Source organism: Epilithonimonas sp., assembly GCF_032054305.1.
Lineage (GTDB): Bacteria > Bacteroidota > Bacteroidia > Flavobacteriales > Weeksellaceae > Epilithonimonas.
Window position 1 is genome coordinate 452,962 of the sequence record NZ_DAMBSX010000001.1, and the last position, 57,671, is coordinate 510,632.

The window sequence follows — 57,671 nt, forward strand, 5'->3', positions numbered from 1 at the left end:
CCCACTACCACCATTGCTATTATAAGTAACATTGAAACCCCATACTGCATACAATGTGGTGCTACTTGTAAATGGATACTGATCTTGATTATCATAAGCCACGGTTCCAGCTGTAGCATTCGCAACAGAACTTGCCCATCCCCCAAAAGCATATCCGGTTTTAGCAAAAGCATTGTTTGTAAGATTAGTAGCCGAGCTTGCCGACTGAGAACTCATTGTTCCACTTGTACTCCCATTACCATTGAATGTAACAGTATAGCTTGCCATCTCATATGTTATCACAATCTGCGTGAAATAAGTTGCACTTCCAGGAACTTTTATCGCAAAAAAAGTGTAGCTGGTATTTGCCGCTGGTGTAATAGTAGAAGTTGCTGTAGAAATAGAAAGCGTTCCTATACTAGTTCCGCCTACCGCATAATCTGCAGTTGTATTATTTACCAATCTTACAGCTCCTCCATATACGGTTGCAGCCCTGTTGGTACCACTTTGGGTCACTTCTATTTTAGTGATCTTTCCAGGAAAGGCAGTAGTATTATAGATAACACCATTAGAAGCCTGGCATTGAAAAGCAGTAGGAGTACCCGAATTTCCTGTAATAGCTTTCCCCCCAAAACCGACAGACGATTGTGTCCAAGTTCTCTCCGCCCCACTACCGTAATTAGTAGAACCAAGTGCTGCGCCTGCAGCATTAGCCGCGGAGGCTGTTAGAGTTATGGATTGTGCATTTGCCCAAACAGCAAATAAAACCAGAAAAACTTTAAGTGACCTTATAAGAAAAGGTAATCTCTGAGAGAATAAATTTGTTTTCATTACATTTTGTTTTCATAAGCAAGCAAATATAAAATTATAAGGAAAATAAAATCATAAGTCACAAAAAGTTAATATAAATGTAAAAAATGACTAGAAAATGTTTTTTCTCCCTAAAGAGAATACCAATTAATCCATATTCAAGAAAATAGTTTTTCCAAAATTTCACAAACACTTAACCTTGAGTTTAAGAATAAATGATTAATCATTGACCGCAAACAAACTTACTTTCACACAAAAACAAGATGAAGCACAAAGTCATTATATAATTTAAAAATTTTCGAATAACCAATGGAATTATGAATCTATAAACCTCACTTGATCACCATCATCTGGCTATGAAGATTCTCAATATGCAGGATTTTCGCGAACGGACTTTTAACCGTTCTGAGTGCTTCTTTACCATTGATATAACTATACCTTGAAGCGATATTGTACATGTTGGAAACCAGGATCAGCCAACACTCCTTAGCCTTACTATTATAGAGAGGATATTTGGAATTCTTCTTTTCGATGACTTCCAGAATCTTGTCAGAATGAAGCTCATCAAACAAAGACAGATTATATTCTAAAAACAAAAGAACGCCTTTATGATGAGGCGTTCTTCTTATGGATCTGACAAACTTAGTTCTCTTATTATTGGTAATTGCTGACGAGATCTCTTTGATCAATTGCTCAGGCTGTTGGTAAAAATCGTCCTGGAAGTAATCGATATTGAGATGATAGATACCGTAGAGACTTTTATACTCGGACAACAGATTTTCCACCGTACGAAAGATATGATTTATATAACTCTCCTTTTTCTTCAACTCAAAATGGTTGATGATCTCCGAAACCTCCACCCCGATCTGCTTTCCTTTATAATTGATGATAAAATCAGGGCTCTCTCCAGTCAGGTTTTCAATTTCCATTTCCGGAAAATGACTGAATAAGGTATTCAGCAAAAGCAATTCGGTTTTTTTCTGATATTCTTCGCGCTCATGCAGATTGGCCTTGCCAATGGAATCATACCATTTGACAAGATCATCCGTCTTCATATTTTTAGAAGCCACGCAGATCTCCAGATTTTTATTAAGGTCCTCGCAAAAGATCATAACATTCCCTTTTAGAAATTAAACCTGTTCTAAGTTAGTAAATAATTGATTACAAAATATTTATATTAATTAAAATTAACAATAAAGAGATAATACATAAAGTAAAAAGACACAAATTAAATTTTCAGAATAAAGCAATAAAGCACAAAGAACCTCTTTAATGTTATAATTTTATGACTTTACAACACTTAGACCACCGCAAAAAAACTAATTCTTATATTTGCAACCTTATAGACAAGACCTTAAAATATATAAAAGAACTATGGATTTCAAAAATTTTAAGATGCCTTACAGCATCAATCCAAACTACTCCAAAAGAACAGCATATTTCTCCATGGAATTCGCCATAGACCAAGCACTCAAGATCTACAGCGGTGGACTTGGCTTTCTGGCAGGATCGCACATGAGAAGCGCCTATAATTTAAAACAAGATTTTGTAGGAATCGGAATCCTATGGAAATATGGCTACTATGATCAAAGCAGAAATGCCGACCAAACCCTGAACCCGATCTGGACAAAAAAGATGTACAGTTTCCTGGAAGATACTGGCATCAAATTTCAAATCGAGATCCATAACGCTCCGGTTTGGGTAAAAGTTTGGTATCTGAATCCTGAAACATTCAAAACTTGTCCAATGTTTTTCCTAAGTACAGACGTGCCGGAAAACGACCATCTTTCAAAGACAATATCTCACAGATTATATGACGCAAATGAATCAACAAAGTTGGCACAATACATCCTTTTAGGGAAAGGCGGCGCAAAATTGTTGGATGAGATGAATTTCGAAAGGGACATTTATCATTTGAATGAGGCACACGGACTACCCGCCGCATTTTACCTTTTGAGAAAATATGGCGGAGACCTTTCTAAAGTGAAAGAAAAACTAGTTTTCACAACGCATACGCCAGAAGAAGCAGGAAATGAGAAACACAATATCCACCTTTGCCACGATATGTCATATTTCTGCGGATTAACAATCGATGAGGTTAAAAATATAGAAGGTGTAAATGATGACCGTTTCAATCACTCGCTTTGCGCTTTGAGAATGTCAAGAATTTCCAATGGCGTTTCTCAACTTCACGGTGTTGTTTCCAGAGAAATGTGGAGCAAATATCCGGGAATCTGTGAAATCAAATCTATTACAAACGCCCAGGAATTCAAATACTGGGCTGATAAACCTTTATACGATTCCAAAGATGAAAGCGACAATGCACTTTTCGATTACAGAAAAAAACATCTTAAGAAAAGAACATTCAAGATCGTTGCGGATCAGACAGGAAAGATCTTCGACCCTAATGTATTGACGATTGTCTGGGCAAGACGTTTCGCCGGTTATAAAAGGGCGGACCTTCTTTTAGCAGACAAAGAGCGTTTTAGAAAGATGCTGGAGAACAGCAAATATCCGGTACAGATCATCTGGGCAGGTAAACCTTATCCGATGGATTATGGCGCAATTTCCACATTCAACAATCTGGTTGAGGAAAGCAAGAATCATAAAAATATGGCCGTTCTTACAGGTTACGAATTATCATTGAGCAAATCTCTGAAACAAGGCTCTGACATCTGGCTGAACAATCCAAGAGTTCCAAGAGAAGCATCTGGAACAAGTGGAATGACGGCCTCTATGAACGGTTCTGTAAATCTTTCCACAGATGACGGCTGGATTCCTGAGTTTGCAAAAAATGGAGAAAACTCCTTTGTAGTTCCACAGGCAGATTACAACCATTGGCCACAAGTAGAGCAAGACCAATTTGACCTTAATAATCTATACGATGTTTTGGAAAACCAGATCATCCCAACCTACTACGAAAATCCAAACCAATGGAGAAAGATCGTACAGACAGCAATGGATGATGTTAAATTCCAGTTCGGAAGTGATAGAATGGCGGATGAATATTACAAGCTGTTGTATTAATTATCTTTTTATTCCTAATACAATTCAAACCCCTGATTTCAAAGAAATCAGGAGTTTTTGTTGACATATTTCGAAATTCAACAATTATAATATGGATTATGAGCCTTAATGAAATTTGAGTTGATAAAACACTTGAGTCACTTTAGAATCATAATACTCACCACTAAGCTCACTTGAGTTGAAAATCAGGACTTTCAAAAAAAACTTAATTGTTCTTATATGGCTTTTATGGTTATCATTTCAAAACTTAAGTGTTTATTTTAATGAAATTGCGCTGTTTCTGTAGAATCTCTCATTGCTACCGTCGCAGATTTACCATTGGTAACCACATTCTGGATTTCATCAAAATAACCTGTTCCAACAAAACTCTGATGTTTCACAGCACGGAAACCCTTGGACTGAAGCGCAAATTCCCTCTCCTGCAATTCGGAATAACCTGCCATTCCTCTTTCTTTGTAAGCATAAGCCAACTCAAACATTGCAGTATTCAAAGCATGGAAACCTGCCAAAGTAATGAACTGGAATTTATATCCCATTTTCGCCAGTTCTTCACGGAAGTTTTCCATTTCTTCAACGGTTAATTTTGCGGCCCAATTAAAAGAAGGCGAGCAATTATACGCCAGCATTTTGTTTGGAAATTTAGCGTGAATTCCTTCCGCAAATCGTCTTGCATATTCCAGATCCGGATTAGAAGTTTCCATCCAGATCAGATCAGCGTAAGGCGCATAAGACAGACCTCTGTCAATACCTTGTTCTACTCCATTATTTACCACATAAAAACCTTCTGAAGTTCTTTCTCCCGTCACAAATTTTTTATCTCTGTCATCGATATCAGAAGTCAGTAAATCTGCCGCATCCGCATCAGTTCTCGCAACAATCACAGACGGAACACCGCAAACATCCGCCGCTAATCTAGCAGCAATCAGTTTATTGATCGCCTCCTGAGTCGGAACCAAAACCTTTCCACCTAGATGTCCGCATTTTTTAGCAGAAGACAATTGGTCTTCGAAATGAACACCTGCCGCACCAGCTTCAATCATTTGTTTCATTAATTCAAATGCATTCAGATTTCCTCCAAATCCAGCTTCTGCATCGGCAACAATTGGAACAAGATATTCTTTTTCTCCACCTCCGTTCACCGATTGTATTTGGTCTGCTCTCAGCAATGCGTTATTAATTTTCTTAACCACAGACGGAACTGAATTCGCGGGATAAAGAGATTGGTCCGGATACATTTCGCCAGAAAGATTCGCATCTGCAGCCACTTGCCAACCTGATAGATAAATAGCTTCCAGTCCTGCATCCACTTCCTGCACAGCCTGATTTCCAGTCAGTGCTCCAAGTCCGGCAACCCAGTCTTGGTTATTGAGTTTATCCCAAAGTTTTTGAGACATCTCGTTCGCAATCGTGTAATCCAGTTTGTAAGAACCTCTCAGTTTCAGCACATCTTCTGCTGTGTAAGGTCTTGCAACGCCAATCCATCGAGGATTCGTCAGCCAGTCTTTTTCCAAGGCCTGGATTTGTTCTTGTTTTGTTTTCATAATATTTGGTGATTTGGTGTGATTTTATTTTTAGATTTTAGATATAAGATTCCAGACTCAAGATTTCATTATTAAACCTTCAGTCTTTAATCTTTGTTCTTTATTCTTGTTTCTTTAAATAAATGGATATGCTTTCAAAGTGAGGAATTCCTCGAACTTGTCGCAGAATATCAACTCATTGAAGAGTTCTTTTGCAAGATTGAATTTACCTTTAGCAAATCGTTCTTCTCCCACATATTTTTTGATCCTGGAAAGCTCTTCTTTTTCCCATTGGAGAACCAATTCTCTTGTTAAAGTTCTTTCATCATCCAGAACAACTCCGTGTTGAAGCCATTGCCAAACCTGAGTTCTGGAAATCTCAGCAGTTGCCGCATCTTCCATCAGATCGTAAAGTGCAGCTGCTCCAACACCCATTAACCAAGATTCAATGTAGAGGATTCCGACGTTGATGTTTTTTCTAACACCATTTTCTGTGATTGTTCCGGCAGGAACTTCCAGCAATTCGGATTCTTTTATTTTGTGGTCAAACTTTTTATCGATCTGGTTTTTCTCCGGCATATATTGGTCAAAGATTTCCTTTGCTACCGAAACCAAAGCTGGATGTGCCACCCAAGTTCCATCGTGACCATTTCGAACCTCCCTTTCCTTATCATTTCTAACTTTTTCGAAAGCCAATTCATTCGCTTCATCATCATTTTTCACCGGAATTTGCGCCGCCATCCCACCCATTGCGTGGACATTTCTTTTGTGGCAAACCTCAATCACCCTTTTGGAATAAGCACTCATAAAAGGTGAAGTCATCGTCACTTGGTCTCTGTCCGGAACTAAAAACTGAGCTTGATTTCTGAATTTTTTGATATAAGAAAATATATAGTCCCAACGCCCACAGTTGAGTCCTGAACTGTGATTTTTCAGTTCAAAAAGGATCTCGTCCAATTGGAAGGAAGCCGTAATGGTTTCAATCAAAACAGTCGCTTTGATTGTTCCTTGAGGAATTTCAAGATAATTCTGCGCAAATATGAAAACATCATTCCACCAACGCGCTTCGTTGTAATGTTCCAATTTCGGAAGGTAGAAATATGGTGCAGTTCCTTTTTCAACCAAAGATTTAGCATTTCTGAAAAAGTAAATTCCAAAATCCACCAAAGAACCCGATGTGTTTTTGCCCTCTATTTCAATATTTTTTTCTGATAAATGCAAACCTCTCGGACGAACGATCAATGTTGCAATCTCATCATTCAGTTTGTAAGATTTGCCTTGTTCATTGGTAAAATCAATGTTTCTATTGATAGCATCCGTTAGATTGACCTGCCCTTGGATGCAATTTTCCCAAGTCGGAGAATTGCTGTCTTCAAAATCCGCCATAAAAGTATTAGCGCCAGAATTGAGCGCATTAACAATCATTTTTCTATCAACCGGGCCTGTGATTTCCACTCTCCTATCCAACAAATCTTTCGGCGTTTCTGCGCAGGTCCATTCTCCATTTCGGATATGAATTGTTTCTGAAGGAAAAGATGGCAATTCACCCGAATCAAATCTCAATTGTGTCTTTTTTCTTTCTTCTAATAATTCAATTCTCGTATGATTGAAATTCCTGTGAAGTTTGATTAAAAATTCGATTAATTCATCGGTAAAAACCTCTTGAAACTTAGCATTTGGGGAAATCGTTAGTTGGCTCATCGTTTCCATAATAAAATATTTTGTGATTTGGTTTGACAAATATATAAAAAAGATTTTCACAATTAGCGAACGTTCGCTAAATTTTTATAAAAATTATTATGCGGATAATCGCTTTAATATTTATCTTTGATTCTATGATTGCAGAGAGCGACTATATACGCGTGGTTTTTGGACTAAAACTGAAACAACAGAGACAGAAAAAAAACTGGTCTCTGCAAGACCTTGCAACCAAAACCGGACTTTCCAAATCCTATCTCAACGAAATAGAAAATGGAAAAAAGTATCCAAAACACGACAAAATCATACAGTTATCAGAAGCTTTGAATTGCACTTTTGATGATTTGGTTTCGACCAAACTGGATAAAAGCCTGACACCAATCAATGATGTTTTGCAATCGGATTTTTTTAAGGAAATCCCGTTGGATTTGTTTGGAATCAACAAGAACAACCTCATCAGCATCATTAGCGATGCTCCGAAAAAAGTAACCGCTTTCATCAATGCATTAATTGAAATTTCTCAGAATTACAACCTTGGAAAAGAGCGATTTTATTTTGCAGTGATGCGTTCTTTTCAGGAATTGTATGATAATTATTTTCCGGAAGTTGAGGAAAAAGCGATTCAGTTTGCGAATGAAAATCAACTGGAACTCAATAAAAATATCAAGACCGAAATCCTTGAAAACTTATTGAAAGAAAAATTCGGTTATAATATTCAGTCAAAGGATTTTTCGGGAGATTATGCTTTGAACAAACTTCGTTCATTATATATTCCGGAAAAGAAATTATTGCTTTTGAATGAACGATTGGATTGTAATCAAAAAACCTTTATTCTGGCCAAAGAAATCGGTTTCAATGTTTTGAAACTGAATCCCAGGCCAAATACTTATTCCTGGCTGGATTTCGGAAGCTTTGAGGAAATTCTTAATAATTTTTACGCTTCCTATTTTGCAGGTTGTTTCTTGATCTCGAAAAAAGAACTGATTGAAAAAACCTCGGACTTTTTCGACCAAAAACAATGGGATTCTCAGAATTTTAAAGCATTGATCAATCATTTCACAGATTCGCCGGAAACATTTTATTATCGATTAACGAATGTTTTGACGTCTGAATTTGGAATCAGGGATTTGTTTTACTTGTGTTTTGTTAAAAAAGACGATTCGGATAAAATTCAAATCTTGAAAGAATTGCATCTCAATCATCAGCAAGCACCACATTCCAACGCAACCAACGAACATTACTGCAGACGATGGATTGCTGTGAAAAACCTGCATCATCTTAAGGAAAATGAAACTTTGACCGATGCTCAAATCTCGCATTACAAAGACCAAGGCGTGAGTTATCTCGTGATTTCCACTTCACAGAAAAATCCTTTTTCTGATGGAAGCAACAGAAGCTATTGCTTGGGAATTTTACTCAATAATCAAACGATTAAAAAACTGAATTTTGCCAAATCTTCCGCATTAAAAACGATTGAAGTCGGTGTGACCTGTGAAAGCTGTAGCATTCAGAATTGTGAAGTGAGACAAGCGCCACCGACAAGATTGGAAAAAGAGCAATTTAATCTAGATATGAAAAAATCGATTGAGAAAATCAGAAAATCATTAATTTAGGACAATGATTTTCGACTTTCTTTTCCCGAATCGTTGTCTGGATTGCAATCAGCTGATTGATAAAAGAGATGTCGTTTGCGAATTGTGTCTGGATAAGGTTAATTTCTCCAATCATCAGTTCTTTGAGAATAATTCCTTGACAGAAAAAGCATCATTATTGATTCCTGTTGAAAATGCTTTCTCCTTATTATATTATGAAAAAGAAAGTCTTGCACAGAGAATTGTTCATCAATTAAAATACAATCACAGAGAAAAAATCGGAAAAATCTTAGCCAATTGGATAACCGAACGAATCGATTTTAATAATGAAAAACCGGATTTGCTGGTTACAGTTCCGCTTCATTATAAAAAATTAAAACAACGCGGTTATAATCAACTTCATCTTTTTGGAAATGAATTATCAAAACATTACAATATCCCTGTTAATCACATTTTGCTGAAAAGAATCAAACATTCCAGAGCTCAAGCCAAAAAAAATCAAAGTGAAAGACTAAAAACAAAAAATGCTTACCAACTGACAGAAAATATCAATGATAAGCATATTCTTTTGATTGATGACGTTTACACTACCGGAAATACAATGTCAAATATCGCTTGGGAAATCCTCAATAATTCCAAGAATGTAAAAATCAGTATTCTTGTGATGGCGATGGACGTGTAACAATGAATGATAAATGATGGATGATGGATAATCAATTATCGACTATCATTTATATTTCCATATCTATCTTTGGAGTTTTTCTCCGTAAGATAAATCACCTGCATCTCCCAAACCTGGCGTGATATAACCTTTTGAAGTTAAGTTTTCGTCCAAAGCACCAATCCATATTTTTGCATCAGGATAAGCATTCTGAATCGTTTCAACACCTTGCCTGCTTGCAATTGCGGCAACGATGTGAATAGAAGTCGGTTTTCCGTTGGTCAACAAATCTTTGATAGCTTCAATCAGAGATGCACCGGTTGCCAACATCGGGTCAGCAACAATCAATGGACGACCGTCTAATTTCGGGCAAGTCAAATAGTCTTGTTTGATAGAGAAATAATCGTTCGCATCGTGCTTTCTGTAAGCTGCTACAAAACCACAATCTGCTTTGTCAAAGTAATTCAAAATTCCTTGAAACAATGGAACTCCAGCTCTCAAAATAGTTGTGATAACCGGTTGCATTTCGATTTCTTTAACAGTTATTTTATCAAGAGGTGTGGTAATCTCAATCTCTTTTTGGTCGAGCGTTTTACTGATCTCGAAAGCGGCAATTTCTCCGACTCTTTCCATATTTCTGCGGAATTTCATTCGGTCTTGCTGAACTTCTACATTTCGAAGGTCATTGATCCAGGAATTGACAAGCGAGAAGTTTTCTGAAAGTATAGTTAACATAGTTTGTTGTGATGATTACTAGATTCTAAATTTAATTATAAAATCATTAAATTATTATAAAAAACCCTTTCAGAGTTTAAAACTCCGAAAGGGTTGAACGTTTATTTTTGTCTAAAGTAAATTTCAATCGGAACACCTGTAAAGCCAAAGTGTTTTCTCAATTGATTTTCCGTGAAACGCTTGTAAGGCTCTTTCACATATTGTGGAAGGTTGCAGAAAAATACAAATTGTGGTGACGGCGTTGGCAACTGCACACAATATTTGATTTTCACGTATTTTCCTTTTATCGCTGGTGGCGGCAATGCTTCGAAAACAGGAAGCATCACTTCATTCAGTTTAGAAGTTTTGATTTTTTTAGATCTTGCTTCATAAACTTCCATTGCCATTTCTACGGCTTTCAGGATTCTTTGTTTTGTCAAAGCAGAAACGAAAAGAATTGGAATATCTGTAAACTGACCGATTTTATGTTTAATAGCCGCTTCGAAATCTCTCATCGTATTGGTTTCCTTTTCTACAAGGTCCCATTTGTTCACCACAATCACAATTCCTTTTCTGTTTTTCTGAGCCAATCCGAAGATATTCATATCCTGAGATTCCCAACCTAAAGTGGCATCAACCATCAGTATCACAACATCAGAATACTCAATAGAACGGATAGAACGCATCACGGAATAGAATTCCAGATCCTCGTTAACCTTAGATTTTCTTCTCATTCCAGCCGTATCTACCAGCACAAACTCGTGTCCGAATTTGTTGTATAAAGTCTGAATACTATCTCTCGTGGTTCCGGCGATGTCTGTTACGATATTCCTTTCAACATCGAGCAAAGCATTCGTCATTGTAGATTTCCCTACGTTTGGACGACCAGCGATTGTGATTTTTGGCAAACCTTCGAAAGGGTCTTTGTAATCTGTTGTTGGGAAATCGTTCACGACATCATCCAACAATTCTCCAGTTCCGGAACCTGTTGCAGAGGATAAAGTATAATATTTTTCAACGCCCAATTGGTAGAACTCAGTTGCAGGCAATTCCTCTTTGGAAGAATCCACTTTATTTACAACCAGATACAAAGGTTTGTTGGCTTTTCTTAATAATTCATAGATTTCTTGGTCAGTGTCCGTAAGGCCTTCTTCTACATTTACCATAAAGATGATAGAAGTAGCTTCATCCACAGCCAACTGAACTTGTTTACGGATTTCCATCTCGAAGACATCTTCCGTTCCAACATCATAACCGCCTGTATCGATCACTGTGAAATCGACACCGTTCCAGTCAGATTTTCCGTAATGACGATCACGTGTAACACCAGCAGTAGAATCAACAATAGCTTCTCTCCTTTCTAATAATCGGTTAAATAATGTGGATTTTCCTACGTTGGGACGCCCAACAATTGCGACAATATTTGACATAAATTTGTTTCTTGGTCTCAGCTCAAGTTTAGATTAATGAGCGTAAGACTTGATTAAGAATGGGTTACTTCGACTTTCGAAGCCCAAAATTTTTGCAAATGTACGGATTTTGGATGAGAGTTAAAAGGTCAAGTTTTTTAGACATTGACAATAAATAATTGGAAAGCTTTTTGCAATTATCAATTTAAAATCAAACTATGAAAAAAGTATTAATTGTTCTTTTGATGGCTTTTATTATCATTCAATTTTTCCCAATTGATAAAACAAATCCTACTACTAATCAAGGAATGGATTTTCTGAAAATTAAAAATACACCTGAGCCGATTGCAAAAATCATCAGAAATTCTTGTTACGATTGCCATTCCAACGAAACCAAGTATCCAGCTTATAGTTACATTCAGCCAGCGGGTTGGTTATTGAAAAATCATATTGATGAAGGTAGGAAGGAACTAAATTTTTCTACATTTGCAATATACGAACCGAAACGACAAGTGCACAAACTGGATGAAGCCGCAGAATATGTGGAGCAGAAAAAAATGCCTTTGGAAAGTTATACATTGGGACATTCTGACGCCAAATTATCCGATGAACAAAGAAAACAATTGATCAATTATTTCAGAATGGTTCAGAAACAAATCCAGGAAACGAATAGATTATGACGACAGAAATCTCAGTTAGTTTGAAAGATAAATTCATTGTTTTTTATGATGGCGAATGTGGATTTTGCAATCATTGGGTACAGTGGATTTTGGAACGAGACAAAAATGATAAATTTCTGTTTTCATCTCTTCAGTCAGAATTTGGACAAAAATTTTTAACTGAAAGAAATCTTCCGAATCAAATTTTTGACACGCTTTACCTTTGGAAACCCGAGAGTTTTTATTTGTCCAGATATCAGGCAATCCTGAAAATTGCCACAGAAGTTGGCGGAATCTATTCGCTCGCTTCGATTGGAAAAGTAATTCCTGATTTTATAGGAAATCAGTTTTATAATTTGGTTTCTAGAAATAGAAAGAAATTGGCGGAGAACAAATGTTTTCTTCCGAATGCTGAACAGAGAAGAAAATTTATTGAAAAATAAATTTAATACAAAAAAAGCTTCGAGAACCTCAGCCTGACAAAGTAAGTCAACACAGTTAAAAGAAAAATATACACACTCGATTTTGAATTTCAATCTTTGAGCGTGAAATGTTTTATATTTGCAATATTATGGAATATAATACCGACAGAACACAACTACTAATGCCCGAATATGGGCGCAATATACAGCAACTCGTTGAGCATTGCAAAACGCTTGCTACAAAAGAGGAAAGAAATGAAATGGCGCTTGCAATCGTTGAATTTATGGGACAAAGAAACCCACATCTTCGCGATGAAGAAAATTACAAACACAAACTTTGGGACCATCTTTTCATCCTTGCAGACCACAATTTGGATGTAGATTCTCCTTATCCTATTCTTTCCGCAGAAGACCTTATCACAAAACCAAGGAAAATGGATTATCCATCTTTGGAAAATGATTATAAATTCTACGGAAAAAGTATTCTGCAACTGATAGAAACTGCAATTGCTCTGGAAGAAGGCGATGAGAAAGATGCGCTGATCCAGGTGATAGCCAACAATATGAAAAAGTCTTACAACGTGTACAACAAAGAGCACGTGCAGGATGATGTGATCTTCAGACATCTGAAAGAACTTTCTAAAAATCGATTGGACCTAACAGGATTGGACTCTCTGGACAAAAGCAAGATCTATTATGCGACCAACAGGAACAATAATAATAGAAATAACAACAGAAATCAAAACCATAATAACAATAATAACAGGAAAAACAATTTCCAAAATCATAAAAATAAAAGAAGATAAATGGACGGTGCTTTCGAAATAAGAGGAGGAAAGAAATTGGGCGGAGAGATCACGCCCCAAGGTGCGAAGAACGAAGCTTTGCAGATTCTTTGTGCAGTTTTGCTTACAGAAGATGAGGTTAGAATCACAAACATCCCAGATATCAAGGATGTGAATAAGTTGATTGAGATTCTTCAGGACTTCAACGTCAAAGTGACCAAAAACGGCAAAGGCGATTACACTTTCAAAGCAGATGAAGTTAACTTCGATTATATAAAATCTAAAGAATTCAAAAAAGATGGTGCTAAACTAAGAGGCTCTGTAATGATCTTAGGTCCGATGTTGGCGAGATTTGGTGAAGCATATTTGCCAACGCCAGGTGGAGACAAAATAGGAAGAAGACGTTTAGATACGCACTTCCAAGGTTTTGTAGAATTGGGTGCTGAATTTTCTTATGATGAGGAAGAAGCTTTCTACTCTTTAACAGCAAAAGAACTGAACGGGAAATTCATCCTTTTGGAGGAAGCTTCGGTGACCGGAACTGCCAATATTGTGATGGCAGCTGTTTTAGCAAAAGGAAAAACCAGGATCTATAACGCCGCTTGCGAGCCATATCTTCAGCAATTATGCAAAATGCTGAACAGAATGGGCGCTAACATTTCCGGAATTGGTTCAAACTTACTGACCATTGAAGGTGTTGACAAACTACACGGAACTGAACACACAATGCTTCCGGATATGGTAGAAATAGGTTCTTGGATCGGATTGGCAGCAATGACAAAATCCGAGATCACCATCAAAAATGTGAACTGGAATCAGTTGGGTGTTATTCCAAACACTTTCAGAAAATTAGGAATAGAGTTGGAACAGAGAGGTGATGATATCTACATCCCTTCTCAGGAAAATTATAAAGTACAGAAATTTATCGATGGTTCTATATTAACCGTTTCAGATGCGCCTTGGCCAGGGTTTACACCAGATTTGTTATCAATTATTTTAGTTGTAGCTACTCAGGCAAAAGGTTCCGTTTTGATCCATCAGAAGATGTTCGAAAGCAGATTGTTCTTTGTAGACAAATTGATTGATATGGGCGCACAAATCATTCTTTGTGATCCGCATAGAGCTACTGTAATCGGTATGAATCAGGAAACACCACTTAGAGGTACCACAATGATATCACCGGATATCCGAGCCGGAAATGCACTTTTGATCGCTGCGCTTTCCGCAGAAGGAAAATCAATCATTCAAAACATCGAACAAATCGATCGTGGTTATGAAAATATCGACGAAAGATTGAGAGCCATTGGAGCTGACATCAGAAGAATATAAAAATCAAGCGTTCAAATTTATGAACGCTTTTTTTATGTCTGTTTTTTTTTCAAACTTGCATTATTAATGCTTGAAAAAAGGTTTGTTATTGTTGTCTCACTGCTTCCAATAAGAACTTTACTACGATATTTCTCACTTATTTTGTTCAAATAATTAAAACAATCAATTGGATATGAGAAAACTATTCTATTTTATTACAGTTCTTTTATGGTTCTTTCAAAGTAATGCACAAGAGTTTTCTTGGGGCAAAAGATTAGGAGGAGAAGGTGAAGATGTCATCCGTTCTTTGGCTGTAGATGCGCAAGGCAACTCCTATGCAACCGGATACTTTACTGACTATTGTATTTTCGGAGAAGAATTGCAACAAACCGAAATTGCTTCCAAAGGAATGTTCGATATTTTCATTTCCAAAACTTCTCCAAACGGGGAATTACTTTGGGTAAAAGGTATAGGAGGTACCGCCGATGATTATGGAACAGCAATAACTGTAGACTCTAATGGCAACGTTTATATTACAGGTATTTTTCAGGAGACAGTGAATTTCAACCCAAATGGAACTGCCCAAAATTTAACATCAAAAGGCGCACAGGATATCTTTGTGTTAAAATTAAATTCGAGTGGAAATTTTCTGTGGGTAAAAGGAATCGGAGGTGAAGGTTATGAAGAAACAAGCGCTATACAAGTTGCATCCAATGGAGAGGTTTATCTTGCCGGGTATTTTTCCGGCGCTGTCGATTTTGACCCATCCGAATCCGAAAACATTCTTAATCCTAGTGGACTGGTAGATTCATTTTTTATAAAATTATCAGATAACGGAAGTCTCTCTTGGATAAAAACAATTGGCGGTTTTATGACAACACCAATGGATATGAAATTGCACAACAATAATCTTTATGCATTGGGAAATTTCAAAAAAACTACTGACTTTGATCCTAGTAGCACACAAAGCCATAATATAACAGCCCTTGGTTTTGATGCCTATCTTCTAAAATTAGACCTGTCTGGAAATTTCGTCAATGTAACAACTACAAAAAGCCTCAACTCTTCTACTGGAACTACGCCTACAAATCTTAGCATAGATGAAAATGGCAATGCCTATGTTTCAGGATATTTCGGAGGAAGTATAGATTTTGGTCCTGATGTTCAACATAATGGACAATATACATTCACTTCCGAGAATATGCTCACCGGATTTGTGTTCAAAGTTGGCAATGATGGAAAATTGGTCTGGGCAAATTATCCGAAACCAAGCACAGAAGAAGCTTCGTCACTTGGTTATGGTATTGTTATCAACAAAAATCAAGAGACTTTTATAACTGGATATATTGCTGGTAATGTAAAATTTGACAATCTCGAATTGGAACAGAACACAGACCACTTTATGAACGCATTTGTTGCAAAATTAGACTCGCAGGGTAAATTTGTTGATGCGAAGTTATTTGCTGGCTCCAACTTTATCGATACACATTGCGCAGCCATGGACGCTGATGAAAACCTGTATATCGGAGGTGCATTTACTGACCTTGCAAATATTGACCCGACAGGAAATGGGAGTTATTATGTATTTTCAAGAGGCTACAGAGATTCTTATGTTGTAAAACTTAATAATACGAATCTGAATGTCGAAGATATAAATTCAAAAACTGATTTGTTGATCTATCCGAATCCTTCATCAGATATAATTTATTTAAACTCAAAAAATCAACTATCTGGTAACAAATACATTATATACGACATGGTTGGTAGAGAAATATCAACAGGAACTTTGGACAGCAAGCAAGAGATAAAAATCAATCTTCTTCCAAAAGGAAACTATATATTAAAGATCGGCAACCAATATCAAACAAAAATTATCAAAAATTAAATTTTATTAAATTCTGGTAATCAAATTTGCAAAAGTCTTGTACTTTTTCTAATTTTCGGTATGGAAAGTTGGGAGATGCTCATTGACTTCGGTTTGATTGCTGGAATGTTTTTTATTTTTTTATTGATTTTTTTCCTGATAAAATCCGGTAAAGATATTACTCGGGTTCTGCTTATTGTCCTATTCAGCAACGCTTTTTTCTTTCTATTATATTATTACGGCTATTTGCATCGTTCGCATTTAATTGGTGCTATTGCTGTATTCTTTGGTCACGGAGTTGGATACTTGTTGGGACCTGTAATATTATTTTTACTCAAATCCCTTGTCCTTCCAGAAAAGAAAATCATACGACCACTTCTTAAGAATCTTATTCCTTTTTTTATCATATTTGTATGTTTTAATATTCCATTGTCTGTAGCAATGGCTACGGATTACCTTACACCATTCCATCATTTTTATCTAAGAATAGAACCTTATTTTAATCTATTGGAAAATGGATTTTTAGCAACCTACATCATTATTACGCTCAATTTCTTTGCAAAACTCAAAAATGTTTTCGAAGAGAACTATTCTATGTTGGAAAAAAATGACCTTAGTTGGTACAGACAGTTTATAATAGGACTTTTCACCATAATAACGATTGATTCTTTTTGTACGATCTATGAAATGTTTTTTCCTGAGATCCCTTGGAATATCGGGACGATCATTGCCTTTCTGTTTGTTGGATTCTACTTGTATCTGGGTTACAAAGGGATGTTCCAGTCCAGGATACTTATGCCTGATTTCTTATTACAAAAAATTGAAAATGATAATATAATAAATAATGCTAACCAACCCAATTATCAACTTGATCAAGCTGTTGAAAGTCCAGAAAAGAACTCATCAATCAAACAACTGGATATTTTTTCAAAAGATGAGATAGATTCCATCAAAGAAAAACTGAACAAAGTTTTGGAGGTTGATAAAATATTTTTGAATGATGAACTGAATCTAACAGACTTATCCGACAGCATTGGTATTTCCAACAAAAAATTATCAGAGCTTTTGAATCAACACCTGAATACCAATTTCTATAATTTAATTAATGATCATAGAATCGCAGAAGTCATCAAGAGATTTGAAGAAGGTGACTCGTCAAAATTCACGATAATGTCCATTGCAAATGATTGTGGTTTCCAATCTAAAGCCAGCTTTTATAGAATCTTCAAACAAAAAATTGGTATATCTCCCTCCGAGTTCATTAAAAAAGATAAAATAAAAAAGGAAGCTGTTTAAGAAGCTTCCTTTTTTTGTAGAACATCTATTCTGCTGCTCAGTAATTTATATTCTCTCAGATAGTTTTCTATCTTCTCGATTTGGTCTTGTGTAATGTTTAAAAGCAGTTTAACCTGCCCGAAGTTGCTTCCGTTCAGATATTCGATATTAGCATTTACGATTTTGTAACTCACGTTGTAGTGATTGTAAATCGTGTAAAGTAAAATATCGAATCTGATTTTCCCGTTCAGTTCTATTTCAAGGATTATTTGTTTCGTCGATTTCGGGAAAAAAGTTTTGCCTGTAGTTTCTTGTTTGTAGATCATAGTAGTATTTTGGTATTTGGTGACTTATTTAAGTTTATTTTGAATGGGTACAACGATAATTTGAAAAATATAACAACCGACACAGATTTTGAAAAAGCTTTCCAAAGCAGCCAGAAGAATCAATATTAATCCAAATCCTAAAGCAACATTGTAAAATCAGGTCAGCATCAATACAACAATTGTCAATGTGAAGATTGAACCCAAGGTTGCAGCAAACCTCTTCGGGGCAGCAAAAATTGGTTTAGGCTTTAATCCTGATATTTTTAAAATCGATTTTGAAAAAAGGGCTAAAGGCGAAAATAATAAGCCAGAAGCCCTAATAATAAAATCAAAAACTAAGAGCAACAATAAATATGGCAACCCAAAAAACAAGGATACAGAAACCACAACGATCACAAAAAATGCGGTGAGTCTTACGGTATTTTCGTCTGTATAATATTTTTTTGTTTGGTCCATATTTGAAATTTTTAAAATAAAAAAAGCTCCATCGGTAAGATGAAGCTTTATGTCATAGCCTTCTCACCGCACTCTTCAGTTCGTATTACACATCATCGCCATCTGTGAGAAAATCTGTTTCATTATTTCTTAATTACATTGCAAATATATAAATTATTTAATTCCCACCAAATAAGTATGAATTAAATTTACACAAATTCATTATTTGTTAATATTGGCTGACTTTCTTTGGCTTTATTCAAACTTTCGAAAGCTGATAACAATTGATTGATTTCTTCATCCGAATGTTCTGCAGTTGGGATAATTCTCAGCATTACCAATCCTTTTGGAATAACAGGATAAACCACAATGCTTGTAAAAATACCGTGAACTTCTCTCAATTCTTTGACAATTAAAGTCGCTTCCAAAGTATCAGCCTTGATGAAAACCGGCGTGATACAAGTATTAGTTTTCCCAATATCAAAGCCTAAATCTCTCAAACCTTTCTGAATTTTGAAAACATTTTCCCAAAGTCGGGTTCGGAATTGAGGATTTTGTTTTATTAATTCTAATCTTTTCCTGATTCCGATGACCATTACAATTGGTAAAGCTTTGGCAAAAATCTGTGACCGAATATTGTATTTGATATATTTGATGACACTTGCCTTTCCGGAAACAAAAGCGCCGAAGCCAGCAAACGACTTTGTAAATGTAGAAAAATAAAGGTCAATATCATCCTGAACACCTTGCTCTTCGCCCGTTCCTACTCCATTCTCGCCCATCACTCCAAGACCATGCGCATCATCCACAATTAATCGGAAAGGATACTTTTTTTTGAATTCAACGATTTCTTTCAGCTTGCCTTGTTCGCCATTCATACTGAAAACGCCTTCTGTGAGAACTAAGATTCCTCCGCCGGTTTCAGCCGTAATCTTTGAAGCTTTCTGAAGCGATTTCTCAAAACTATCGATATCATTATGAGCGAAAACGAAACGTTTTCCTCTGTGTAATTTGATTCCGTCGATTGCGCAAGCGTGGCTTTCAGAATCATAAACTACGACGTCATTTCTCGTCAGCAAAGTATCAATTAAAGAAAACATTCCCTGATAACCGAAATTCAATAATAATGAAGATTCTTTTTGGGTAAATTCTGCCAGTTCTTTTTCGAGTTCCTGATGGTGGATTGTTTGTCCAGTCATCGCTCTGGAACCCATTGGATAAGCCAAACCGTAAGATTGTCCACTTTCCGCATCTACTTTTCTGACTTCGGGATGATTGGCAAGACCGAGATAATTGTTGAGGCTGAAAACTATCATTTCCTGTCCTTTGAAAAACATTTTTGTGGAAATCTCTCCTTCCAATTGAGGAAAAATGAATTCTCCATCTGCATAAGTTGCGTATTCGCCCAGTGGACCCGGGTTATTTTCTATTCTATCAAATATATCCATTGTATAATTTATGAATCAAAAATAGAATAATTTTAATTTCATACCAAATCAGTATGAATTAATTTTAAAAAATAGATCAAAGTTCTCCTATTTTATCAATTTTATTAGAATTTGCCAATCCATTTGGGTTACAACCAGGCTCGCCTTCCGGAACTTTCAGGTTTTTATCTCGGTAGAACTTTTCCCAAAACGCATTCGTTTGATTGGTTTTTGGGTCGATAAAGGTCATTGGTTCCAATTGGAAAATCTGATTGTCGCGAAATGCCCTTTCTACAAAATCTGAACAGTAGTAAGAATTTTCATCCAGAATGTAATTGAAGTTATAAGGTTTTCCAATCAAAGTCTCAGCCTTTGAAACTGAATTTGGAATGGATGATTGGAATTCTGATTTCAATCTGTAAACATGAATTTTCTGTCCGGATTTGGTTTGTTCTTTTAGGAAAGATTGAAGTTTTTGTTTCTGAGAACCGCCTGTTGGCGCTGCGTGAAGAACATAAAGACGATTCTCTTCTTTTTTAACGATTCCAATATGGTCGTAAGAAGTTTTCTTCTCTGTCTGAGTGACATTATTAATAGCTCCGGACAATCCAGATTCTACAGCAGGAACAAAAAGTAAATCGCCGTTTTCCAAAATCGAAGTGTTGTAGGTTTTGCAGCTTGTTAAAAAAAACAGCGCAAAAATAGCGTAAACTAAATTACTTTTTATAATTCTTCTCATAAATCGTAATCCATGCATCTACAGATATTTTCTGACAAAGTTCACCTAACAAATCATAAGTGATATCCTCCACTTTTTTGAACCTGATACAAGATTTTCCCATATCCAATTTCTTTTTGGAATGATTTGGGAACTCATTCACAAACCAATCTAAAATCTTTTGGTCAGCATAAATTCCCATATTGTAAAAAGCTATAAAGTTCTTTTGTGAAGCCACACTTATGAAAGGCAAAGGCGTATCTTTCGCACAATGATAACCAGCGGGATAGGTTGTCATAGGAACGACCCAAGTGACCATTCCGTATTGCATCGTCTGCTGAAAACCTTTCGGAAGATTAGTATCAACAGTCTCCAATAACTTTCTAAAAGCTTCTCTTCTTTCCTCAGGAATCTGGGAAATATATTCTTCTACGGTATCAACAAAAATCTGCATTGTAGGATTTATTTTAATTCAAAAATACTAATTTTTTTGTTGGAAAATTAAAGCTTATTTTTGTACTTCAAAGTTTAAAAATAATGCCGAAAATATCGCAAAGAGCGCAGCATATGCCTGCATCACCTGTTAGAAAATTAGTTCCATTTGCAACCGCTGCAAAACAAAAAGGAATCAAAGTTTATCATCTGAATATTGGTCAGCCAGATATCGAAACGCCACAAACAGCTTTGGAAGCAGTGAAAAACATCGATTTAAAAGTTTTGGAATATGCTCTTTCAGAAGGTAATCTGGATTACAGAATTGCGCTTAGAGATTATTATCATTTATTGGGATTTAATGATTTAACAACAGATAATTTCATCGTAACCAACGGAGGTTCCGAAGCTTTGAATTTCGCTATTTCTACCCTTTGTGATGATGGCGACGAAATCATTATTCCTGAACCATATTATGCCAATTATAATGGATTTGCAGGAACATTCAACATCAATATTGTAGCAGTTCCTTCAACGATTGATACAGGTTTTGCTTTACCTTCAATTGAAGAATTTGAGAAAAAAATCACAGATAAAACCAGAGCAATTGTAGTTTGTAATCCTGGAAATCCAACAGGTTACCTTTATTCAAGAGAAGAACTTCAAAAACTGGCTGAGATTGCAAAAAAACACGATATCGTGATTATTTCTGACGAAGTTTACAGAGAATATGTTTACGACGGAGAAAAACAAATCTCAATGTTCGAATTTCCAGAAGTTGCAGAAAATGTTATCGTCATCGATTCGGAATCAAAGAGATACTCAATGTGTGGTGCAAGAATCGGGTGTTTGATTACGCGTTCCAAAAAAATCCACGATGCAGCGATTCTTTTTGCTCAGGCAAGATTGAGTCCAGTTCTTTTAGGTCAAATTGCTGCAACAGCTGCTCACAAAAACGATGCGGAATACATCGCTAAAGTTAGAGAAGAATATACCGAAAGAAGAGACCTTTTGGTAAGCTTATTGAATGAGATTCCTGGAGTAATCTGTCCAAAACCGAAAGGAGCATTCTATTGCGGTGTGGAATTACCTGTAGATGATACAGAAAAATTTGCGCAATGGCTTTTGGAAAGTTATTCCAATAATAACGAGACCGTGATGGTTGCGCCAATGGGCGGTTTTTACAGCAATCCGGAATTAGGAAAAAAGCAGGTAAGAATCGCATACGTTTTGAATCAAAATGACCTTAGAAGAAGTGTTGAGATTCTAAAAGATGCCATTGAAAAATACAATACAGAATTTGCTTAATTAAAATTTTGAAATGATGAAAATAATTAAAATCGGATTTATACTTTCAGCGTTTTCACTTTTCTTATTGAATTGTAAAACTGCAGCTCAAAACACAACTATCACATCGGTTTCTTACACGCATACAGCTGGAAGAGGTGGCAGAACTTTCATCAATGCGACGAAAGACTCTTTGGAATCCAACAAAACCGGCGGAAGATTTGAAGATTATCCGGTTTTTAAGAAAAAAATCGATAAAAAAGATTGGGACAAAATCGTTTCCGATATTAATATTTCAGTCCTGGAAAAGACAAAAAGTGGAGAGAAACGTGGTCATTATGACGGTCCGGACTACATTTACCGAATCACAACCAAGGATAAAGAATATGAACTGGTTAATGTTCCGGAAAATTCCGAAGGTTATGAACAAATCGAAAAGCTTAAAAATAATCTGGATAATCTTCTTAAAAAATATTAATGTCAATTCAAGAAAGCGTTTCCCTAAAACCTTACAATACATTCGGAGTTGATGTTTCGGCTAGATATTTTGCGAAAGTCAATTCTGTAGAAGAATTGATTGAGACTCTCCAATTTGTCATCCTGAGCTTGTCGAAGGGCTTAAACACAAAAACTCTCCCACTCCTTTTCCTAGGCGGTGGGAGCAATATTTTGTTTACCAAAGATTTTGACGGATTGGCAATTAGATTGAATCTAAAGGGAATTACAGAAGAAATTATTGATGAAAATCAGGTTTTGGTTACTGCAAAAGCTGGAGAAAACTGGCATCAGTTCGTGATGTTTTGTCTCGAGAAAAATTATGGCGGATTAGAGAATTTGTCATTGATTCCAGGAAATGTTGGAACTTCTCCAATGCAGAATATCGGTGCTTATGGAACTGAAATCAAAGACGTTTTTGAAAGTTGCCAAGTTCTGAATCTCGAAAATCTTGAACTCGAAACCTTGAACTCAGAACAGTGTAAATTCGGTTATAGAGATTCAATTTTTAAGCAGGAAGGAAAAGGGAAATATGTGATTTTGGAAGTAACCTTCCGATTGACTACAAAAGTTCACAGAATTGATGTCGAATATGGCGCGATTCAGTCAGAATTGGAGAAAATGGGAATCATTAATCCGACAATTCAGGATGTTTCGAAAGCTGTCATCAACATCAGACAAAGCAAATTACCTGACCCAAAGATAATTGGAAATGCCGGAAGTTTCTTTAAAAACCCGACAATTCCGATTTCACAATTTGGAGCTTTAAAACAACAATTTGAAAATATTCCAGGTTATCCAAATGGTGATTTTGTGAAAGTTCCTGCCGGTTGGCTCATCGAACAAGCTGGCTGGAAAGGCAAACAAATCGGAAACGTAGCTTCAAACCAATTACAGGCTTTGGTCATCATCAACGCGACTGGAAATGCAACCGGAAAAGAGATTTTTGATTTTTCAACGATGATTATTGATTCCGTAAAAGAAAAATATGGAATTGAGTTGGAACGGGAAGTCAATGTAATTTAATATAAGAAAAATGAAAGTAGATATCTGGAGCGACACACGTTGTCCGTTTTGTTTTATTGGGAAAAAGAATTTTGAAAAGGCACTTCAGGATTTTGTTAAAAATGATAAGATTGAAGTCAATTGGCATTCTTTTCAGCTTGATCCGAAAATGAAAACTGACCTTAGGAGAAATCATTATGAATATTTGTCTGACATCAAAGGCCACTCTTTACAAGAGACAATAAAAATGCACGAAAATCTTATCCAGATAGGAAAAAATGCTGGAATCGATTTTAACTTTGATGAAGTGAAAGTTTCTAATTCTTTCAAAAGTCAAATGCTGGTTCAGCTAGCCAAAGAAAAAGGAAAAGCCAACGAAATGGAAGAGCTTCTGTTTGAAGCTTATTTCATCCTTGGAAAAAATATTGACGATATTGAAGTTCTTTCAGAAATTGGCGAAAGGTTAGGTTTTACAAAAGATGAAATCCAAAATGCTGTTCAATCTCCTGAATTAACAGAATTGGTAAATAATGATATCGAAGAAGCAGCTTCGCTTGGAATCAACAGTGTTCCGTTTTTTGTTTTTGACAGAAAATATGCAATTTCTGGAGCTCAACCGACGCATTTATTTGCTGAAGTTTTGGAAAAAAGTTTGTCCGAATTTTTGGAAAATAATTCAAAAATCAGTATTGTAAATAAAGGTGATTCTTGCGATGTTGATGGAAATAATTGCTAAATAATTAAAAAAAATAAGGATTCTTACTTCTATAAAATAATCTCCTCGCAGATTTAGCAAATTAAGCGGATCAAGAATCTGCAAAATCAGCGAGAATTAAAAATAAATAAAATAAACACAAATGAAAATTGCAGTTTTAGGAGCAGGAAATATGGGTTTGTCATTTTCAAGATCTTTTTTGAAATATGAATTGATAAAACCGCAGAATTTACACCTCATCACAAGAAGTCAAAATAAAAAAGAAAAAATAAAATCGGTTTTTCCAGATTCTGAGATTTCATCTTTTGATGAAGTGAAAGATTTGGAAGCAGACTTGATTATCATTGCTGTGAAACCCCAAGATTTTGCTTTCGTTGCAGAGAATCTGGCTTTCAAAATTCCGGAAAAATCTTTGGTCTTATCAATAATGGCAGGGATTTCCATTGAGAAAATTCAGAATTATTTGAATCATAAATTTGTTGTTCGTGCAATGCCTAACTCCCCTACTCTTCTTGGAATGGGAATCACAGGTTATACCGCAGCAGAAGGTATTTCTTTCTCAGAATTGATGAATATTGAACGATTATTGAATTCGACGGGACGTTCTGTTTATTTGGAAGACGAAAGTCTTTTGAATGGTGTCACTGCACTTTCAGGAAGCGGACCAGCATATTTCTATTACATCATAGATGCGATGATAAAAGCCGGAACAGAAATGGGAATTGATGAAAATCTCTCGAAATTATTTGTAAAACAGACGATGTTAGGCGCATATCACCTGATCAATAATTCAGATAAATCTTTGGAAGAATTGATTAAAGATGTTGCTTCAAAAGGTGGGACAACTGAAGCGGCACTGAAAACCTTCGAGGAAAACGAATTGAAATCAATCTTGAAAAAAGGAATCTTAGCAGCGGAAAATCGTGCGAAGGAATTAAATTCATAACAATGTACAACAAAAACGACTTTTATATTTCTACTGATAAGTCCAAAATGGATATAGAAACCATTCATCAATATTTATCAGAAAAATCTTATTGGGCGAAAGGAATTCCAAAAGAAATTGTTGAAAAATCTGTTGCCAATTCTTTTTGTTTCGGTGTGTTTTATCAAGATAAGCAAGTCGGATTTGCAAAAGTGATCACAGATTTTACGACGATTGCTTATTTGGGAGATGTATTTATTTTGGATGAATTTCGTGGACTTGGTCTGTCAAAATCATTAATGGAAAATATTATGAATCATCCTGAATTACAAGGTTTGAGAAGATGGATTTTACTAACAGCTGATGCTCACGAACTTTATAAAAAATTTAGCTGGAATAATATCAAAGACCCAGCAAGATGGATGGAAGTTCATACCAAGAATCCTTATCAATAAATTTTGAATTTATACTTTAGTATAATTCCTCTCGCTGATTTTGCAGATAGGGCAGATTTAATTTGGAAATCAGTTAAATCAAAAAAATCTGCGAGAATTAAATTTCTTCTCAAACAACTGATAAATCCAGAATCCAATCGCAACACCAAGCGTATTCAGAATGATATCATCAATATCGAAAACGCCCAGTCTTGTGAAATACTGAAGGCTTTCCACAATGATAATCGCGAAAAGAAAGTCCAGAATCAGTATCCAAAAATTGTTGAGCTTCGGAAAGACAATTCCAAAAAATCCAAAAGGAACAAACACCAGAATATTGCCGAAAACATTAATGACAATCGTCTTCCAAAGAATGGTTTCATTTATAAAACCCGCAGTTGAGAACATCGGAATCAATCTTACAATATTAACATCATACTGGCTTCTCTCAAATCCGAAAAACATCAGATAAAGCAAAAACAGAATGTAGAAGGGAATCAGAATCTTATATAAGTTCTTCAGAAAAGCCATATAGAAATTTCGATTCCAAATATACGAACTATTGCTGCTGCTGTTGTTGTTGCTGCATTTCTAAAAACATGCGGTAAGAATTATTTGGAGGCAAAAACTCATCAATTGACGGATTTTCTCGGATGTACATCGGGACCTTAGGAACCTCTGCCAGATTTTTGGTCTTATCGGTTGTGATAATTACAGAAACGCCCAATTTGTGACTGGATGTACCTTTGTAAGTTCCTTTCACAGGCGTACAATCTTTGAAATCCCTTCCAACCGCAATCTTGATATGCCGGTCGCTGACCCAGCAATTATTCGTCGGGTCATTTCCGAGCCAGCCGTAACCCGGAATAAAAACCTCGATCCAGGCGTGCGTTGCACCTTCCCCTCTCAATTCCTGATTGCTCGGACTGATATATCCGCTGACGTATCTCGAAGGAACGCCCAAGATTCTCAACATTCCTAAAAGCAAATGTGCAAAATCCTGACAAACACCTGCTTTCAGTTCCCAAATTTCATCTATCTCCGTTTCAAAATCCGTGATTCCTTGTCTATAAGTGAAGTTTTCATAAATGTAAGTTGACAAAGCCGTCGTCGTTTCCATCACAGACAAATCCGAAGTTGCAACAGATTTTATTATTGACAGAATCTCTTCTTTGTTCTTAATATTTTCCTGTGTAACAAAATCAATGTAAGGAAACTGTGTTGATTGCTCTTTCACGATTTGCCACTGTTCTTCGACATTCAGATTGATAACCGGCAATTCTATAGGATAAGTTTCTACGACCAATTCGACTTTGATCTCTAAAAAATTATGCGGTTCCACAATTGTGAAAACACCAATTCTGTTGGTAAAATAATCGTAGTAATAATCGATATTGGAATTCGGGAACAAGGAAATCCTTTGCTCAATAACTTCCTGAAAATCATTCGTCAACGGTGACAAAATAATTTGGTTCGCGCTGTCTGTAACCGCAGACGAATATTCGTATCGCGTAATGTGTAAAATATTGAAAACTGGCATAAATTAATCAAGCTATTTTGCTTCTGTTAAACAACCAAACCAAAAAACTGGTGGTTAAAAATATTAGAAATTTCGTAAATATCACTTTCTATTCTTGCAAGGAAAAGCATCTTTTCCTCACGTGTTCTGGGATGTCTTGTAAATTGTACATTTGCAATACATTTTCCAATGAAAAACCCGACAGTTTCATCACTTTCGCCTTGTTCTCCGGAATTGAGCTGTTTTGCAAATTTGTCTAATTCATTAAGAGAATATGTGATCGAATTTGGAAAAAGCGGTTCATAAATCATCTGATAAAAAATCCGTTCCTTTTCCATCGTTCCGAGATTGTGTCGAAGATAAAAATCATACCCGCTTACTGAACTTAAAAAATAACGCCAGTTGGAATAATCGTTATCCAAAAGGTCTTCGCCATAGAGAATCCATTGTTTTCTGATTAGATTGATGCTATTCAGGATTCGTTCTATATATTTTCCAAGCTCTAAAAAACAATAACCTTCGTCTCTCGCCACATAATTATCGATAACGCCATAATAAACCATCGATTGCTTTACCAAAACATCAAAAACACTGATCGGATCGCCATATCTGGACTGACTGAACAAAAAATGGTCTTTCATCTGATGATGAAAATCGTTGAGACATTGCCAAACATCCTTATTGATGTGGTCTTGCGCACTTCTGGCGTTTTCTCTTGCGCGGAAAATATTGCTAGCAATGGACAGATCATTATTGATATCAAAAAGCGCCTTGGAAATCAGATTTCCAAAACTGTAATCATCATTATCTATTTCGATTTGATTTTCTTCGCAAAAATTCTCCCAGCTTTCTACAGAAGCGCCATCCTGATAAGCAATATATCTCGTATGAAAAACTTTGAGCTGAAAATTGGTCCGTTCCATATAACGGCTCATCCAAAATATATTTTCCGCAACTCTACTTAGCATTCTTTTTTAATTGATTAATTGTTAACGATTGGTGATGAAAATTGAATTAGTCAACAACCCAGGTATCTTTGGAGCCGCCACCCTGAGAAGAATTTACGACGATTGAGCCTTCCTTCAACGCAACTCTGGTTAATCCACCCGGAACGATTTCAACTCCATCCGGACCGTATAATGCAAAAGGTCTCAAATCCACTCTTCTCGGTTGCAAAACACCATTGATATAACAAGGTGCAGTTGAAAGCTTAATAATTGGTTGTGCAATGTAACTTCTGGGATTCAGATTGATCTGCTTTGTGAATTCAGCGATTTCTTCGTCGGTGGCTTTGTCTCCGATCAACATTCCATAACCACCACTTTCATTGGTTTTTTTGACGACCATTTTATTCATATTGTCTATGGTGTATTGTCTTTCGTCCATATTTTCCATCCGGTAAGTTGGAACGCTTTTCAGAATTGGTTCTTCACCCAAATAATACCGAATCATATCCGGAACGTAAGAGTAAATCGCTTTATCATCCGCAACGCCATTTCCCATTGAATTCACAATAATGACATTTCCTTTTCTGTAAGCATGATACAATCCTGGAACTCCTAAAACACTATCTTGTCGGAAAACCAACGGGTCGATGAACTCATCATCCACTCTTCTGTAAATAACATCCACTTTTTTGAGACCTTTCGTCGTTTTCATATAAACCTGATGATTTTGCACCACCAGATCACGACCTTCAACCAATTCGATTCCCATTAATCTGGCTAAAGTCGTATGTTCAAAATAAGCGGAATTGAAAATCCCCGGCGTCAATAAAACTACATTTGGTTTTGCACTGATCTGGCGACCAAATGATAATAGATTTTTTATTAATAGATCAGGATAGATATTAACTTGCTTAACCTTGATATTAGGCAAAATATTAGGAAAAAGTCGATAGCTCATTTTCCGATTCTCGAGCATATAACTAACTCCAGAAGGCGTTCTGAGATTATCCTCCAAAACGTAATAACTCCCGTCATAATCCCGGATAAGGTCGATTCCGCTGATGTGCGTGTAAATATCAAATGGCACATCCACATTTATCATTTCACGAAGATAATTGGGACAAGTATAAACTAGAGACGACGGCAAAACCTCATCTTTTATAATGAATTGCTGATGATAAACATCTTTAAGAAAAATATTGAGAGCCTTCAATCTCTGCTTGATTCCTTTCTGTATAATTTCCCATTCCGATGACTGAATAATCCTTGGAATCACATCAAAGGGAAAAATCTTTTCGATTCCTTCCCCATCATTATAAACCGTGAAAGTAATCCCCTGCGTCATAAATAGTTTCTTCGCAAGGTCATTTTTCTGGTCCATCTCAGAAACATCAAACTTGGAAAAACCGGTCACAAAATCCTGATAATGATCTCTCACTATATTATCGGCCATCATCTCATCATAAATATCATTTATTGCCGGATAACCACTCAAAAAATCTTTTTCCATAGTTATATTTTATGTTTTTAAAACACTAATATATAAAATTAATAGGGGTAATTATAGTTTTTCTATAAAATAAATTCAAAACACCCTATTTTAAAAACATAATCAATATAATAAAATCAATTTTTATATTTTTATTAAAACCTATAATAGAATACTTGAGACAGTAAGATTCCACTTGACTTTTTTTGTATTTTTTAGTATATTCGTTACTCATTTACACGATTTAGATGATTTACGATTTAGAGAAAGAAAATAAGGAAATCCTTGCACGATATAAAGACCTCATATCCAACACTTACCGCACGTTGGACGAGGAGCAGAACAAGCTTATCAGAAAAGCTTTTGATATTGCTTTGGATGCGCACAAAGACCAGCGAAGAAAAACCGGCGAACCTTACATCTACCACCCGATAGAAGTTGCAAAAATCGTCGCTAACGAGATTGGTTTGGGAGCAACAAGTATTGCCTGTGCCCTGCTCCACGATGTGATAGAAGATTCTGAGTACACTTACGAAGACCTTAATAAAATTTTCGGAAAAACCATTGCAGACATCGTAAGTGGATTGACGAAAATCTCTGTAATGAATCAGCAGAATATTTCTGTTCAGTCTGAAAATTACAGAAAACTTTTATTGACACTTTCAGAAGATTTCCGAGTGATCCTCATCAAGATCGCAGACAGACTGCACAATATGAGAACTTTGGAAAGTATGCATCCTGTAAAGCAAAGAAAAATTGCTGCAGAAACAGCTTACATTTATGCGCCGTTAGCTCATAGATTTGGCCTCTACTCTATCAAATCAGAACTTGAAGATCTATCTTTAAAATATAACAATCCGGATGTTTATAACGAGATTCTTGCCAAATTAGAAACAGCAAAAGAAGTTCGTGAAAAATATGTGGAAGAATTCACCAAAGAAGTCTCCGAACAGTTAAAAGAAGAAAATCTCAACTTTACAATCAAAGGACGCGCAAAAGCCATCAGTTCGATCTATCGGAAAATGCAGAAACAGAACGTAACTTTTGAGGAAGTTTATGATAATTATGCCATTAGAATTATTTATAAATCCGATCCAAGGAATGAAAAATTTCTGGCTTGGAAGATCTACTCTATCGTAACAGACCTTTACCAAAGTAACCCATCTCGAATGCGTGACTGGATTTCACAGCCACGATCAACTGGCTACGAGAGCCTTCACTTGACGGTTATGGGTCCTGATAAAAAATGGATCGAGGTCCAGATTCGTTCCGAAAGAATGAACGAGATTGCGGAAAAAGGAGTCGCTGCACATTACAAATACAAAGAAGGTTATCGAAAAAATACCGACGACCAAAGATTTGAAAACTGGGTTTCTGAGATTCGTGATGTTCTGGAACAACAACAAAACCTTTCTACATCAGAGCTTCTTGACAATATCAAATTAAATCTCTATTCTAAAGAAGTTTTCGTTTTTACACCAAAAGGAGAGATCAAAATTCTTCCGACCGGAGCAACCGCTTTGGATTTTGCTTTTTCGGTTCACTCAGATCTGGGGACAAAATGTCTTGGCGCAAAGATCAATGGAAAATTGGTGCCAATCAGTTATGTTCTTCAAAATGGCGATCAGATCGACATTCTTTCTTCCCAGAATCAAAAACCGAAACCAGACTGGTTAGATTTTGTAGTGACCTCCAAAGCAAAGTCCAAGATCAAGAATATCCTTAATTCTGAAAAAAATCAGAATACTGCAGAAGGAAAAGAGATTCTCCAAAGAAAAATGCGTCACGCAAAACTTAACTTCAATGATGATGAAATCAATGGATTACAGAAATTCCTTAATCTGAAAACTTCTCAAGACTTATTTCTAGGTTTCCAGAACGGGACTTTCGACATTGGTGACATTAAAAGATATTCGGACAAAAAAAGTATTCTCAGTAACATTTTCAATCGTTTTAGAAAAACTACTCCAAAAGAAGAATACATTGAAAAGGTGGATTCCAATTTGGATATGATTGTCTTTGGGAAAGATGAGGAAAAACTGAATTATACATTTGCAAAATGTTGCACGGTAATTCCAGGAGATAAGATCTTCGGATTTATTACCATATCAGACGGAATCAAGGTTCACAGTGAGAATTGCCCAAATGCTATCAACCTAAGAGCAAATTATGATTACCGTGTCCTGCAAGCGAAATGGGTCAATGCGGAAAGCTTCAAAAACAGGATCAAAATCGAGATAGAAGGCATTGATAGAATTGGTATGATCAACGATATTACAGCTGTCATCAGCGGTTCTATGAATATGGATATGAGAAGTATGAGCATCTCTTCTAACGATGGCATTTTCACCGGAAGTATCGCTTTGGAAGTTAGAAACAAAAGTCAGCTGGAAGAAACCTTCAAACAACTTAAGAACATCAAAGGTGTTTCTAAAGTGAAGAGAGTCTAATAATGCTGATGATCGCCTTAGCGATTGTCGTTTTTCGGACCAGATAAATTACCAGAAATTGCTAAGGTCAATATTCTCTTGTCCTATCTGGAATTGTTGGTTGATTTGTTTTGAAGGTCAAATCAAACTAAGGCTCACTCATATTTGAACTCATCTCGTCCCTTACCAATTTTTCTAGTTTTACTTTCTTGATCGCAAGATTCAATTCATTGCCCATTAAAACTAAAAATACATTGACATTGATCCAGACCATTACCAAAATAATGGAGCCAATCGAACCATACAGAACGTTGTATCGAGCGATATTAGCAACATAGATCGCGAAGAAATAAGTCAATGAAACAAATAAAACCGTTGTCAAAACAGCACCTGGAAAAGCTTCTCTAAGTCTCGTTATTTTGAGGCAGCCAACCCAGTAGAAAAGTGTCAACAAGATAAGATAGAATAAAGGAAAAGAAATAAAACCAATAATCTTGGTTAGATTCTTTGTAAACCAGCCAATGTCGTAAGTTGGTGTAAAAAGCTTGAGAACAACCTCGCTGTAATAAATCCCAAAAATGGAAAGAAAAACTAATGTCAAAAAAGAAATTGTCACCAGCATTGCCAATGCATATTCTTTTACAAAACCTCTTTTAAGTTCGGTATTTCTGTTGAACCCATTGATAAAGGTAAAACAACCGTTGGTCGCAAAAACAAAGGACAACAGAATCGTGAGATTACTAATGGATCTCATATTTGGAAGAAGGTTGGCCTGTATATAGCCCGTAACGTCGCTTTGCATATGCGAAGGAAAAATACGCGGCATCAACACCTCGAAAATATAGAATTGCAGCTTGTCATAATGCGGCATGTATGGCAATACTGACAACAAGAACAGAATCATCGGGAAAAGACTAAGAAAGAAACTCCAAGAGATGCTTGCAGCCTGTCTGCCCAAAGGATTTTTGAAAACAGCATCGGTATAGATCGTCAACATCTTCCAGAGAGAGATCCCTAAAACCGGAATATGGATTCCATCTAAAAAGTCCTTGATTTTGAGAAAAAAACGCTGTAATTTTTTTGCCATTCATTTATCTTTGCACCACAAATATAGTAAATGCGTATTAATTTGATCTGCATAGGCAAGACAGACGACAAAGAGATCGTTTCTCTAGTCAAGTATTATCTGCCGAGAATCCCGAAACACTGGAATTTTGAACTGATAGAAATTCCGGATGTGAAGAATGCAAAAAACCTGAGTCCAGACCAATTGAAAAAAGAAGAAGCCAAGCTGTTTCAAAATCTGATCGACTCTTCTGATCTGGTAATTCTTCTTGACGAAAAAGGGAAACAATTCACAAGTCGGGAATTCTCAGAAAGAATCGACAATTGGATGGGTAGCTCTGTGAAGAAAATCCATTTCCTTATTGGTGGTGCATACGGTTTTTCTGATGAGATATACCAACGTGCCAATGAAAAAATATCATTATCCAGAATGACTTTCACACACCAGATGATCCGGTTATTTTTTGTAGAACAGATTTATAGAGCAGCGACTATTCTGCAAGGGAAGCCATATCATAATGACTAATAAAGGTTGATGGTTAGTTGATGGTTAGTTGATGGTTAGTTGATGGTGTCAGGCTGAGGCTCTCGAAGCCTTTCCCAATCACTAAAAAAGAAAAAGATATAGCCTTTCGACAAGTTCAGGATAAACTACTAGCGGTATCAAGCTCCTCAAAAATTGATCTATTTCTTCGCTAAAACTTTCTTCGTAAGATTGGCCAAAACACCACCTAAAAGAAATCCAACCGCAGCTCCAAAAACTACATCGCCCGGATAGTGAACACCAACGTAGATTCTACTATAAGAAACAATTATTGCCCAAACAACAAGGATATATGGAAGGTATTTGTAGTTCTTCCCAATCAATATTGTCAGAAAACTAACCAAGAAAAAAGAACTGGAAGCGTGTGCAGAATAGAATCCATATTTGCCACCACAAATTACCATTCTCATTTTATCAATCAACAATGGATCATGACAAGGTCTTAATCTCTCAACACCGTGCTTGAAAACACTTGCCAATTGGTCGGAAATTGTGATCCCGATGGCGATGAAAATCAGTACGAAAATTATTTTTTTACGTGGAACAGCTTTGTAAACTAAGTAAAGTAAAATGACATAAAACGGTATCCAAAACCATTTTCCTGTCACCAAAAGCCAAAATGGATCGAATGTTGAACTTCCCAAACCATTGAGAAATATTAGGAGTTGCTGGTCCAGAGAAATCAGTTCATTCATAGATTATCGGCTTACGGGACCTTCGTGGGAATCGTCTTCGGAAAGGTCTATTTTAGGAGTTTCTTCTTTTATAAAATTTTGATTTTTGATGTCTGCTAATGGATTATATTCCTGTGCAGATTGCTTAACTTTATCTATCTCTTTTTTGATATCGGAAATGGGATTGTCCGCTTCTTTCATTATTTCGGATTTGATATCATCCACAGCACCACGCATTTTACGCACGCCTTGTCCCAAGCCTCTTGCGATCTCGGGCAATTTATCTGGTCCGAATAAAACAACAATCGCCAAAGCAATCATCAGCATTTCTCCTAAACTCAATTCCATTCTGCAAAATTAAGAAAGATTATAAACCTAACAGACATTTGGTTATCATAATTTTATCATAAAAAGAATCATTAATTCTCTCTCTTCCCTTTAAAATTGATATAAACAAAATAGATACTCGCCATAAACAAAAGAAAAGCCAAGAAAAATGGCGCTCCTGGGAATTGGAAAGGCGCTTCTTTGTGTGTAAAATAATAGAACAAATTCGTCATCAATGGTGGACCAATGATAGAAGTTGCGCTCATCAAACTCGTCAATGCCCCTTGCAATTCCCCTTGTTCATTGGACGGAATATTTTTAGTAATAATGGATTGAAGAGCAGGACCACAAATCCCTCCCAAGCAATAAGGAATCGTAAACACCAACATCATCCAGCCTTCTGTTGCAAATGCATACAACAACATCCCGAATGAATACAATAACAATCCATAGAAAATACTCTTTTTGTCACCGATTTTTGGATTGATCCATCTGATCAATAATCCCTGAACCAAGCCAACCATCAAACCTACAACTCCCAAAGAAATCCCAACCATTCTCTCATCCCAATTGAATCTGTACATCGTATAGAAACTCCAATTGCTCTGTACAGCATGTCCGCCTATATAAATCAAGATTAAAGAAATCACTAAACCTGAAATCTCAGGATGTTTTCTTAAAAGCTTTAAAGAACCAATAGGATTCGCTCTTTTCCAATCAAATTCTCTACGGTTTTCTTTGTCCAGACTTTCCGGTAAGATAAAATATCCGTAGATAAAGTTAATCATACACAAAACCGCTGCCGCATAAAATGGAACTCTGGAACCATAATGTCCCAAAACACCACCCAATACAGGTCCAATAATGAATCCTAATCCGAAAGCAGCACCTATCAATCCAAAATTCTTTGCTCGGTCTTTATCTGTTGAGATATCAGCGATGTACGCACTCGCTGTCGTGACACTCGCTCCGGTAATCCCGGCAATGATTCGACCAATGAAAAGAAACCAAATATTAGGAGCCAATGCTAAGAAAATATAATCTACTGAGAACCCAAACAGTGATAACAGAATAATTGGTCTTCGTCCAAATTTATCACTCAAATTACCTACAAAGGGAGAGAAAACAAATTGGATAAAAGCATAAGCAAAACTGAGCCAGCCTCCATATTTAGCTGCCTCGCTTATGTCTGCTTGAATGAGTTCTTCTATTAGCTTTGGAACTACAGGAATGATGATTCCCCAGCCTGTAATGTCTATCAACAGCGTGATAAAGATAAAACCAATAGCAGCAGATTTTTGATTTGTTTTCATAGCTGCGAAGATAGTATTTTTTTGATTTGACAATCTGATGATTTGGAAATGGGCAATTTTAATTTTTCATTAAGTGAAAATTCAGCATAAAAAATTGAAACGATGCGAAGCGCACCCCGGCCTGAATGGAGCTCTTTTTCTTTTTTTTCGAAAAAGAAAAAAGCGGGAACGGAGGACGGAAAAGGTGCCCAAATTTAGAAACTGTATAAATAAAAAAGCTCCCAATCACTTGAGAGCTTTTCATTATATATTTCAAAGAAAATCTAGTTAACTATTTCAGCATTGCTGATAGAAGATTTCCCTGTTACTTTATCTTCTTTCTTTTTTCCTTTCAGGAAGTCATAAGCCGTAGCCGATGCAATGAAAATAGATGAATAAGTACCGAATCCGATACCAATCAATAGACAGAACATAAATCCTCTCAGGTTATCTCCACCGAAGATGAAGATCGCAAGGATCACCAAAATCGTAGTGAAAGATGTGTTGAATGTTCTACCAATCGTACTAGAGATTGAATCATCAAATAATCCAGCCAAAGTCAAGGCTTTCTTCTCACGAAGGTATTCTCTAATTCTATCGAAGATAATTACCGTATCGTTAATCGAGTAACCAATCACCGTAAGAATTGCTGCAATGAAATCTTGGTTAATTTCCATATTGAACGGCATCACTTTGTAGAATAATGAGTAAACACCCAAGATGACAACAGTATCATGGAATAGACCAGCAACCGCTCCAAGAGAGAACTGCCACTTGTCGAATCTTACCAAGATGTAGATAAAGATACCAAGCAACGATGCAGCAACTGCCAGCATACCGTGTGTTTTGATATCATCCGCAACCGTAGGTCCAACTTTGGTTGAAGAAACAATTCCTGCATGTCCTTTATCTGCAGACTTGAATTCGGCCAAAGTCATACCCGCTGGCAATTCAGACTTCAGTCCTTCATATATTTTTTGTTCTACAGTCTGGTCAGCTTGAAGAGACTCGTCATCGATCAAATAATCGGTTGTGATCTTCAACTGAGAAGAGTTACCAAAAGTTTTAGCTTCTACAATGTTATTCTGACCATCTGCAGTTACCATCAATTTACCGATACTAGCTTCAATTTTTTCAGCATCAACCGGCTTTTCGAATCTCACTACAAAGTTACGTCCACCTGTGAAATCAATACCATATTTGAATCCGTTGATTGCGATAGATGCAATAGCAATAACCATTAAGATACCTGATACGATGTAAGACCATTTTCTTTTCCCAATGAAATCCAACCAAGTATTTCTGAAAAGGTTTTTAGTAGGCGCAGTCCAAACAGAAAGAGATTTTCCTTTTTCCAGTCTGCTGAAAATCATTACTCTTGACAACAATACCGAAGTAAACAATGTCATTACCAATCCGATCATCAACGTTACCGCAAAACCTTTGATTGGCCCAGTTCCGAATACATAGAGAATCAATGCAGTGATGAAAGTAGTTGCATGACCATCGATAATCGCAGAAATTGCGTGCTTGAAACCATCTTTGTAAGCTTCCATGATTCCTTTTCCAAGGAACAATTCTTCTTTCGTTCTTTCGTAGATGATAACATTTGCATCCACCGCCATTGCCATAGATAATACAATACCAGCAATACCAGGAAGCGTAAGCGTAGCATCCACAGAATCCATGATTCCGAAGATGTAGAACAAGTTGATCGTCATTGCAATAACTGCATAAACTCCTGCCCCGCCATAATAGAAAATGATGTAAACAATGATAATAGCAAATGCAATAAGGAATGACATAATACCATCATTGATAGACTCGGCTCCAAGAGACGGACCTACAACGTCTGCCTGTACAATTTTTGCACCTGCAGGCAATTTACCAGCTCCAAGAACATCTACAAGATCTTTAGCTTCTTCCTGAGTAAAGTTTCCGGAGATCTGAGTTCTACCGTTAGGAATCACATCATTTACAGAAGGCGCTGTATAAACTCTATTATCTAAAGTTACAGCCACCACTTTACCTTTGTTTTTCTCTGTCATTGCCTTCCAATCACGAGCACCTTGAGAATCCATCTGCATGTCCACCACGATACGCCCTAATTGGTCATAATTGATATTGGCAGATTCTACAGCGCCGTCAACTGGTGCTTTCTGAGTGATATTTCCGCGGATAGCATATAATACAAGACTGTTAGAAGTATTATTCTCAGGCTTGTAACCCCACATGAACTGGGTATATTTCAAATTAATAGGTCTTGCTTTGATAGCAGCATCACTATTAAGTAATTTATTTACAACTGCTGTATCAGCTAATTTTACATTAGCCACAGCATTTCCAGGTGTAGAATTCAACTGGATCAGGTTCATTAAATTCGTTGTTTTTGGAACACCTATAGAATCTCCCTTAGCCTTGACCAACTGGTCTAATTGGGAAAAATATGGTACCACCTCTTGGGCTAGCTGAACTTCCCAAAACTGAAGCTTAGCAGAAGTCGCCAACATCTTTTTAACTCTGTCGATATCTTTGATACCAGGCATTTCCACCAAGATTCTTCCAGTTCCAGGAACTCTCTGAACATTCGGTTGTGTAACACCCATTTTGTCGATACGTGTTCTAAGAACTTCATATGCCGTACCTACAGATGCATCGATTTTCTTTCTTACAATATTTTTAACCTGATCATCCGGCGTGTTGAATTTGATCTCAGAAAGATTAGTATTTCCGAAGATCTCTGGATCAGCAAGTTTCAGGTTCGTTCCTTTTTCCTGATTAACAGCTTCGAACTGTGTGAAGAAATCCTCGATGTATTGCTTACTTGAGTTTTTCTGTGCTTTGTCTGTTCTGTTAAGTGCTTCTATTAAAGTAGCATTTGTAGAGTAATTACTAAGATCATTTACCAGGTCTCTCTGGTTGATCTCCAATAATACGTTGATACCACCTTTAAGATCCAATCCGAGTTTCATTTCTTTCTGTTTTGCAGATGCATAATCCAGTTTAGTAAAACCTAGATTAAGCGTGTCTTTAGAAAGTCTTGCAATCTCAGCTTGATATTTCACTGGATTTTCTCCTGCAATTGCTTTTGCTTCTTTTTCTATTTTATTGGCATAGAAAGAAGGCAGAAGCTCATTAAGGCAAATTAATCCAAGAACGATGGCAACTAATGTAACGAGTCCTTTTCCTTGCATTTTCTTACGATATATATAAATTAAGTCGGCAAATATAATGATTTATCATGGAAATAAGAATTTGAAAATGAGAAATCTGCATTATACTTTTTATATTGAATCCAAATGAGATTATTCGGCAAAAAAATGAGATAAAATTTCGGTTTATTGATAATTAAATAATTTACCATTTGCTAAGGCATCAAATTTGGTAACTTTATTAAAAATCTATAAAATAATAAGTTATGAAAAAATTACTATTCATTCTCTCATGTGCTTTGGCATCAGGATTATCTTCGCAGCAAATCATATTGGAAGACTTCGCAACAGCTTCCAATCCTGTTGAAATAATTGCTTCTCCCACAAACGACAACAGACTTTTTGTAGTTCAGCAGTCCGGAACTATCAGAATACTGAATACCGATGGAACTTTTGAAACCAATAATTTCCTGAACATTACGGACAGGGTCAACTTCAGTGGGGAAATGGGATTATTAGGTTTGGCATTTCATCCGCATTTTGCAACCAATCGTTATTTTTATGTTTATTATAACCGAGCTGGCAGAACTATAACAGTTTCCAGATTCACTGCCAATTCTGCTAATCCAAATACGGCAGACCCAACGACAGAAAAAGTCCTTTTATCTATTGAGAAACCTTTTACCAATCATAATGGCGGCAGCATACATTTCGGATCGGATGGTTATCTTTGGATCTCGACGGGAGACGGAGGAAGTGGTGGCGACCCTAATAATAATGGGCAAAACAAAAACTCGCTTTTAGGAAAACTTTTGAGAATTGATGTTAATTCTGAAAATGCTTACAATATCCCTCCTGACAATCCTTTCGTCGGAACAGATGGCGCAGATGAAATTTGGTCCTATGGATTAAGGAATGGCTGGAAATTTTCTTTTGACAAAACAACCAACAACATTTGGATTGCAGATGTTGGTCAGAATTTAATCGAAGAAATAAACAGAGTTCCCACAACTTCAGCGGGAATCAACTACGGATGGCGATGCTATGAAGGAAATGATGCATACAATACTGCCGGTTGTGCCAATGCCTCTACAATGACTTTTCCAGTTACGACTTATGACCATTCGGGAGGAAAATGCTCTATTACCGGCGGTTATGTTTACAGAGGCAATCTCTACCCTGATCTGGTGGGAAAATATATTTTTGCAGATTATTGTTCAACTCAAATCGGGATCCTTGACAATACTACCATTACCTGGACAAACGCTTTTTCCGGGCATATGTTCACAACTTTCGGGGAAGACAATCAGAAACAACTTTATGTTGCGGCTTCTAATGGTAAGATCTTCAAAGTTAAATCCAATTTCCTGGCTGTTTCAGATATTGACAAAAATCCAATTCAAGTTTCTCCAATTCCTGCAAAAGATCTTATTTTTATTAATAACATCAATGATAAAAATCTCACAGCTGAAATCTTAGATCTCTCAGGAAGAAAAATATCGGAAGGCAAAGTTTCTGAAAATGATAAGAGCATCGATGTTTCTTTCTTGCAATCTGGTGATTATATTTTGGTTTTGAAGAAAGATGACATTAGAATCATGAGTCAAAAAATCATCAAGGAATAAATTAAGAAAAAGTCTTCGACAGTCTCAGACTGACACTTTTGGTAATTTTCTAAAACCTCAGACTGACAAATATTTAAAACAAAAAGCCTTTCAGAGTTGTTCTGAAAGGCTTTTTTATTAATTAATTGAAATAAATTTTTATTTTGTCCAAGTGATCCTGGTCGTTTTCACATCGTGAGAATTGGTTCCGATCATAATATCGAAATCTCCAGCTTCCCAATCGAATTTCAATTGGTTGTTATAAAATTTCAAATCTTCTGGCGTGATCTTAAAAGTTACCTTTTTGCTTTCTCCAGCTTTCAGATAAACTTTTTGGAAACCCTTTAATTCTTTAACTGGTCTTGTAATGCTTCCAACCAGATCTCTGATATAAAGCTGAACTACTTCTGCTCCGTCGTATTTTCCATTATTAGTTAATGTTACAGTAGCTTCGATCGAAGTATCTCCTGCTGGTTTTGTATTTGAAATAGCAACATCAGAATAATTGAAACTGGTATAACTCAACCCATATCCGAACGGATAAAGCGGCGTGTTACACTCATCCAGATAATTGGAACGGAATTTTTCAAACGTACATTTATCCGTATTTTCTGTACTTAATGGACGACCTGTATTTTTAGCATTGTAATAAATTGGAACTTGACCTACGCTTCTTGGAAAAGTCATTGGCAGTTTTGCAGAAGGATTAACCTTTCCGTAAAGAACATCGGAAATAGCATATCCTGCCATACTTCCTGGAAACCAAACGTTCAGGATACCGTCTGCCAGTTCAGATTCTTCTGTTAAAACCAATGGACGACCTGCGAATAGAACTATCACAATAGGTTTCCCGGTTTTCTTAAGTTCTCTCAACAATTCTTTCTGTGTTTCCGGAATTCCGATATCTGTTCTGGAGCTGGACTCTCCACTCATTTCCGCACTTTCTCCGATTGCTAATAAAATGACATCAGCTTTACTTGCGATCTCAAGTGCTTCTTTCCTGATCTGGTCAGCAGGACGATTGTCTCTGTCGGTTGTTTTCCCGAACATAGCGGCTTTTTGCTCCATCACTTCAGACTCGTAAACGTTGCTCCCTTTTGCAAAAAGGAAATTGACGTCTTTACCAACCGTTTCTTTGAGACCTCTCAATAATGAAATAGAATTGGCGTGTTTTGCAGCAACGCTCCAAGTTCCCGGCATATTCATGGCGTTATCTGCCAACGGACCAATTACTGCAACTGTCCCCGATTTCTTAAAAGGAAGAATCTGCTTGTCATTTTTCATCAAAACCATAGAGTTTGCCGAAATAGTTCTTGCCGCTTCCAAATGTTTCGGGCTGAAAACTTCTTTCTGGGCTCTCTTGGAATCTGTATATCTGTAAGGATCATCAAAAAGACCAAGGTCATATTTGGCTTCCAAAATTCTTCTTGCAGCATCTGTCACAGTTTGTTCGGAAACTTTTCCCTCGGAGATAGACTTTTTTAAGGTTTTAAGGAAACCCTCGCCCACCATATCCATGTCAATACCAGCATTCATAGCTAATGCAGAAACTTGTTGCAGGTCTCCCATCCCGTGATCGACCATTTCGTTGATTCCGGTATAATCTGTCACCACAAAACCTTTGAACTTCCACTGGTCTCTAAGAACATCTGTCATCAACCATTTGTTTCCTGTTGCCGGAACGCCGTCAACTTCATTGAAAGAAGCCATTACTGAGCCTACACCCGCTTCCACAGCCGCTCTATAAGGCGGAAAATAATTATTGAACATCGATATGTGGCTCATATCTACAGTGTTGTAATCTCGTCCACCTTCCGGCGCTCCGTAAAGTGCGAAGTGTTTCAGACATGCCAACATCGTATTATTTTTTGAAAGGTCATTTCCCTGATAACCAAAAACCATTGCTTTTGCGATCTCACTTCCCAGATATGGATCTTCGCCAGAACCCTCGGAAACTCTGCCCCATCTTGGATCTCTGGAAATATCCGTCATTGGAGAAAATGTCCAGTTGATTCCATCTGCAGTAGATTCCTGAGCGGCGATCTGAGCTGATCTCTGGATCAAATTCACATCCCAGGAAGAAGCCAATCCTAATGGAATAGGAAAAGATGTCTCGTAACCGTGGATCACATCCATCCCGAAGATCATCGGAATTTTCAAACGGCTTTTTTCTACTGCCACTTTTTGTACATCACGGATCTTATCAACACCTTTGATGTTAAATAATCCACCAACCAGGCCCTGCTCCACCTTTTTTCCAATATCAGAACTTTGAGCCTGGCCTGTAGTAAAATCTCCTGCACCAGGAAGATTAAGCTGCCCGATCTTTTCATCCAAAGTCATTTTTGAGATCAGATTATCGATGAAAGCTTTTTTCTTAGATTGGTATTTTTCGGTTTGATAAGACTGAACTGGTTTAGTTACAAGTTCCTGTGCCAAAAAATAGGGCGAAAGTGCCAATGCAGCTAGGATTACAAACTTTTTCATTATATATATTATTTTTAATTTTTTTATTTTACTAATTATTGATTTTACGACTATAGTAATTGAAGAAAAATTAACACAAAGCGCACAAAGATTCTTTTATCCTATCGAAAATTTTTAGGTTCACAAAGGCGCTATCGCTTATAAAAGCTAATTGCAATTTTCAATTATTATTAATTATCAATATTTATTTTTTTGAAGATAGCATCCATTCGTACAATTTAGTGTCAGAATAGGTAGAATCCCAAGAATTATGATTGTCATTTGGGAAAATCGTAAGCTCTGCTTTAGGATTGATCGGATGTAATTTCTGATAAAAATTAAAAGCGTTTTCCGGAAGAACAACATCGTCCATTCCGCCGTGGAAAATCTTCAGGTTCATATCTTTGTAATTGTGGATATTTGCCCACATTACCCGATCTGTCGGAGCACAGACAGATGCAACTGCGGCAAACATTTCAGGATGCTCACCGGCTAATTTCAAAGTTCCCCAGCCTCCCATCGATAATCCTGTAAGATAGATCCTGTCTTTATCTATCTTATATTTTTCTGAAATTTCTTTGATGAGGAAATACACCGCATCTGTATCCCACCAAGTATTTGCGGGACATTGAGGTGCCAAAATAGCAACAGGTTCTTTGATGAGGTTTTTATAAGTAAAAGGACTATGCGCTTTTACAATTTCCAAGTTATCTCCTCTTTCGCCAGAACCGTGAAGGAAAACAATCAATGGAAGTTTTGTTTTGGAATTTTGTGGAATATCCAAAATATAGGATAGTTTTTTCTGAATCTTCACTTCCTTGTTAAACTCGGATCTGATCTCCTGTGCGTTGGAAAATGCTGGCAATCCTAAAATTAAAAACGGAAGATATTTTAGTTTTAAGGTCATAATATTTTGTTGGAAATATCTGTAATCAAAGATACAAAATGTTAATTTGTATGTCTAAGTTTTATAATTATGCTGAATCCCATAGCCCCGATTGCAGTGGAAATCCTTTTGCTTTTTTTTCACATATGAAAAAGCAAAAGATTGCAACGAAAAGCGGTATTAAGCTCCTAAAAAAATATTTATTGAACCAAAATGAGACAATAAATATCCTGCCCTAAAGATAATACTTTTTGCTAATCTATCTTGTGCTTTTCTGATTTGAATCCAATCTTTTTCAAACCGGCTCTGATATCTGGCGCATTCATAAACAAGTCCCATAATAATCCCGAACGATAATTCTCTATCATTGGCGCAATGGTTCCTTGATCTATCGCCAAATATCTGGGTGTGAACCAATCGTTGAAATTGATAGAAGTGGCATCATAAGGTCCGGCCTGTCCTATGAAATTTGGTTTTTCTTCATATAAAAATCTAAGGAAAGTCATGGACTCTTTCGGCGTATACGGCATAGAACTGAGTGCTGCAGTTGGTACAATAACGCCTAGGTCCTCTTTCATCGGCTGATGTGCGGCGTAACCCGTAGAGCCATCTTTGTTTCTTGTGTAACCTGCCGTCAATCCCCAATATTTTTCAGAATAACCTTTGAATTTCAGTGGGTTTTCTAAGCAATATTTGTAGTCTATCAACACCTGATTTCTGTTCAGGTCCCAATAATTTTTTACATATTTGTCTGACAATTGTCTTGGATCCAATCCCAAATAGGAATACTGACTCCAAAATAACGGTCCACCATATTCTTCGGCATAATTATGTTTTACATAGAGCGGAAGGCCATACTTTGTGCGGTCCGTTGTATAGGATCCGTTGCGGGTCCAACCTTTGTTGTAAGTATCATAATCAATGGAATGATCGGGAGACGAGGCAGCCAGGACATAAGTGATGAGACACTCGTTATAGCCTTCTAATGGGAAGTTCATTTCCCAGCCGTAAGTCGGTGACCAGTGCCAGTAAAGAACTTTTTGCCCGCCTTTGGTGTACCAATTCCATTCTACGCCTTTCCAAAGCTTGTCCATCTTTGCAGCCAATGCTTTTTCTTCGTCATTCCCATTTTTGAAATATTCGCGGACACAGATCATTCCCTGAACAAGAAAGGCAGTCTCAACCAAATCTCCGCCGTTGTCTTTTTTACCAAATGGAACAACCTTCCCTGTTTCGCCATTGATCCAATGTGACCAAGCGCCATGAAAACGGTCTGCCTTTTCCAGAAAATCTGCAATATGAGTCAATCTCTCAACAGCTTCCTGACGGGGAATAAATTTTCTATCGACACCCACTAGAATGGTCATCAACCCAAATCCCGAGCCTCCAGTCGTAATAACATGTTTGTCATTATCCGGATAAATATTGTCTTCGTGATAACGTTCTCTTCCTAAAAGTGAGTTAGGTTCTGCAAAGTCCCAGAAATATTTCAGGGCATCACTTTGGACTTTGTCCATTAGTTGATTGTCGGTGAGTTCTGATTTTGGTTTTTCAGAAACTTTATTTTCAGTCAATTGTCTGCTTGTGCAAGATGTGAGTAATGCTAAGGAAACGATTGAAAGCGATATTACTTTGTTCATTTGATATAATTTAAAAATGAATTAAAATCCATACGTTGTTGAATGGAAACCAAGTTTGATGAGACCTTGTCTAACATCTGGTGCATTCATAAACAATTTCCACAGGAATTGGGTCTGACTATTCTCTACCATCGGCGCGATTGTTCCCTGATCGATCGCCAAATATCGAGGTGTGACCCAATTATGCTGAATTGAATAAGCATCATAAGGACCTGCAACACCAATATATCTGGAATAATTTTCATTATAAAGAAATCTTAAAAAATTCATACTTTCCGTTGGTGTATAAGGCATATTGGAAATTGCCGCTGTCGGAGAAATAATTCCTAAATCATTATTAGGCTGGTGTGCAGAATATCCTGTGGTTCCATCTTGATTTCTGGAATAACTTGCAGTAAGTCCCCAGCTTTTAGAATTATAGCCTTGCCAACCCTTTGGATTACTCACACAATATTGAAACATTATTTTTGCATGATTGGTTGTGGCATCACCATAATTGACATATTCGTCTGACAAACCTCTGGGATCCAATCCTAAGAATGAATAATGTGACCAGAACATTGGTCCAACCGTCCCGGTCGCTCCATTATGATTAACTACCAACGGAATCCCGAACTGAGAACCTGAAGTTTTAATACCTCCGTTTCTTGCCCATCCATTTTGATAAACCGATTTATCGATTGAATAATTAGGTGAAGCGGCCGCAAGAATATATGTAATTAAAGTTTCATCAAAACCTTGCAGTTTCATATTCATCTGGAAATCATAATTGGGAGACCAATGCCAATAAAGTGCATTTTCTCCTTTTGTGTACCAGTTCCATTCAATGCCTTTCCAAAGATCATCTGCTTTTTTAGATAGCGCAAGTTCTGTTGAGTTTGTAGAGTTTTTGAAGTATTCTCTCACACAAATCAAACCTTGTGCAAGAAATGCTGTTTCTACCACATCTCCACCGTTATCCATTGTACTAAAAGGAAGTACATTTCCATTGATACCATTGATCCAATGCGGCCAAGCTCCATGAAAACGGTTGGCTGTTTGTAAAAAATCAAGAGCGGTTGTTAATCTCGAAACTGCATCGATTTGTGAGACATAACCATTCTTAATCCCTACTAAAATTGTCATTAAACCAAATCCTGACCCGCCCGTTGTTACTGTATTAGCATCGTCGCTTGGATTATCTGTATGGTATCTTTCTCTAGCCAATTTAGAATTAGTTTGTGCATAATCCCAGAAATATTTCAAGGCATCTTTTTGAGTCATTTCTATGATTTGGGAATCTGTGTAAACCGTTACAGGATTTTGAGGTGTTCCGACTGATGAATCATTAACATCCCAATCGCTTGAACTTGAACAATTATATGATAATAAAATAGTTGCGGACAAGGCGGCTATTTTAAAAAAATCTTTCATAATCATCTTTTTCATTTTTTATGAAAAACACTTTATGGAAACCCATAAAGTGTTTTTATTAATTTCTATAATACTAAGTTAAGTATTTTATTGCATTATCGTTTGAATCTCCGTCGGAGTTAATGCTTTGTTGAAAAATCTAAATTCATCAATGCCACTAGTATCAGAGAAATGATCCCAATAGGCAAATGTAGGACCTCCAGAACCAATAACTACATTCTTACAATTATTGAAGCTAATTGGTGATGATAAAGTGGATGTACTTTGAAGCACACCATTTAGATAGGTTTTAGATTCTGATTCAGAAATAGTTACCGTAATATGAACCCAACCAGTAGCGGATCCCAAATCAAAAACATTATATGAATCGCTCGATCCGATACCTACATTTAATTTTATTGATTTATTTGCCCCTTCTCTAAACAAACGGAATCCTTTTTTTCTCCCATCATCATTGTTCGTTTCATCAGGATCTCCAACGACTACAATACCTGCTCTCTCTTGCGTTGGATCAACTTTATACCAAAATGCTATACTTAGCTCTTTTGCTCCAAACAAATTATCAATTGGATAACTCAAATAAGAATCTTTTACACCTTGATACGCAGATCCAGAATGACCTCCAGAAAATGTAAGTGGAGATCCTACAACTGTAGGATTATTAGTACTAATGAGATCAGTAAATATATTTCCAGAAGAGAAAGGCATATAAAGAGTTTCTGCATCGAGAAGTTTATTGTATTTATCAATATTAAATGTAAATGATTTAGTTGCAGTTTTGCCAGTAAGATCTTTAGCATTAACCATGAAGGTATGGCTTCCCAAACCAAGATTATTATAGCTAAAACTACTATTCAAATTTCTATAATCAATAAATTCATTATAACTAGCTAGTTTAACTCCATCTAAAAATAATTCTACATTCCCAATTTCAATATCATCAGAAACTTTATATTGAAAGTTCATATTTGATCCAGAAGCAGTTGATGGTATAAATATATTTCCCGTAGGACTTAAAATCTCTACAGTTGGAGCCAATTTATCCTCTCCAGCAGCAATTTGACTGATGTCATCAATATATCCTTCCGAACAAGCTGTCGACAAAGCCAATAAAGCTATAGAAGCAAAGGTTAATTTTATTATATTTTTCATTTTATTATGTCTATTTTAATTACTCTAATGACTGTATTTTTTCTATCTGAGCTAATGGATATGGTAAAAATTGTTTATCCATCGTAAAGGTTCTGCCATCATAACTTAATGCTGCAGTATTTCCTAATCTCACCATATCAAAATAACGGATTCCCCATTCCATACCTAATTCAGCATACTTCTCATCCATTATCTGGTCAGCGGTAACAGAAGCTAAATCTCCTAATCCAGCTCTATTTCTTACGATATTTACCGCATTAACAGCTGTTCCCGCAGTTGGACTTGCACCTCTAGCAACTGCTTCTGCATACATCAACAATACCTCTGCATATCTCGTAATAATATAGTTTTTATTACTACCATAACTAAGTCTACCTGGAATTAATTGATTAGTTGGTAAATAATGCTTTCCACTAAAGAACAATGCCCTTGCAGAATTGTTTATTACATCATTATCTGGAGTAATATTAGATACCCAAGAAGGAAGTGTCGAATATGCTGGATCTTCTTTAATTTTAGAAATTCCATCTGGTGTAAATAATACATTTGTAGTAAGTCTCTTTTGTTCGTTTCTGCTAAGCATAAATTTGATATATTTCTGGCTTGGCTCATAAAACCCCCAACCTGCACCTGCTCCCGTTACAGATGGAGTCCAGCTTGTTGGCCCATAAAAATCCCAAAGATGTTTTACATTATTACCTGTTCCAACACCAAAGTCAGAATATTGGATTTCCAATAAATTCTCGTCAGCTAATTTACCTGGTGTTTTGAATAATTCATAATAATCACTATATAAAGTAAATTTTCCTGAATTAATAATTTGCCCTGTGGCATCTGCAACACCTTGATAGTTTTTCAATTCAAGATTAGCCATTGCTTTAATAGCTAAAGCTGTATATTTAGTTACACCTCCTTTAATATCAGTACGTTGATTAGGCCTCATATCTGGAAGACTAGGAATAGATTCATCCATTTGAGCAGATACCCAAGACATAACATCATCTTTGGATCTAAGAGTCAATTGGCTTTGATCCAAAACTTCCATCACAATAACTTTACCCCAAACTCTAGATATTTCAAGAGTATAAAAGGCTCTAAGAGTTTTGCATTCCGCAATATACTGATCTATCAATTGAGAATTAACACCTCCCGCTCTAAACTTTTCTAATTGTTCAATCTGCGCTGTAACTTGTACAATTCTTTGGTACCAAATCTCCCATAGTGAGTTATACATCCAGAAGCTTCTATCGTAAGAATAATTATCCGTGTCTGTAAAAGGCGCTTGATCACCTTTTCCACCAGCATTAACATCATCACCTCTTACAGAGATCAATGGAATCTGCTCCCATCCCAAACCTGTTTCATCATATGTCCCAGTAGCATTTAGTTTTTGACCCACAAGAGTAGCATATGCTCCCATCACAGCTCCCTTAGCTCCGCTAGCACTAGTATAATCATAACTATTACCTGCATCCAATTCCATTGGTTCATCCAGCTTACTATCACAGCTTGATAAACCAATAACTCCAGCAAGCAATACAGTTTTTATATATTTTATTTGTTTCATTTTGTTTAATTTTTAATTTTTAAAATTTGATACTGTAACCAACAGAAACTACAGAAGGTGTTGGATAAACATCTAAATTAACTCCGTCATTAGCAACCTCCGGATTCATTAGATTCTTACTTTTAGTCCACATAAAAGGTCTGTCAGCAGTAAGCGTAAATCTCATTTCCGGAATATCGTTTGCTTTTAGAGTATAACCTAACTGGATATTTTGTACTCTGAAAAAATCTCCGTCTTGTAACCAAAATTTGGATAATTTTTGGTTATTCCAACTTTGTCTATAACCTTCGGATGATACATATTCATTAGTAGTACCCTCTCCGTGCCAACGGTTAATTGCAAAATCAGCATCAATATTTCTTCCTGTTGTTCTAATAACTTCAGCCCTATTTCTATTAAGAATTTTATTTCCTCCCTGTCCATAAAACGCAACAGAAAGATCCCAGTTTTTATAATTCACACCCAAGGATCCACCATAATAATAAGTTGGAACAGGTGAGCCAAGGTACATTCTATCACTATCATCAATTTTTCCATCTCCATTTAAATCTCTGTACTTGAAATATCCTGGTTTTACAGTTCCTGCACCTTGATTAGTATTAGCATAAACAGCAGTTGGGTCTGCATTAATTTCGGCTTGGTTCTGATAGACACCTATAACATCATATCCATAAAAAGAATCCATTGCTTGACCAACTACTAGACGTTGAGGAAAATCTCCTGAACCTCGAGCTATGAAAGCCTGCCCGTTGAGATCTGTAATTTCATTTTTGATTTGACTGAAATTACCATTAATACTATAACCCCAATTCTCTCCCACTTTATCTCTCCATCCAGCAGATATTTCAAATCCTTTATTCCTCATAGTTCCCACATTCTTGTAGCTAACTTCGCTTCCAACTATTGGTTGAACAGGTATAACCATGCTTTTTGTATCTTTTATAAAATAGTCTGCCTCTAAAGTCAAACGTCTTCCTAAAAACTCCGAAGAAAGCCCAACATTTGTTTCTTCTGTAAATTCTCTTCTTACATCATCTTTATATGTTGTAAATTGAAAAGCAGATACATATGTGTCAGCAAATACAGTATTAACAGCGAAAGGTGTATTAGCTCTATTTGCATTTATCGCATCATTAGCCAATCTACCCCATCCTGCGCGGAATTTTAAGAGGTTAATCCAACTTACATCCTTTAAAAATGATTCCTCAGAAACAACCCAACCTAAACCAAATGCAGGCAGATTGATTGTTTTTTGATTAGGAAACTTATTAGAACCTTCATTTCTAAGTGTAGCATAAGCGATATATCTGTCCTTAAACTTATATGACAATCTTCCAAAGTAAGACGTTCTATAATAGCGATATGGTTGTCCCTCAGAAGTAATCCTACCATCAGGAGATGCATTATTTATATACCAAGTACTTTCATTATCCCTGGAAAATGGACTTCCTTCATAGAAAAATCCTTTCATACTCATAAATTTATAGGATTGATCAGCATAGGAAGTACCTGCTAATAATGTAAAATCATGATCTCCTAGGGTTTTATTCCAAGTAATTGTATTATCCCAAATATAATCTTCATATGTCGCATTATTTCGAGTGATAGAAGATTGAGCTAATGTTCTTTGAAAACCATTTCCAAAACTGTTAACATAGTATGGCAACTCCATTAATCTTTCACTAATATTTCTATTATTATAAGATAAAGTTGTTTTAAATGTTAATTCTTTTGGCAATATGCTTATTTCAGCATAAGCATTAAAGTTCAAGGACTTTTGAATTCCCAGTTTATCAACATTATCCATCAATGAAAATGGGTTATCATGACCTCTATATCCTAATACTTGAGCATCAGCGTATGGCTTAACCGTTGCGTCAGTAAATAATGGATCATAAACTGGCATTATTGGAACAGCATAATAAATTTGTTGCCAAGCAGATCCCTCGTCATCATATTTCTCACCACGAGTATAATTAATAGTAGTTCCTACATTCAACCAACTTGTTGCTTTGGCATCAATTTTAGCTCTAATATTAAATCTTTCATAGCTATTTTTCATATTAAGGATTCCATCTTGTGTAAAGAAATTACCTCCCAATGAATAAGCAACCTTTTCAGAACCTCCATCTACGGAAAGACTATGGCTTTGTATAGGCGCAATCCTCAAAGCTTCTTTGTACCAATCAGTATTTACATTGGGAAGATTCGGATTGGTTCTGCTTCTTCCAAATCTTGCAATTGCAGCACCGATAGCATCTATTTCAAACTGACTTCCAGATTCAAGAGCAAAATTTGTATATTGCTCTGCATTAGCCATTTTAATTACATTGTTAGCATACTGAGTGCCGTAGTAAGTATCATATGTTAATTTAGGTTTTCTATTGTAGCTACCTCCTTTAGTAGTAATCACAACAACCCCGTTAGCAGCTAAAACTCCATAAATTGCTGACGCCGAAGCATCTTTTAGAATTGTAAAATCCTGAATATCATTAGGGTTTAAAAATTCGATATTATCTACAAAAAGACCATCTACAACATATAAAGGTTGATTATTTCCGTTAATAGAATGTACCCCTCTAATATTCATCTTTGGTGCCTCACCTGGAGACCCATTTGCTATAATCTGAACCCCAGCCACTTTCCCTTGTAAAGCCTGAGTAGCCTGACCAGAAGGAGTCTTAACAATATCGGCTGCCTTTACAGTAGTAATAGCACTTGTTAAGTCAACTTTCTTTTGTGTTCCATATCCAATCACAACTACTTCCTCAATTTTGTTCTCTTTTGTGACAGTATCCTGTGTGGATTGCGCATGTAAATCACCGCCAAAGTATAGTGCAGCAATCAACAATGGTAATTTGACATAATTTTTTCTCATAATATTCTTATGTATTATTTTCTTATTCTCCGAATATAAATATTTTTATTAACACAATGTTAATATATGCTAAAATAAAGTCAAAATACTGATTATCAAATAAATAAATTTAAAAAATACTTTATTTTATATGAAAACCCTTACAAAACAATCCCCAAATTTTGGCTCAGTATTTGTCTATTTAACATAATCGAAATTTTAATCACTCAAAGTGAGCTATTATAATGCTTCGTTTTAAGACAATAAGACAGAATAAAATCATTAAATATTAAATTATGAACACCAACAGACTTTCCACAAAAATGCAAGATGCATTGATCAAACAAATGACAAAAGAAGCACACGCTTCACAGATATTTCTTTCCTATGGGTGCTGGGCAGATGTAAAAGGTTATGGAGGAATTGCTAATTTCTTGTACAGACATTCTCAGGAAGAACGAAATCATATGATTAAGTTTATGCGCTACATTTTAGACAGAGGTGGAGAGGCCAAAGTAGAAGCAATTCCTGCTCCGCCTGAGAATCCACAAAGCCTTACAGATTGTTTTAACAAAGTTTTCCAGCACGAAGTTGATAATACTACCTCTATATATGATCTTGTTGATTTATCTTTCCAAGAAAAGGACTGGGCAACCTGGAATTTTATGCAATGGTTCGTGAAAGAACAGATTGAAGAAGAAAAACTTGCTCTTGAGCTGATTGACAAATTGAAAATTGCTGGTGGAGATAGTGCAACAGACGAATCGTTATTTACTTTGGACAAAGCTTTGGAAGCTGCTGCTGACGAAGTTTCTTTACCACAAGAAGCCACTGCGGACAACCCTTCTTAAAAAACAAAATAAATATTACTAACTTTGATCTCCGTTTTTACGGAGATTTTTTTATTCATTTATTATTTCAAAAAAATGGCAGACATTATAGATACCAATCACACGAATCCAGAAGAATTTTATAAATCGCTTAAAGAAAAGTTGGAAGAACAGCACAACTTTCCGGAAGAATATCTTTTCAAATTCATTGTAACAAGCGATTCCGAAAAAATAACAGAAATCCTGAGAGTTTTTGATAATCTGAAATACACTTTATCCAACAAAGAAAGTTCTACAGGAAAATACACTTCCGTCTCTATCGATTGTTTTGTTTTAGACGCAGACCAAGTCATTAATATTTATAAAAAAGTAGCAATTATCGAAGGTGTTATGATGTTATAATTTTGGTTTAAGTTTTGTATTTTAAAATCAATTTAAGGTTATGAAAAAGTCATTTTTTAAATTTCTAAATAAAATAAATGTTGCTATTCTACCAAAATACAGCAAAAGAGACTTTACAAAATTGAATAAATTCCAAAAAGCAATTTTTGGTTACAGATATATTGTTTTAATTAATTCTTTAGATTAATATCAAATACTTAAAAATAGAAAAGCGTTCAATATTTGAACGCTTTCTTTTTATGTTGAATTCTGCAATCAAATTTAATTAATCTCCAACCCGAACCGAACTTATTTAATTTTAGAAATAAGCTTCCTACAAATCTCATACAAAGGCTTTTCGATTAAAAAATAAATGATAATTGAGCATATCCAGAGCAGAACAAAATTACGGTCGGGAAGATAAACGTAAGATTTCAGTTTCATATTGAAATAACTCAAATGAATCAAATAGAATACAAAAGAAGCATTTCCGAAAAGCACAAGGAATCTTGTAGAAAGAACTTTTGAAATCCAGGTTTTCTCACTCATCAATCCCCAAAATAAAATAGCAATTGCAATAGGCAAAAGCAATTCGTGAATCAATCTTCCTTCCCATCTTTCGACGCCGTGAACGAAATTATTTCTCGCAAAAAAACCAATCGAAATGATTAATATCAAAATAGACATTCCTCCCAAAAGTGTCGGTTTTTTGAGTTTACTTAAAAATAAAAATCCTTTTTCATTTTTCATCAAATACGCCAGCAGCATTCCAAAGAAAAACTCCAAACTGCGTCCGAAAAATGTACTTCCAATCAGAAACTTTACAGGATATAAAAAACCTTTCGGATTTCCATTAAACTCGTGAAGACCATATCCGATTCCCCAGCCTGCAAAGAAAAACCCAACTAAAAAAAGAATACAATATTTCCAGCTTTTCCTTAATAATAAAAATAAAAGAGGAGATAAAAGATAAAACAAAAACTCTACTGTGAGCGACCAAGCCTGAACAATACCCGAAACGGAATAGCTTTCAAACAAAGAATAAAAAAGAGAATACTGTAAAAAATAAGTATGTACATTTTTGGAATAAGCCGTATCAAGAAAATAACAGCTCAGCAAGATCCAGTACAATGGAAAAATCCTTGCAATACGAAGCAGAATATATTTAAGATAAGATTTTTTAGATTCTAAAGGTTTTTCCTCATATCGATAAGCCAATAAAAATCCACTTAGAACAAAAAAAACTGTTACACCAATATGCCATTCGCTGATGAAACGCATTATTACAAATGGCAAATCATCGCGCCAGTATTTCCGATTATGATAAACAAAAACCATAATCGCCGCAATGGCGCGCATTCCGGTTAAAGCATCAAATTTATTTTTCTGAAGGTTTTCCAAGGTATAAAAAAATAAAAGGCTTAACAGATAAGCCTTTTAAATTATAATTAATTTGAATTCTATTAAGAATTTTCCAAAATATAAGAGAACATTAATGGTGCGCAAATCGTCGCATCACTTTCAACGATAAATTTCGGTGTTGTGATATCCAGTTTTCCCCAAGTGATTTTTTCATTTGGAACAGCTCCTGAATATGAACCATAAGACGTTGTAGAATCAGAGATCTGGCAGAAATAAGACCAAAACGGAATGTCGTGCATTTCCATATCCTGATAAAGCATTGGAACTACGCAGATCGGGAAATCTCCGGCAATTCCTCCACCAATCTGGAAGAAACCAACCCCTTTTCCCCCTGAGTTTTTCGTGTACCAATCAGCCAAATAAGCCATATATTCGATTCCTGATTTCATTGTTGAGAATTTCAATTCTCCTTTGATACAATATGAAGCAAAAATATTACCCATTGTAGAATCTTCCCACCCTGGAACTACGATTGGCAAGTTCTTTTCGGCCGCAGCAATCATCCAGGAATTTTCTCTTGGGATCTCATAATATTGCTCAAGAACGCCGGAAAGAATCATTTTGTACATATATTCGTGCGGGAAATATCTTTCACCTTTATCATCAGCCTCTTTCCAAAGCTCGTAGATATGTTTCTGCAATCTTCTGAAAGCCTCCTCTTCCGGAATACAAGTATCAGTAACTCTATTAAGTCCTCTTTCCAAAAGCGCCCACTCTTCTTGTGGCGTAAGGTCTCTGTAATGCGGAACCCTTTCGTAGTGAGAGTGCGCAACAAGGTTCATAAGGTCTTCTTCCAAGTTAGCTCCGGTACAAGAGATAAAATCTACTTTGTCCTGACGAATCATCTCTGCAAAGATCTTCCCAAGTTCTGCAGTTGACATTGCTCCAGCCAATGTTACCATCATTTTGCCGCCATCTTTCAGGTGTGCAACATAACCTTTGGAAGCATCTACCAACGCCGCTGCATTGAAGTGCAAATAATACTTTTCTATAAATTCCGAAATCGGCTTACTCATTTTTTATAAAGTTTTGGCAAAGATAATAATTTTGGTTCAAGGTTCAAGATTCGAGTTCGGAGGTAGAAAAGTTGAAGATTTAATGTTAAGCTCAGCAAGAAGTGCGATAATTGCAGCATAAATATAATACTTGCGAGTGGCTCTGTAGGAGCAAAATGTTTGTAGAAAAACAACGTAATTCAGCGGAGCTCCGTAGGAGCGACACTGTTAATTTTCTATTGTCACAATGTGAATTTATCAACAAACTAATTTTGCAACCATCACAGCAATAGGGATAGTAGCAGTTATCCTTTTGTTTTTCTGTCATTCTGACGTAGGAAGAATCTGAAAAACAAAAGATATGAGCGGATAGCCCGACCGAGTTGTGGGCAAAGCGTTGGCGAGGGAATTGCCCAATATCCCTAAAAAATCATACTATTAATACATCCAACTTCCCGCTTCCAACATCCAACATATTTCACTACTTTTGCCAATTGAAAATTTAAACATATACAACAATGATATCGGCACAAGGGTTAGGGTTACATCACGCAGGAAACTATCTTTTCCGAGACGTCAATTTCACCATCAAAAAAGATGATAAAATCGGCTTGGTTGGAAAGAATGGAGCAGGAAAATCCACACTGCTTAAAATCCTTTCCGGAGAAATCAATTTCTACGAAGGAAACGTTGTTCCAGAAGGAAATATCACGATTGGATTCTTAAAACAAGACCTTGATTTTGTAAAAGGAAGAACCGTTTGGGATGAGACGATGCAAGCTTATGAGCAGATCAATGCTATGAAAAATGAACTTGAGGAAGTCAATCATCAGATGGCAACCAGAACCGATTACGAAAGTGATACTTATTCTGATCTAATTGTCAGAATGACAGAACTGAACGACCTTCTGATGAATCACGATGCCTACAATCTGGAAGGCGATGTTGAGAAAGTATTGTTTGGTTTAGGTTTCAAAGCGGATGATTTTCAAAAGATAACCGACGAATTTTCCGGAGGTTGGAGAATGAGGATCGAATTGGCAAAACTGCTTCTTCAGAAAAATGACCTGATGCTTCTGGATGAGCCGACCAACCACC

The 57,671-nt window shown here is 36.3% G+C and carries 49 protein-coding genes and 1 pseudogene (2 of these 50 only partly in view); 21 read left to right on the forward strand and 29 right to left on the reverse strand.

The features are described from left to right. Both RTX21_RS02025 and RTX21_RS02030 read right to left on the reverse strand, forming a co-directional pair. A protein-coding gene (locus RTX21_RS02025; protein ID WP_312765051.1) for an InlB B-repeat-containing protein crosses the window boundary here: on the reverse strand, positions 1 to 810 show its start. It extends 5,304 nt beyond the left edge of the window; the window shows 810 of its 6,114 coding nt (coding positions 1–810); its start codon is at positions 808 to 810; its stop codon lies off the left edge, out of view. 311 nt (positions 811 to 1,121) lie between these two features. After that, positions 1,122 to 1,901, reverse strand: coding sequence for a hypothetical protein (locus RTX21_RS02030; protein ID WP_312765052.1), 780 nt, complete (start codon positions 1,899 to 1,901; stop codon positions 1,122 to 1,124). A 262-nt stretch (positions 1,902 to 2,163) separates the two neighbouring features. Here RTX21_RS02030 and glgP point away from each other — a divergent pair, with 262 nt between their 5' ends. After that, on the forward strand, positions 2,164 to 3,816 hold the full coding sequence (glgP, locus tag RTX21_RS02035; RefSeq protein WP_312765053.1) for an alpha-glucan family phosphorylase: 1,653 nt from the start codon (positions 2,164 to 2,166) through the stop codon (positions 3,814 to 3,816). Between the two features lie 260 nt (positions 3,817 to 4,076). On the opposite strand, the gene aceA is transcribed toward glgP, so the two are convergent. Together aceA and aceB are read right to left on the reverse strand one after the other, a co-directional pair. Further along, positions 4,077 to 5,357, reverse strand: a complete 1,281-nt coding sequence (aceA, locus tag RTX21_RS02040; protein WP_312765054.1) for an isocitrate lyase — start codon at positions 5,355 to 5,357, stop codon at positions 4,077 to 4,079. A gap of 114 nt (positions 5,358 to 5,471) precedes the next feature. Further along, positions 5,472 to 7,046, reverse strand: a complete 1,575-nt coding sequence (gene aceB, locus RTX21_RS02045; RefSeq protein WP_312765055.1) for a malate synthase A — start codon at positions 7,044 to 7,046, stop codon at positions 5,472 to 5,474. Positions 7,047 to 7,171: 125 nt separating this feature from the next. Between aceB and RTX21_RS02050 the strand changes: the two genes are divergently transcribed. Then, complete coding sequence (locus RTX21_RS02050) at positions 7,172 to 8,647, forward strand: XRE family transcriptional regulator (RefSeq protein ID WP_312765056.1); 1,476 nt, start codon at positions 7,172 to 7,174, stop codon at positions 8,645 to 8,647. Positions 8,648 to 8,651: 4 nt separating this feature from the next. Then, positions 8,652 to 9,308 carry a ComF family protein gene (locus tag RTX21_RS02055; protein WP_312765057.1) on the forward strand — a complete coding sequence of 219 codons (657 nt, stop codon included), beginning with the start codon at positions 8,652 to 8,654 and terminating at the stop codon, positions 9,306 to 9,308. Between the two features lie 63 nt (positions 9,309 to 9,371). Here the strand turns inward: RTX21_RS02055 and upp are convergent, their stop codons facing one another. Together upp and der are read right to left on the reverse strand one after the other, a co-directional pair. Continuing rightward, positions 9,372 to 10,022 carry a uracil phosphoribosyltransferase gene (upp, locus tag RTX21_RS02060; protein WP_312765058.1) on the reverse strand — a complete coding sequence of 217 codons (651 nt, stop codon included), beginning with the start codon at positions 10,020 to 10,022 and terminating at the stop codon, positions 9,372 to 9,374. Between the two features lie 101 nt (positions 10,023 to 10,123). Further along, positions 10,124 to 11,431, reverse strand: a complete 1,308-nt coding sequence (der, locus tag RTX21_RS02065) for a ribosome biogenesis GTPase Der (protein WP_312765059.1) — start codon at positions 11,429 to 11,431, stop codon at positions 10,124 to 10,126. Between the two features lie 197 nt (positions 11,432 to 11,628). Here der and RTX21_RS02070 point away from each other — a divergent pair, with 197 nt between their 5' ends. The 6 genes from RTX21_RS02070 to RTX21_RS02095 all read left to right on the forward strand — a co-directional run bounded on the left by RTX21_RS02070 (position 11,629) and on the right by RTX21_RS02095 (position 17,744). Further along, complete coding sequence (locus RTX21_RS02070) at positions 11,629 to 12,090, forward strand: heme-binding domain-containing protein (RefSeq protein ID WP_312765060.1); 462 nt, start codon at positions 11,629 to 11,631, stop codon at positions 12,088 to 12,090. Further along, on the forward strand, positions 12,087 to 12,512 hold the full coding sequence (locus tag RTX21_RS02075) for a DUF393 domain-containing protein (RefSeq protein ID WP_312765061.1): 426 nt from the start codon (positions 12,087 to 12,089) through the stop codon (positions 12,510 to 12,512). Before RTX21_RS02070 ends, RTX21_RS02075 begins: the two co-directional genes overlap by 4 nt. A 128-nt stretch (positions 12,513 to 12,640) precedes the next feature. Beyond that, positions 12,641 to 13,297 carry a DUF4290 domain-containing protein gene (locus RTX21_RS02080; protein WP_312765062.1) on the forward strand — a complete coding sequence of 219 codons (657 nt, stop codon included), beginning with the start codon at positions 12,641 to 12,643 and terminating at the stop codon, positions 13,295 to 13,297. Continuing rightward, on the forward strand, positions 13,298 to 14,605 hold the full coding sequence (gene murA / locus RTX21_RS02085; RefSeq protein WP_312765063.1) for a UDP-N-acetylglucosamine 1-carboxyvinyltransferase: 1,308 nt from the start codon (positions 13,298 to 13,300) through the stop codon (positions 14,603 to 14,605). A gap of 172 nt (positions 14,606 to 14,777) precedes the next feature. Then, complete coding sequence (locus RTX21_RS02090) at positions 14,778 to 16,469, forward strand: SBBP repeat-containing protein (RefSeq protein ID WP_312765064.1); 1,692 nt, start codon at positions 14,778 to 14,780, stop codon at positions 16,467 to 16,469. 60 nt (positions 16,470 to 16,529) lie between these two features. After that, positions 16,530 to 17,744: a helix-turn-helix transcriptional regulator gene (locus RTX21_RS02095; protein ID WP_312765065.1), complete on the forward strand. Its 1,215-nt coding sequence runs from the start codon at positions 16,530 to 16,532 to the stop codon at positions 17,742 to 17,744. Here the strand turns inward: RTX21_RS02095 and RTX21_RS02100 are convergent. The 5 genes and pseudogenes from RTX21_RS02100 to RTX21_RS02120 form a co-directional block, all read right to left on the reverse strand. Then, the gene (locus RTX21_RS02100) at positions 17,741 to 18,049 is read right to left on the reverse strand and encodes an NIL domain-containing protein (protein ID WP_312765066.1); all 309 of its coding nucleotides are present in this window, start codon (positions 18,047 to 18,049) and stop codon (positions 17,741 to 17,743) included. The two genes, RTX21_RS02095 and RTX21_RS02100, sit on opposite strands and share 4 nt — an antisense overlap. Before the next feature lie 24 nt (positions 18,050 to 18,073). After that, positions 18,074 to 18,505, reverse strand: a pseudogene (locus tag RTX21_RS18005) (DUF4395 family protein). Positions 18,506 to 18,693: 188 nt separating this feature from the next. Then, positions 18,694 to 19,932 (reverse strand): pyridoxal phosphate-dependent aminotransferase family protein, encoded by a 1,239-nt coding sequence (locus tag RTX21_RS02110; protein ID WP_312765068.1) that lies wholly within the window; start codon positions 19,930 to 19,932, stop codon positions 18,694 to 18,696. Positions 19,933 to 20,008: 76 nt separating this feature from the next. Continuing rightward, positions 20,009 to 20,650 (reverse strand): YiiX/YebB-like N1pC/P60 family cysteine hydrolase, encoded by a 642-nt coding sequence (locus RTX21_RS02115; RefSeq protein ID WP_312765069.1) that lies wholly within the window; start codon positions 20,648 to 20,650, stop codon positions 20,009 to 20,011. Beyond that, entirely contained in the window at positions 20,628 to 21,083 is a 456-nt protein-coding gene (locus RTX21_RS02120) for a DUF1801 domain-containing protein (protein WP_312765070.1), read from the reverse strand. Before RTX21_RS02120 ends, RTX21_RS02115 begins: the two co-directional genes overlap by 23 nt. Positions 21,084 to 21,166: 83 nt before the next feature. Here RTX21_RS02120 and RTX21_RS02125 point away from each other — a divergent pair, with 83 nt between their 5' ends. From RTX21_RS02125 to RTX21_RS02150, 6 genes are all read left to right on the forward strand, one after another. After that, the gene (locus RTX21_RS02125; RefSeq protein ID WP_312765071.1) at positions 21,167 to 22,369 is read left to right on the forward strand and encodes a pyridoxal phosphate-dependent aminotransferase; all 1,203 of its coding nucleotides are present in this window, start codon (positions 21,167 to 21,169) and stop codon (positions 22,367 to 22,369) included. Positions 22,370 to 22,382: 13 nt separating this feature from the next. Beyond that, positions 22,383 to 22,826, forward strand: a complete 444-nt coding sequence (locus tag RTX21_RS02130; RefSeq protein ID WP_312765072.1) for a hypothetical protein — start codon at positions 22,383 to 22,385, stop codon at positions 22,824 to 22,826. Next, on the forward strand, positions 22,826 to 23,869 hold the full coding sequence (gene murB / locus RTX21_RS02135; protein WP_312765073.1) for a UDP-N-acetylmuramate dehydrogenase: 1,044 nt from the start codon (positions 22,826 to 22,828) through the stop codon (positions 23,867 to 23,869). Before RTX21_RS02130 ends, murB begins: the two co-directional genes overlap by 1 nt. 10 nt (positions 23,870 to 23,879) lie before the next feature. Then, positions 23,880 to 24,584: a DsbA family oxidoreductase gene (locus RTX21_RS02140; RefSeq protein ID WP_312765074.1), complete on the forward strand. Its 705-nt coding sequence runs from the start codon at positions 23,880 to 23,882 to the stop codon at positions 24,582 to 24,584. 121 nt (positions 24,585 to 24,705) lie between these two features. After that, on the forward strand, positions 24,706 to 25,509 hold the full coding sequence (gene proC / locus RTX21_RS02145) for a pyrroline-5-carboxylate reductase (protein ID WP_312765075.1): 804 nt from the start codon (positions 24,706 to 24,708) through the stop codon (positions 25,507 to 25,509). Between the two features lie 2 nt (positions 25,510 to 25,511). Further along, positions 25,512 to 25,943 carry a GNAT family N-acetyltransferase gene (locus RTX21_RS02150; RefSeq protein ID WP_312765076.1) on the forward strand — a complete coding sequence of 144 codons (432 nt, stop codon included), beginning with the start codon at positions 25,512 to 25,514 and terminating at the stop codon, positions 25,941 to 25,943. 78 nt (positions 25,944 to 26,021) lie between these two features. Here the strand turns inward: RTX21_RS02150 and RTX21_RS02155 are convergent, their stop codons facing one another. From RTX21_RS02155 to RTX21_RS02170, 4 genes are read right to left on the reverse strand one after another with little or no spacing between them, the layout of a single operon-like run. Then, complete coding sequence (locus RTX21_RS02155; protein ID WP_312765077.1) at positions 26,022 to 26,453, reverse strand: VanZ family protein; 432 nt, start codon at positions 26,451 to 26,453, stop codon at positions 26,022 to 26,024. 28 nt (positions 26,454 to 26,481) lie between these two features. Continuing rightward, positions 26,482 to 27,462 (reverse strand): transglutaminase family protein, encoded by a 981-nt coding sequence (locus RTX21_RS02160; RefSeq protein WP_312765078.1) that lies wholly within the window; start codon positions 27,460 to 27,462, stop codon positions 26,482 to 26,484. A gap of 26 nt (positions 27,463 to 27,488) precedes the next feature. Beyond that, entirely contained in the window at positions 27,489 to 28,409 is a 921-nt protein-coding gene (locus RTX21_RS02165) for an alpha-E domain-containing protein (protein WP_312765079.1), read from the reverse strand. A 46-nt stretch (positions 28,410 to 28,455) separates the two neighbouring features. Further along, positions 28,456 to 29,898 (reverse strand): circularly permuted type 2 ATP-grasp protein, encoded by a 1,443-nt coding sequence (locus RTX21_RS02170; RefSeq protein ID WP_312765080.1) that lies wholly within the window; start codon positions 29,896 to 29,898, stop codon positions 28,456 to 28,458. A 227-nt stretch (positions 29,899 to 30,125) separates the two neighbouring features. Between RTX21_RS02170 and RTX21_RS02175 the strand changes: the two genes are divergently transcribed. Beyond that, positions 30,126 to 32,327 (forward strand): RelA/SpoT family protein, encoded by a 2,202-nt coding sequence (locus RTX21_RS02175; RefSeq protein WP_312765081.1) that lies wholly within the window; start codon positions 30,126 to 30,128, stop codon positions 32,325 to 32,327. Positions 32,328 to 32,454: 127 nt separating this feature from the next. On the opposite strand, the gene RTX21_RS02180 is transcribed toward RTX21_RS02175, so the two are convergent. Then, positions 32,455 to 33,393: a YihY/virulence factor BrkB family protein gene (locus RTX21_RS02180; protein ID WP_312765082.1), complete on the reverse strand. Its 939-nt coding sequence runs from the start codon at positions 33,391 to 33,393 to the stop codon at positions 32,455 to 32,457. Between the two features lie 30 nt (positions 33,394 to 33,423). On the opposite strand from RTX21_RS02180, the gene rlmH reads away from it, so the two are divergent. Next, positions 33,424 to 33,897 carry a 23S rRNA (pseudouridine(1915)-N(3))-methyltransferase RlmH gene (gene rlmH, locus RTX21_RS02185; RefSeq protein WP_312765083.1) on the forward strand — a complete coding sequence of 158 codons (474 nt, stop codon included), beginning with the start codon at positions 33,424 to 33,426 and terminating at the stop codon, positions 33,895 to 33,897. A gap of 158 nt (positions 33,898 to 34,055) precedes the next feature. Here the strand turns inward: rlmH and RTX21_RS02190 are convergent, their stop codons facing one another. The 4 genes from RTX21_RS02190 to secD all read right to left on the reverse strand — a co-directional run bounded on the left by RTX21_RS02190 (position 34,056) and on the right by secD (position 39,402). After that, a complete protein-coding gene (locus RTX21_RS02190) occupies positions 34,056 to 34,610 on the reverse strand; it encodes a phosphatase PAP2 family protein (RefSeq protein WP_312765084.1) in 555 nt (184 codons plus the stop codon). 3 nt (positions 34,611 to 34,613) lie between these two features. Further along, positions 34,614 to 34,937, reverse strand: a complete 324-nt coding sequence (locus tag RTX21_RS02195; protein WP_312765085.1) for a twin-arginine translocase TatA/TatE family subunit — start codon at positions 34,935 to 34,937, stop codon at positions 34,614 to 34,616. A 71-nt stretch (positions 34,938 to 35,008) separates the two neighbouring features. After that, a complete protein-coding gene (locus tag RTX21_RS02200) occupies positions 35,009 to 36,229 on the reverse strand; it encodes a TCR/Tet family MFS transporter (RefSeq protein ID WP_312765086.1) in 1,221 nt (406 codons plus the stop codon). Positions 36,230 to 36,492: 263 nt separating this feature from the next. After that, positions 36,493 to 39,402, reverse strand: coding sequence for a protein translocase subunit SecD (gene secD / locus RTX21_RS02205; RefSeq protein ID WP_312765087.1), 2,910 nt, complete (start codon positions 39,400 to 39,402; stop codon positions 36,493 to 36,495). Positions 39,403 to 39,626: 224 nt separating this feature from the next. Between secD and RTX21_RS02210 the strand changes: the two genes are divergently transcribed. Continuing rightward, positions 39,627 to 40,985: a PQQ-dependent sugar dehydrogenase gene (locus RTX21_RS02210; protein WP_312765088.1), complete on the forward strand. Its 1,359-nt coding sequence runs from the start codon at positions 39,627 to 39,629 to the stop codon at positions 40,983 to 40,985. A 138-nt stretch (positions 40,986 to 41,123) separates the two neighbouring features. On the opposite strand, the gene bglX is transcribed toward RTX21_RS02210, so the two are convergent. The 7 genes from bglX to RTX21_RS02245 all read right to left on the reverse strand — a co-directional run bounded on the left by bglX (position 41,124) and on the right by RTX21_RS02245 (position 52,966). Continuing rightward, on the reverse strand, positions 41,124 to 43,451 hold the full coding sequence (gene bglX / locus RTX21_RS02215) for a beta-glucosidase BglX (protein ID WP_312765089.1): 2,328 nt from the start codon (positions 43,449 to 43,451) through the stop codon (positions 41,124 to 41,126). A gap of 184 nt (positions 43,452 to 43,635) precedes the next feature. Continuing rightward, entirely contained in the window at positions 43,636 to 44,337 is a 702-nt protein-coding gene (locus RTX21_RS02220; protein WP_312765090.1) for a prolyl oligopeptidase family serine peptidase, read from the reverse strand. A 233-nt stretch (positions 44,338 to 44,570) separates the two neighbouring features. After that, the gene (locus tag RTX21_RS02225) at positions 44,571 to 45,956 is read right to left on the reverse strand and encodes a glucoamylase family protein (RefSeq protein ID WP_312765091.1); all 1,386 of its coding nucleotides are present in this window, start codon (positions 45,954 to 45,956) and stop codon (positions 44,571 to 44,573) included. 21 nt (positions 45,957 to 45,977) lie between these two features. Next, positions 45,978 to 47,369: a glucoamylase family protein gene (locus RTX21_RS02230; protein ID WP_312765092.1), complete on the reverse strand. Its 1,392-nt coding sequence runs from the start codon at positions 47,367 to 47,369 to the stop codon at positions 45,978 to 45,980. A gap of 87 nt (positions 47,370 to 47,456) precedes the next feature. Further along, positions 47,457 to 48,521: a LamG-like jellyroll fold domain-containing protein gene (locus tag RTX21_RS02235; protein ID WP_312765093.1), complete on the reverse strand. Its 1,065-nt coding sequence runs from the start codon at positions 48,519 to 48,521 to the stop codon at positions 47,457 to 47,459. Positions 48,522 to 48,540: 19 nt separating this feature from the next. Beyond that, positions 48,541 to 49,941 (reverse strand): RagB/SusD family nutrient uptake outer membrane protein, encoded by a 1,401-nt coding sequence (locus tag RTX21_RS02240; RefSeq protein WP_312765094.1) that lies wholly within the window; start codon positions 49,939 to 49,941, stop codon positions 48,541 to 48,543. Positions 49,942 to 50,107: 166 nt separating this feature from the next. Further along, positions 50,108 to 52,966 (reverse strand): SusC/RagA family TonB-linked outer membrane protein, encoded by a 2,859-nt coding sequence (locus RTX21_RS02245; protein ID WP_312765095.1) that lies wholly within the window; start codon positions 52,964 to 52,966, stop codon positions 50,108 to 50,110. A 275-nt stretch (positions 52,967 to 53,241) separates the two neighbouring features. On the opposite strand from RTX21_RS02245, the gene RTX21_RS02250 reads away from it, so the two are divergent. Further along, entirely contained in the window at positions 53,242 to 53,796 is a 555-nt protein-coding gene (locus RTX21_RS02250) for a ferritin (protein ID WP_312765096.1), read from the forward strand. Between the two features lie 75 nt (positions 53,797 to 53,871). Continuing rightward, a complete protein-coding gene (locus tag RTX21_RS02255) occupies positions 53,872 to 54,177 on the forward strand; it encodes a DUF493 domain-containing protein (RefSeq protein ID WP_312765097.1) in 306 nt (101 codons plus the stop codon). Between the two features lie 288 nt (positions 54,178 to 54,465). Here the strand turns inward: RTX21_RS02255 and RTX21_RS02260 are convergent, their stop codons facing one another. Both RTX21_RS02260 and RTX21_RS02265 read right to left on the reverse strand, forming a co-directional pair. Beyond that, on the reverse strand, positions 54,466 to 55,557 hold the full coding sequence (locus RTX21_RS02260) for an acyltransferase (RefSeq protein ID WP_312765098.1): 1,092 nt from the start codon (positions 55,555 to 55,557) through the stop codon (positions 54,466 to 54,468). A gap of 62 nt (positions 55,558 to 55,619) precedes the next feature. Continuing rightward, entirely contained in the window at positions 55,620 to 56,594 is a 975-nt protein-coding gene (locus tag RTX21_RS02265; protein ID WP_312765099.1) for a deoxyhypusine synthase family protein, read from the reverse strand. Between the two features lie 497 nt (positions 56,595 to 57,091). Between RTX21_RS02265 and RTX21_RS02270 the strand changes: the two genes are divergently transcribed. Then, positions 57,092 to 57,671, forward strand: partial view of an ABC-F family ATP-binding cassette domain-containing protein gene (locus RTX21_RS02270; protein WP_312765100.1) — the 5' portion only. It continues 1,364 nt past the right edge of the window; the window shows 580 of its 1,944 coding nt (coding positions 1–580); the start codon lies at positions 57,092 to 57,094; the stop codon falls past the right edge of the window.

Excerpts from the sequence above, each read along its gene's own strand:
- RTX21_RS02030 (WP_312765052.1), bottom strand. The coding sequence starts at position 1,901 with ATGATCTTTTGCGAGGACCTTAATAAAAATCTGGAGATCTGCGTGGCT.
- glgP (WP_312765053.1), top strand. The coding sequence starts at position 2,164 with ATGGATTTCAAAAATTTTAAGATGCCTTACAGCATCAATCCAAACTAC.
- aceA (WP_312765054.1), bottom strand. The coding sequence starts at position 5,357 with ATGAAAACAAAACAAGAACAAATCCAGGCCTTGGAAAAAGACTGGCTG.
- aceB (WP_312765055.1), bottom strand. The coding sequence starts at position 7,046 with ATGGAAACGATGAGCCAACTAACGATTTCCCCAAATGCTAAGTTTCAA.
- RTX21_RS02050 (WP_312765056.1), top strand. The coding sequence starts at position 7,172 with ATGATTGCAGAGAGCGACTATATACGCGTGGTTTTTGGACTAAAACTG.
- RTX21_RS02055 (WP_312765057.1), top strand. The coding sequence starts at position 8,652 with ATGATTTTCGACTTTCTTTTCCCGAATCGTTGTCTGGATTGCAATCAG.
- upp (WP_312765058.1), bottom strand. The coding sequence starts at position 10,022 with ATGTTAACTATACTTTCAGAAAACTTCTCGCTTGTCAATTCCTGGATC.
- der (WP_312765059.1), bottom strand. The coding sequence starts at position 11,431 with ATGTCAAATATTGTCGCAATTGTTGGGCGTCCCAACGTAGGAAAATCC.
- RTX21_RS02070 (WP_312765060.1), top strand. The coding sequence starts at position 11,629 with ATGAAAAAAGTATTAATTGTTCTTTTGATGGCTTTTATTATCATTCAA.
- RTX21_RS02075 (WP_312765061.1), top strand. The coding sequence starts at position 12,087 with ATGACGACAGAAATCTCAGTTAGTTTGAAAGATAAATTCATTGTTTTT.
- RTX21_RS02080 (WP_312765062.1), top strand. The coding sequence starts at position 12,641 with ATGGAATATAATACCGACAGAACACAACTACTAATGCCCGAATATGGG.
- murA (WP_312765063.1), top strand. The coding sequence starts at position 13,298 with ATGGACGGTGCTTTCGAAATAAGAGGAGGAAAGAAATTGGGCGGAGAG.
- RTX21_RS02090 (WP_312765064.1), top strand. The coding sequence starts at position 14,778 with ATGAGAAAACTATTCTATTTTATTACAGTTCTTTTATGGTTCTTTCAA.
- RTX21_RS02095 (WP_312765065.1), top strand. The coding sequence starts at position 16,530 with ATGGAAAGTTGGGAGATGCTCATTGACTTCGGTTTGATTGCTGGAATG.
- RTX21_RS02100 (WP_312765066.1), bottom strand. The coding sequence starts at position 18,049 with ATGATCTACAAACAAGAAACTACAGGCAAAACTTTTTTCCCGAAATCG.
- RTX21_RS02110 (WP_312765068.1), bottom strand. The coding sequence starts at position 19,932 with ATGGATATATTTGATAGAATAGAAAATAACCCGGGTCCACTGGGCGAA.
- RTX21_RS02115 (WP_312765069.1), bottom strand. The coding sequence starts at position 20,650 with ATGAGAAGAATTATAAAAAGTAATTTAGTTTACGCTATTTTTGCGCTG.
- RTX21_RS02120 (WP_312765070.1), bottom strand. The coding sequence starts at position 21,083 with ATGCAGATTTTTGTTGATACCGTAGAAGAATATATTTCCCAGATTCCT.
- RTX21_RS02125 (WP_312765071.1), top strand. The coding sequence starts at position 21,167 with ATGCCGAAAATATCGCAAAGAGCGCAGCATATGCCTGCATCACCTGTT.
- RTX21_RS02130 (WP_312765072.1), top strand. The coding sequence starts at position 22,383 with ATGATGAAAATAATTAAAATCGGATTTATACTTTCAGCGTTTTCACTT.
- murB (WP_312765073.1), top strand. The coding sequence starts at position 22,826 with ATGTCAATTCAAGAAAGCGTTTCCCTAAAACCTTACAATACATTCGGA.
- RTX21_RS02140 (WP_312765074.1), top strand. The coding sequence starts at position 23,880 with ATGAAAGTAGATATCTGGAGCGACACACGTTGTCCGTTTTGTTTTATT.
- proC (WP_312765075.1), top strand. The coding sequence starts at position 24,706 with ATGAAAATTGCAGTTTTAGGAGCAGGAAATATGGGTTTGTCATTTTCA.
- RTX21_RS02150 (WP_312765076.1), top strand. The coding sequence starts at position 25,512 with ATGTACAACAAAAACGACTTTTATATTTCTACTGATAAGTCCAAAATG.
- RTX21_RS02155 (WP_312765077.1), bottom strand. The coding sequence starts at position 26,453 with ATGGCTTTTCTGAAGAACTTATATAAGATTCTGATTCCCTTCTACATT.
- RTX21_RS02160 (WP_312765078.1), bottom strand. The coding sequence starts at position 27,462 with ATGCCAGTTTTCAATATTTTACACATTACGCGATACGAATATTCGTCT.
- RTX21_RS02165 (WP_312765079.1), bottom strand. The coding sequence starts at position 28,409 with ATGCTAAGTAGAGTTGCGGAAAATATATTTTGGATGAGCCGTTATATG.
- RTX21_RS02170 (WP_312765080.1), bottom strand. The coding sequence starts at position 29,898 with ATGGAAAAAGATTTTTTGAGTGGTTATCCGGCAATAAATGATATTTAT.
- RTX21_RS02175 (WP_312765081.1), top strand. The coding sequence starts at position 30,126 with ATGATTTACGATTTAGAGAAAGAAAATAAGGAAATCCTTGCACGATAT.
- RTX21_RS02180 (WP_312765082.1), bottom strand. The coding sequence starts at position 33,393 with ATGGCAAAAAAATTACAGCGTTTTTTTCTCAAAATCAAGGACTTTTTA.
- rlmH (WP_312765083.1), top strand. The coding sequence starts at position 33,424 with ATGCGTATTAATTTGATCTGCATAGGCAAGACAGACGACAAAGAGATC.
- RTX21_RS02190 (WP_312765084.1), bottom strand. The coding sequence starts at position 34,610 with ATGAATGAACTGATTTCTCTGGACCAGCAACTCCTAATATTTCTCAAT.
- RTX21_RS02195 (WP_312765085.1), bottom strand. The coding sequence starts at position 34,937 with ATGGAATTGAGTTTAGGAGAAATGCTGATGATTGCTTTGGCGATTGTT.
- RTX21_RS02200 (WP_312765086.1), bottom strand. The coding sequence starts at position 36,229 with ATGAAAACAAATCAAAAATCTGCTGCTATTGGTTTTATCTTTATCACG.
- secD (WP_312765087.1), bottom strand. The coding sequence starts at position 39,402 with ATGCAAGGAAAAGGACTCGTTACATTAGTTGCCATCGTTCTTGGATTA.
- RTX21_RS02210 (WP_312765088.1), top strand. The coding sequence starts at position 39,627 with ATGAAAAAATTACTATTCATTCTCTCATGTGCTTTGGCATCAGGATTA.
- bglX (WP_312765089.1), bottom strand. The coding sequence starts at position 43,451 with ATGAAAAAGTTTGTAATCCTAGCTGCATTGGCACTTTCGCCCTATTTT.
- RTX21_RS02220 (WP_312765090.1), bottom strand. The coding sequence starts at position 44,337 with ATGACCTTAAAACTAAAATATCTTCCGTTTTTAATTTTAGGATTGCCA.
- RTX21_RS02225 (WP_312765091.1), bottom strand. The coding sequence starts at position 45,956 with ATGAACAAAGTAATATCGCTTTCAATCGTTTCCTTAGCATTACTCACA.
- RTX21_RS02230 (WP_312765092.1), bottom strand. The coding sequence starts at position 47,369 with ATGAAAGATTTTTTTAAAATAGCCGCCTTGTCCGCAACTATTTTATTA.
- RTX21_RS02235 (WP_312765093.1), bottom strand. The coding sequence starts at position 48,521 with ATGAAAAATATAATAAAATTAACCTTTGCTTCTATAGCTTTATTGGCT.
- RTX21_RS02240 (WP_312765094.1), bottom strand. The coding sequence starts at position 49,941 with ATGGGAGCATATGCTACTCTTGTGGGTCAAAAACTAAATGCTACTGGG.
- RTX21_RS02245 (WP_312765095.1), bottom strand. The coding sequence starts at position 52,966 with ATGAGAAAAAATTATGTCAAATTACCATTGTTGATTGCTGCACTATAC.
- RTX21_RS02250 (WP_312765096.1), top strand. The coding sequence starts at position 53,242 with ATGAACACCAACAGACTTTCCACAAAAATGCAAGATGCATTGATCAAA.
- RTX21_RS02255 (WP_312765097.1), top strand. The coding sequence starts at position 53,872 with ATGGCAGACATTATAGATACCAATCACACGAATCCAGAAGAATTTTAT.
- RTX21_RS02265 (WP_312765099.1), bottom strand. The coding sequence starts at position 56,594 with ATGAGTAAGCCGATTTCGGAATTTATAGAAAAGTATTATTTGCACTTC.